The organism is Janthinobacterium darwini (assembly GCF_051380905.1).
Lineage (GTDB): Bacteria > Pseudomonadota > Gammaproteobacteria > Burkholderiales > Burkholderiaceae_D > Janthinobacterium.
Window position 1 is genome coordinate 111718 of sequence record NZ_JBNYXX010000005.1, and the last position, 54540, is coordinate 166257.

Sequence of the window (54540 nt, forward strand, 5' to 3'; positions counted from 1 at the left end):
TCATGTCGCTGAAATACGCGAACGTGCCGGTGATCGCCGCAGTCGCTGGCCTGGCCCTGGGCGGCGGTTGCGAACTGGCGCTGCACGCGTCGAAGCGCGTGGCCTCGATCGAGTCCTACATCGGCCTGGTGGAAGTGGGCGTGGGCCTGATTCCTGCCGGTGGCGGCTTGAAGGAAGCGGCGCAGCGCGCCTACAAGGAAGCCAAGGGTAACGACATCCTGCAATTCCTGAAAACGGGCTTCACCAATGCGGCCACCGCCAACGTGTCGAAATCGGCGCTGGAAGCCAAAAAAATGGGCTACCTGAAGGAAGACGACGTGATCGTGTTCAACGCCTACGAGCTGCTGCACGTGGCCAAGGTCGAAGCGCGCGCCATGTTCGACGCGGGCTTCCGTCCGCAACTGCCGTCGCTGATCCAGGTCACGGGCCGCTACGGCTGGGGCACCATCAAGGCGCAGCTGGTCAATATGCGCGACGGCGGCTTCATTTCGGCGCACGATTTCAAGCTGGGCGAGATGATCGCCGAGATCGTATCGGGCGGCGACGTGGACCAGGGCAGTTTCGTCAGCGAACAGTGGCTGCTGGATATGGAACGCAAGGCATTCCTGGAGCTGTTGAACCATCCGAAAACCCAGGAACGGATCATGGGCATGATGCAGACCGGTAAGCCGGTACGCAACTAAGCCCATCGTCGATGAAGATCCTGTCGTTGGTATTTAAAGTATTACTGCGCGTGAGGCCAAGCATGGTGTATGACCGTATCAAACAACAGATGATGGACACCTTGCCCTTCGTGCGGCTGCTGGGGATCAGCATCGACGACATCGGCGCCGGCACCTCCAGGGTGTCGATGCCGGAAGATCCAAAACTGAATAATCACCTGGGCACGCAGCATGCGGGCGCCTTGTTTACCCTGGCCGAAACGGCTTCCGGCGCGGCCATGGCTGGCGGCTTCGCCGAGCTGATACTGGGCTTGCGCCCGGTGGCCAAGGAGTCGCGTATCGCTTACCAGAAGCTGGCCCGGGGCGCGACGCGCGCCGAAGGCCGGGTACCGGGCGACCTGGCTGCCTTGAAGGCGCAGCTGGCACAGGACGGCAAGGTGGCGTTTCCCGTGGAAGTCGATATCTTCGACTCGGAAGGCACGCTGGCGGCACAGGTGACGGTGGACTGGTATTTGTCGCAGAAGCGATAGACCAGCATCCCGGACATTCGACAGAACACGAACCTCGTTCAACATCTTTGAAAGAATAAAATGAGCAAACAACTTCAAGACGCTTACATCGTCTCTGCAACCCGCACCCCGATCGGCAAGGCGCCGCGCGGCATGTTCAGAAACACCCGCCCGGACGACCTGCTGGTGCGCGTGCTGCAATCGGCCTTGGCGCAAGCACCTGGCCTCGACCCGGCGCTGATCACCGACGCCATCATCGGCTGCTCGTTCCCGGAAGCGGAGCAGGGCTTCAATATCGCCCGTAACTCGGTGCTGCTGGCCGGCTTGCCGAAAACCGTGGGCGGCGTGACCGTCAACCGTTACTGCGCTTCGGGCATCACGGCCATTGCCATGGCGGCCGACCGCATCCGCGTGGGCGAGGCCGACGTCATGATTGCCGGCGGCATCGAATCGATGTCGATGGTGCCGATGATGGGCCACCACCCATCGATGAACCTGGACATGTTCAGCGATGAAAACATCGGCATGGCCTACGGCATGGGTCTGACGGCCGAAAAAGTGGCGCAACAATGGAAAGTGTCGCGCGAACAGCAGGACGCGTTCTCGGTCGAGTCGCACCGCCGCGCCATCGCCGCGCAGCAAGCCGGCTTCTTCAAGGCCGAAACGACGCCCGTGGAGATCATCACGCGCACGCCGAACCTGGCTACCGGCCAGGTCGATGTGACGCGCCGCACGGTCGACACCGACGAAGGCGCGCGCGCCGATTCGACGATGGAGTCGCTGGGCAAACTCAAACCCGTGTTTGCCGCCAAGGGTACCGTCACGGCCGCAAACAGCTCGCAGATGTCCGATGGCGCTGGCGCGCTGTTGATCGTCAGCGAAAAGATTTTGCGCGAGCATAACCTGACCCCGCTGGCGAAATTCTCTTCGTTCGCCGTGCGCGGCGTGCCGCCGGAAATCATGGGCATCGGTCCGAAATTCGCGATTCCTGCAGCGTGCGCCGCCGCCGGCATCACACAAGACCAGCTGGACTGGATCGAACTGAACGAAGCATTTGCCGCACAGGCGCTGGCAGTCATCGGCGACCTGGGCCTGGACCCATCGAAGGTCAACCCGATGGGCGGCGCTATCGCCCTGGGTCACCCGCTGGGCGCCACAGGCGCCATCCGCGCGGCCACCGTGATCCACGCACTGCAGCGCACCAAGCAGAAGTACGGCATGGTCACGATGTGCGTCGGTGCCGGCATGGGCGCCGCCGGAATCTTTGAGCGCGTATAAGCTTGACGGGCTGAAGCAATAAAACAGGGCGCTGCGGGATTACCCCGGCGCCCTTTATATTTTTGGAGACGACATGGATATTTTGTGCAGCAAGAGCGAGGGCATCCTCACCCTGGAATTCAACCGCCTGGAACGCAAGAATGCGATCACGGGCGCCATGTACCAGACCCTGGCCGATGCGCTGGTGGCTGCCGAGACGGACAACGACGTGCGCGCCATCCTGATCTGCGGCAAGCGCGAGATTTTCACGGCTGGCAACGACCTCGATGACTTCATGAAGACGGCGCGGCCGAAGGATGGCTCGCTCGACCATGACCGTCCCGTGTTCCAGTTCATGCGCGCCCTGTACGGCAGCAGCAAGCCCGTGGTGGCAGCGGTCTCCGGCCCCGCCATCGGCATCGGCACGACGCTGTTGATGCATTGCGACCTGGTCTACGCGGCCGACAATGCCAGCTTCTCGATGCCGTTCACGCAGCTGGGCCTGTGCCCGGAATTCGGCTCCAGCCTGTTGCTTACGCAACTGGCCGGTTACCCGCGCGCGGCGGAAAAACTGATGCTGGGCGAGTCGTTCCCGGCACAGGAAGCGCTGGAGATGGGCTTGGTCTCGAAAGTCGTGCCCCTGTACGAATTGATGACGTACGCGCAAGGCCAGGCCGCCAAGCTGGTGGCCCTGCCAGCCGCATCCATCCGCGCCACCAAGCGCCTGATGAAACAAAGCCGCATGGAACCGGTGAAGGCGGCCATCGCGGAAGAAAACAAACTGTTCAGCGCCATGCTGGGCGGCGCCGAAGCGAAGGAAGCGTTTACGGCCTTCTTTGAAAAGCGCAAGCCGGACTTCAAGAAGTTTGCCTAGGCTGGATGCCGACCATCTGCTGCACCTGGACGCAGACTGGGATAGCATCCCAGCTGCTCCAAGATGCTGGTGATAACGTCGAAGGCAATTCGGCAAGCGTCCAGTCAGGGATGCGTATCGGTACTGCCGCATTCGCAAAGTGCCGATGGATGCGCATTCAGATTTTTAGTGTAGTGTGACGAGGCGATTGCTCTAATGTGGCGTTGCTGAACAGCTCAATAGTCCAGTCGGTGAACGCTCGCATCGCCGGGGACAGAAAGCGGTGATGGGGGTAGAGTAGTGATACCGGCACCGGCGCTGGCCGCCTGTCGGCCAGCACCTCGACCAAATCCCCGGCTTGCAAATGGTCGGTCACCAGGATCTCGGCCAGCTGCATCAAGCCGTGGCCGTCGAGGCCCAGCTTGATGTACAGCCCGGTCTCGTTGACCGCTACCGTGCCCGGCACCGGGACGGCAATGCTGATGCCCTCGTCGACGAAATGCAGATCGCTCCCCCGCCGCGCGGTGCTGGAAAAATAATGGACCGCCCGGTGTCGTTGCACATCCTCCAGGACCTCGGGAACACCCAGCTCGGCCAGGTAGGAAGGGGCTGCGCAGGTGATCCAGCGCAGTTCGCCCAGGCGGCGCGCGACCAGCGTCGAGTCATCGAGGCTACCGGTGCGGATGACGCAATCGACTCCCTCCTGTATCAAGTCCACCTGGCGATCATTGACGCCGATCATCAGGTAAATATCCGGGTAGCGCTGCTGGAATTGCCGTAACTGCGGCAGGATTAGGGCATGGGCAATGCCGCCAGGCATATCGACGCGCAATCGTCCTTGCGGGCGCTCGTTTGAGCCTTGCAGGCTGGCTTCGGTGTCGGCGATCAGGTCGAGTATTTCGCGGCAGCGGTGGAAGTAGCGCTCACCTTCCGGTGTCAGGCTGAGGTTTCTGGTGGAACGATTCAGCAAGCGCGTCTGCAAATGTTTTTCCAGCCGCTTGATGACGCCGGTGACCGACGATGCCGGCAAGCCCAGGGTCTCTGCTGCGCGCACAAAACTCCTGCTCTCGACCACGCGAAGGAATACCTGCATTGCTTGTACGCGATCCATGGCTTGTCCGTATGGCGGTAAAGGAAACGGCACTATAACCCAACATTGTTCGGATTTTCTGCATGGTGAAAACCTCCATGCCTACTTTTTCTGCATGCTTGCCTGCACTAGACTGGGTGCAACTCATTACCTATGGCAGGAATCAATCATGCTTGAACAAACCCCTCAATTGCAGGCTCTGCTTGCGCCGCTGGCCGCAGTCCCACACAAGATGCTGATTCGAGGCGCAACGATCATCAGCATGGATGGCAATGTTGGCAATTTGCCCAAGGGCGATATCCTGATTGCCGATGGCGCCATTGCCGCCATCGGCTTGCACCTGGAGGCTGATGGTGCCGAAGTGATCGATGCCGCGGAGATGATTGCCATTCCGGGCATGGTCGATACGCATCGCCATTCCTGGGAAGGCCAGCTGCGCCGCATCAACCCGAATGCGGCAACGCTTGAGGACTATTGCAACGCCACGCATTTCTCGTTTGCCAAATACTACCGGCCGCGCGACATCTACGTGGGCAACCTGCTCACGGCCTTGGGCTGCATCGATGCCGGCATCACGACCGTGATCGACAACTCCCACAACAGCCGCACAGGGGCGCACTCCGACGCGGCAGTCGAAGCACTGCTCGATACGGGCATCCGCGCGGTGCACGCCTCCGGAGCACCCGTATCGGGTGTCTGGGATGAGGCGCACTGGCCTGGCAACCTCGCGCGCCTGCAGGCCAAGTATTTCAGCAATCCTGACAGCCTGGTGACACTGGCCATGATGGCGCAGCTGGAACCTGAGCAGTGGGCCGTCGCGCGAGCACTGGGTATTCCCATCGTGACCGAGTTTTTTGGCGGTGGCATGGCAGCCGAGCTCGAAGGCTTGCACCAGCAGGGGCTGCTTGGCAGCGACAACATCTTCAACCACTGCACCTGCCTGCCGGAATCGGGCTGGAAAATATTGCGCGAGGCAGGTGTGCGCGTCAATGTATGCCCGCGTTCGGATGCCCACTACGGTATCGAGGATGGCATGAACGCCTGGCAGGCCGCGTTCCAGCACGGCATACGCCCCGGTCTGAGTGTCGACAACGAGACTTCATATAGTGGCGACATGTTCATGGAAATGCGCGTGGCGTTCTACCTGCAAAGGGTCATGGGACATAGCCAGCGCCTCCATGGTCATCACCATGTGGCGGCGCCCACCGATGCGTTTCGCTTGCTGGAGGCTGCCACGATTGACGGCGCCGCTTGTGCGGGGCTGGAACAACGCATCGGCAGCTTGAGCCCAGGCAAGCAGGCCGACCTGGTACTGATACGCACCAGTGACCTCAACCTGTACCCGGTCAACAACGCCATCGGTACCGTAGTGCACGCGGCGGAGCGCAGCAATATCGATACCGTCATCATCAAGGGGCGCGTGCGCAAACGCGGTGGCGTCGTGCTGGGCGTGGATCAGGCAAAGCTGCGCGCCGCCATCGACGAGTCCTGTGCCCATCTGTTCAATGCCGCCGGTTACCAGCCCGATCTGTTTGGGGTATCGTTCGCACCGATCCACCATGCGTAAGCGGTGCCTGATGAATGCGATACTGTTAACGTGTTTTCTACCAGCCGCGCCAATGCCCGTTCATTCATGGCAAGAAGGTCAGCCCATAGACGAAGGGGCGTGCGATCACAGGGATAGGCGATGAGGGTATCGGGGAGGCGCCTGATTTTCGGATGGTTGGACAGTGGCAAGTGTAGACGACTGGTCTAATTGTGCTATCATGCAGCGCATGAAAGCTGAATACACCGACGTGCGCCAGCACATTATCGACCAGGGCAAGGCCATCATCACGCGCAAGGGCTTTGCCGGCGTGGGGCTGAACGAGATTTTGTCGGCCGCCGACGTGCCCAAGGGTTCGTTCTACCATTACTTCAAGTCCAAGGAATTGTTTGGTGAAGCGATGCTGGAAGATTACGTCACCGGCTACCTGGCCGGGATGGAAGACGTGCTGGGCCAGCCGGGCCAGAGCGCGGCGCAGTCGCTGATGGCGTATTGGGCCAGCTGGACCAGCGAGAGCCTCGATGGCAGCGGTTGCGACTGCCGCTGCCTGGTGGTCAAGCTCAGCAGCGAAGTGGCGGACATGTCCGAACCGATGCGCGTGGCGCTGCTGGACGGCACCCACCGCATCATCGCCAGGCTGGCCCAGGCCATCGCACGGGGCAGGGCGGACGATTCGCTGCCATCGGTGGCCGATCCGGCGCAGATGGCCGCCACTTTGTACCAGCTGTGGCTGGGCGCGGCCCTGCTGACCAAGCTGCGGCGCGACGCCAGCGCCTTGCAAACGGCCTGGCAGGCGACCCTGGACATGTTGCAGCTGTCGCCGGACAGCTACCGATAGCCAGCAAGCAAGCGGACGCGCCACGTCCGCGTTTTTTTGAGTGAATCGTAGACGACCAGTCTAATAATAAGGAGCGACAGCATGAAAAATTTTGAATTCCATAACCCGACCCGCATCGTGTTCGGTGCCGACACTGTCACCAAATTGTCTACTCTGGTGCCGCACGATGCGCGCGTGCTGATTTTGTACGGCGGCGCCAGCGCGGAAAAGACGGGCACCCTGGCCGAAGTGCGAACTGCTCTTGCGCTGGGCCAGCGCAGCGTGCAGGAGTTTGGCGGCATCGAACCCAATCCCAGCTATGAAACCCTGATGCGCGCCGTGGCGCAGGTGCGTGGCGCCAAGCTGGACTTCCTGCTGGCCGTCGGTGGCGGCTCTGTCATCGACGGCACCAAGTTCGTCGCCGCTGCCGCCCTGTACGACGGCGAGCCATGGGAAATCGCCGAACGCGGCGGCGCCAATGTACGTCAAGCCCTGCCTTTTGGCACGGTGCTGACCTTGCCGGCCACGGGTTCGGAAATGAACAGCGGCGGCGTGGTGACGAAAAAAGCCACGCATGACAAGCTGAGTTTTCGCAGTCCCTTGCTGTACCCGCAATTTTCCGTGCTCGATCCGAGCAAGACTTTTACGTTGCCGGCCAGACAGGTGGCCAATGGCCTGGTCGACGCCTTTGTCCACACCACGGAGCAGTATTTGACCTATCCGGTGCAAGCGAAGGTGCAGGACCGCTTTGCCGAAGGCTTGCTGCAGACCCTGGTCGAGATCGCTCCGCAAGCGGTGGCCGCGCCCGATGATTATGCCACCCGTGCCAACCTGATGTGGACGGCCACCCTGGCCCTGAATGGCCTGATCGGCGCGGGCGTGCCGCAGGACTGGGCCACCCACATGATCGGCCACGAATTGACAGCCCTGTACGACATCGACCACGCACGCACCCTGGCCCTGGTGCTGCCGGCACTGCTGGACGTACAGCGCGAGCAGAAGCGCGGCAAATTGCTACAGTATGGCGAGCGTGTCTGGAACATTACCGTTGGCAGTGAAGACGAGCGCATCAGCGCCGCCATCGCCAGCACCCGCGCCTTCTTTGAAGGCCTGGGCATTCCGACCCGTTTGTCCGCTTACCAGCTGGGGCAGGAAGCGGTGGAAGCGGTCTTGACGCAACTGGAAGCACATGGCATGACCTCCCTCGGCGAACACCGCGATATTGACCTCGCGCGTAGCCGCCGTATCCTCGAAGCAGCACTGTAACCCTGACATAAAAGGACACAATATGAACATCCTGATGGTACTGACCTCGCACGATCAACTCGGCGACACTGGCAAGAAAACCGGCTTCTGGCTGGAAGAATTCGCCGCGCCTTACTATGTCTTGCAGGAAGCGGGCGCCAAGCTGACGGTCGTTTCGCCCAACGGCGGCCAGCCGCCGCTGGACCCGAAAAGCGACGAGCCCGATTCGCAAACGGATGCCACGCGCCGTTTCAAGCTGGACGCCGATGCACAAGCCGTGCTGGCCAACACGGGCAAGCTGTCCGAGGTGAAGGCGGCCGACTTCGACGCCGTGTTTTACCCGGGCGGCCATGGCCCGCTGTGGGACCTGGCCGAAGACCCGCACTCGATCGCCCTGATCGAGCAGATGATTGCCGCCGGTAAGCCGGTCGCCGCCGTCTGCCACGCGCCCGGCGTGCTGCGCCACGTGAAGGCAGCCGACGGCACGCCGCTGGTGCGCGGCAAGCAGGTGACGGGCTTTACGAATACCGAGGAAGACGCCGTCGGCTTGACGGCCATCGTGCCTTTCCTGGTCGAGGATATGCTCAAGCAAAACGGCGGCGTCTACTCCAAGCTGGGCGACTGGCAGCCGTACGCCGTCACCGATGGCTTGCTGGTCACGGGCCAGAACCCGGCATCGTCGGAAGCGGCCGCCCAGGCGCTGCTCAAGCTGCTGGCTTGATGGCCGATGTCCGGCTGTGCGTTCGTCGAGGAAGCCGGGCTTGAATGCTTTATGCCCCGGCGGCCATGCCAGCAAGGATCAGGCCGACCGAGGCGTGCCATTGCGTCTCGCTGGTCGGCCTGCCCGCCAGCGCATAGCCGTGCAGGAAATCGACAAGCGCATCGCGCCCGCGCAGCCGGATTTTTTTCTCCAGCGAGAGACCGTCGACGGCCAGCTCGAACAGCGCCGTAAACCGCTCGGCCACGTCGTCTTGCGTCACCAGCCCGCGCGCCATCAGGCGCACGAAGTAGGGCGTGGCGCTGATCAGTTCCAGGTACAGCGCGCACAGCGCGAGCAGGCGCCGCAGGGGCGTCTGGCGCCGCGTAAACGGCGGCTGGCGCGGATCGAGCGCGGCAAAACGATGCACCATCAATGCCAGCAATAACTCCTCTTTTCCTGCGTAGTAGTGATACAGGGCCATGGCATCGACGCCCAGGCCTTGCGCCAGCGCGCGCATGGAAAACGCCTCGCCTTGTTCTTCCAGCAGGGCCAGGGCAGCGTGCAGGATGCTGGCGCTGTCCAGTGCGGGTGCGGCGCGGCACGGACGCCCCGCGCGGCGCACGGGAGATTCTATGGCTTGAAGTTTTGGGGTTTTCATGGGCATAATTCTACACTGTAGAATTAATTGAGGGAGCACCATGCAAAAAACTTCTGTCAGCGTTTTTCTCGGCATCAGCATCGATGGCTGCATCGCCGGAGAGAACGGCGACCTGTCCTGGCTGGCCGAACTGGCCCCCGACTCGCCCGACGCCACCGGCTACACGGCCTTGATGGATCAAGTCGATACCCTGCTGATCGGCCGTACCACCTATGAGGCCGTGCTGGGGTTCGAGCCGTGGCCGTATGCGGGCAAGCGCGTGGTGGTATTGAGTCACCGCGACTTCGCGCCACGGCATGGCGAACAGCGCCGCGAAGGCAGCGTGCGGGAAGTGCTGGAGGGGCTGGCAGAGGAGGGTTGCCGCCACGTGTATCTCGATGGCGGCGCCACCATCCGCGCCGGCTTGCGCGAGGGCGTCATCGACAGCCTGACCTTGTCCGTGCTGCCCGTGGTGCTGGGCAAAGGCGTGCGCCTGTTCGATGACGCGCTGCCGCGCAGCGACTGGCGCCTGGAAGATACGCGCCCGCTACCGAGCGGCGTGGTGCAGCTGCGCTATCGAAAAAATTAAACCGTGCTGGCGATGTCGACGATGAAGCCGGTGTCAAAGCGTTCGTTTTCGGGCGTGCCGTCCGGCTTCTTGTAGCCGCAGGGGTTGCACACGACGCGGCACTCGCCTATCTGGTAGTCGAGCGATGCGTGCATGTGGCCATGCACCCACAGGTCAGCTTGCGTCACCAGCGCGTCCAGCTGCGAGGCGAATGCGGGCGAGCCCAGGTTCGTCGCGTATTGCTCTTCCACCGACAGCATCGATGGCGCCATGTGCGTGATGACTACGGTTTTCCCGGTGAACGGCTGCGTCAGTTGCTTTTCCAGCCAGCAGCGGTGCTGGGCGTGCAGCTGCGCCGTGTCGCTGGCGCACAAGAGGCGCGGCGTCTCGCCACCCGTACTGATGTGCTTGTAGTCGGGCATGTAGGCTTGTGCCGCGTTAAGCGCTTCTTCCTGGCGCTCGGCACCGAACAGCAGAAAATCCGTCCACAGCGTGATGCCGAGGAAGCGTACTCCACCGATTGTCACGGCGTCGCCGTCGAGCAGGCGGATGTTGGCGCCGTGCGCATTCGCGCTGGCGCAGGCATCGCGCACTGCGTCCTGCATGTGTTCGAGCTGGTGGCCATAGCCTTCGTGGTTGCCGTGCACGTACAGCACGGGCAGGGCGCCGAAGGTGCGCGCGGCCCAGGCGATGGCATGGTTACCTGTAGCGATGTCGCCGGCCAGGATCACCACGTCGGGGCGGCTGGCGGCAAGGTTGATGGCGGGTGTGTCTTCACCCCAGACTTCCAGGTGCAGGTCGGACAGGATCAGCAAACGCATGGCAGTGGGCGCGGCAAGGCGCACGGCAGGTCTATGGGCCTCTATCGTAGCGCAAGTCGCAGCGCCCGTCTGCTTGACCGCGCCAGGCTGGCGACGTTACCCTATGGCATCGATTACCACACACTCATTCCTGGAGCCGCATGCCGCCTTTCTTCATTCCCAAGACCTTGCTGAACATCGCGCTGGCCGCCATGGCGCTACCGTTGACGGCGCATGCCGCCACGCCCGCCGTCGATCCTCTGACGCAGCCGATTGCCTCACCCTATGCGGCGCAGTGGAACCGCCCGCAGCAACCGGCGCGCATCCATGGCGACACCTATTACGTGGGCGTGGGCGGCTTGAGCGTGGTGCTGATAGACACGCGTGCAGGCTTGATCCTGATCGACGGCGCGTTGCCGCAATCGGTGGCCGCCATCAAGGAGCATATCCTCGAGCTGGGCTTTCGCCTGGAAGACATCAAGTTCATCCTGAATACGGAAGCGCATTTCGACCATTCGGGCGGCATCGCCGCCCTGGCCCGCGACAGCGGCGCGCAAGTGGTCGCCAGCCCGCTGGGAGCGGAGGCGCTGCGCGCGGGAGCGGTGCTCGCCGCAGATCCGCAAGCGGGCGAAATCGATCCCATGCCGGCCGTGGAAAACGTGCGCGAGATCGCCGATGGCGAAACCCTGCAACTGGGCGACGTGACCATCACGGCGCGCTACACGCCTGGCCATACGCCGGGCAGCACCAGCTGGACCTGGGTTTCATGCGAGGATGCAGAGCGTCAGGAATGCCTGAACGTGGTGTTCGGCGCCAGCCTCACGCCGGTGGCGGCCGACGATTTTCACTACCTGGCCGATGAGCGCCATGCGGACCTGACGCCGGCCTTCCGCCGCGTCATGCAGGACTTTGCCAGGCTGCCGTGCGACATCCTGATCTCGGCCCATCCTGACCACTCCGGCGGCGACAGCAAGCTGACGCAGTTGCTGGAAGGCGTCACACCGAATCCCTTCATCGATACGCAAGCGTGCAGCAACTACGCTGCCAAAAATGAAGCCAAGCTCGATGCCCGCATTGCGAAAGAAAAAACAGATGCGAAAAAATAGCAAGCTTGGAGCATGCGCCATGAAAGGTGGTTGACGCACTGCAGCATACGGTGCAGAATCAGCGTCCGTAGTGCAGATTAAACAAACTAAAGAAAGGAAACCCATGTTCGAGCAGGCTGGCAGCAAGTTGACTTAGCACTAGCCCCGCGCATGACGCTCGGGGCCATCGGCAGCATTGCCGATCCCGAGCCGGTGTCCTTCAAACCCCGGTGAGGAAACTCGCCGGGGTTTTTTTGTTTTGGGCGACCCCGGCATAAGGACAGGAAATACCGTGATGCCGATGCATCAAGGGTTGAAAGGAGACACCATGAAAATCAAAGTGAAAGCCACGCCCAAGCCGCGCAATCCGCTGGTGGCGGCCGCCAGGTTGCGCGGCGGCGCCGGTGCGCACCAGTCGGAGTCCTCGCCGCGCGCGGCGCGCCGGGCCGGCAAGCACCGCCTGCAGCAATGGCTGGCGGGCCGGCTCAAACCTGACGATTAGCGGGCCGGCAGCTCGACGATGAAGTTCGGATCAAAATCGGGATTTTGCGGCGTGCCGCTGCGCGTCTTGTAGCCGCAGGGGTTGCTCACCACGCGGCACGGGCCGATCCGGTAGTCGCGTGAAGCATGGATGTGCCCATGCACCCACAGGTCCGCCTGCGCTGCCAGGTCGTCCAGGCGCGAAGCGTAAGCGGGCGAACACGCCTCGCTGCCATACGCGCCGTCGATGGATTGCAGCGACGGCGCCATGTGGCTGATGACGACGGTCGCGCCATCGAAGGGTTGCGCCAGTTCGCGCGACAGCCAGGCTTTTTGCTGCGCGTGGAACATGGCCGTGTCGGCCGCGCGCAGCTTGCGAAAGCCCATGTTGGCCAGGCGGATGCGCTTGTAGTCATTCATGGCGGCTTCCGCGTCGCGCATGGCCGACTGGCGCGTATCGTCGCCCAGCAGGCGGAAATCCGTCCATAGAGTGGCGCCCAGGAAGCGCACGGCGTTGCCAGCCTGGTCGGCGATGACGTGGCTATCGGCGTCGAGAAAATGCACGTTGTCCGTGGCGGCGCAGGCGCTGCGCAGCTCCTGGCGCACCTTGTCCAGATGGTGGCCATAGCCTTCGTGGTTGCCATGCACGTACAGCACCGGCAGTCCCGGGAATGCGCTGGCGGCCCAGGCGACGGCGCGGCCGCCCGTGTCGATGTCGCCGGCCAGGATGACGGCGTCGGGGCAGCTGAGCGCTAGGTCGCCTTGCGGCGCTTCGTCGCGCCATAACTCATGGTGCAGGTCCGACAAAATCAGTAAACGCATGCGGTATCCAGGCGATTGGAGAGTACGCCATCGTACCTGAAAACCCTCACTCTTCCTCCAGCGCGGCGAAGCTGTGCGCCAGGTAGTCGATCAGCGCGCGCACGGCCGGCAGCAGGCCGCGCCGTGAAGGAAACACGGCGTGGATGATTTCGCGCTGCGGCCGCCATTGTTCCATCAGCGGCAGCAGGCTGCCATTGGCCACCTGCTCGGTGATCATCATGGTCGGCAACTGGACCACGCCCACGCCGGCCACGGCCGCGTCGCGCAGGGTCAGTATGTCGCCCGTGACGAAGCGCGGCGTGTGGCGCAACTGGGCGCGCGCGCCATCGGGGCCGTACAAATCCCACTGGTAGTGTTGTTGCTGCATGCCCAGGGCCAGGCTGGGCCAGTCGGCCAGGTCGGCCGGCGCCTTCGGCACGGGCGCGCCGGCGAACAGCAGCGGGCTGCCTACCATGCACTGGCTGCGTTCGGCCAGCACGCGCAGCACCAGATCGCTGTCGGGCAGCGGCGGCGGACGCACGCGGATGGCCACGTCGATGCCCTCGGCCACCAGGTCGACACGGCGGTTGCTTGCTTCGAGCAGCAGGGTCACTTGCGGATGCGCGCGCATGAAGCCGGCCAGCATGGGCGCGACCAGGGAGTGCAGCAGGGCGATGGGGCAGGACAGGCGCACCGTGCCGCGCGGCGCGGCCCGCGTCAGTTCGATCGCTTCCTGCGCCGCCTCCGCTTCCACCAGCATCGCCTTGCAATGCTCGTAAAACGTCTGGCCCACGTCGGTGACGGAAAAATGCCGCGTCGTGCGCTGCAGCAGGCGCGCGCCGAGGCGCTCTTCCAGCAGCGCGATGCGCCGGCTCAGTTTTGATTTCGGCATGCCCAGCGCGCGCCCGGCCGGCGCGAAGCCGCCATGGTCGACCACTTGCACAAAGTAATACAAGTCATTCAAGTCCTGCATGCCACCTCCTTGATCGTTCTATTTTTAGAACGCTGATGGCATATTTTACCGTCTACCCGCTTCATCGTTGCAAGCGTATTCTGTCTCCATCGTCATGCACACCCCACAGGAGATCGAGATGAACACAGTCACAGGTATCTACAGCGCACCGCGCCAGCACTGGGTAGGCGACGGTTTTCCCGTGCGCTCGATGTTTTCGTATAACGGCCATGGCAAGCAGCTGAGCCCCTTCCTGCTGCTCGACTATGCCGGCCCTGCCGAGTTTGCGCCCGGCACCCATCCGCCCGGCGTCGGTTCGCACCCGCACCGCGGCTTTGAAACGGTGACCATCGTCTACAAGGGCGAAGTGGCGCACCGCGATTCGACGGGCCAGGGCGGCGTGATCGGCCCCGGCGACGTGCAGTGGATGACGGCCGGTGCCGGCATCCTGCATGAAGAGTTTCACTCGCCTGCCTTCACGCAGTCCGGCGGCACCCTGGAAATGGTGCAGCTGTGGGTGAACCTGCCGGCCAAGAACAAGATGACGGCACCGGGCTACCAGGCCATCACCAGCGACACCATTCCCACCGTGGCGCTGCCCGATGCCGCCGGTTCGGTACGCGTGATCGCCGGCACCTTCGATGGCCAGCATGGCCCGGCCCGCACGTTCTCGACTATGCAGGTGTGGGACCTGCGCCTGGCCCAGGGCAAGCTGACGGAACTGCCCGTACACGCCGGCTGGAGCACGGCGCTGATCGTCCTGCATGGCACGGTGCTGGTGAATGGCGAGAGTGTGGTGCGCGAAGCGCAGATGGCGCTGTTCGAACGCGATGGCGACAGCATCACCGTCGAGGCGAACAGCGATGCCGTGGTACTGCTGCTGAGCGGCGAACCGATCGATGAACCCATCGTCGGCCATGGCCCCTTCGTCATGAATACCGAAGCGGAAATCGCGCAGGCGTTCGAGGATTTCAACAGAGGCCGCTTTGCCCGCATCGCGACGTAATGCCGGCCATGCTCAAGGGTATCGAGCATGGCCGTGAAACCAGGCTGGTGATACTGGAGACGGCTGGCAAGATGCCGCTTCAGCGTTCCAGCATCTGACAAAACTGTAGCGAGTGGCAGTGAGTTGTTGCCGGGAAGTGGGGCAGTGCGCATGCACAGTGAGCATTGCAAGCCGCATTTTTGCGGCGCGCAGCAGGTTGGATGGATGTTCTACGGTGCTTCATAGCGGGCGCGTATCGCCGCCAACACGCCGCGCTGTTCCAGGTGCGTGATGGCGGCGTTCAGGCGCGCCAGGTCGTCGGCGCTGGTCGTGCGCACGTTGAGCATCAGGTGCACGGGTGCGCGCAGGACCAGGAAGGGCAGGCTGCTCAAGGCGACGCCCTGCAGGTGCGCTTCGTGGCGTACGGCCAGCACGTCGCCCAGCAGCAGGTCGGCGCGGCCCGCGTCGAGCATGAGGATGCCCTGCCGGAAGTTGCCGAAGGTATTCAGGCGGCCGGCCTTTTCCAGCGCCGGCCGGGCCGCCGCATACTGCGCGCCATACCAGCCCACCTTGGGCGCCAGCAAGGTTGACTTGCCGCGGGCCAGCTGGCCAAAGCTGCCGACATGGCGCTGCGCGGCGGGCGTGCCGGCCTTGCCGAAGATGCCCACGGTTTCGTCGCGGTAGCTCACGGTGAAACGCGCATACGCATGGCGTTCGGACGTGTCGGAGGCGGCGGGCAGCAAGTCCAGTTCGCCTTTCTGGAACAGCAACTGGCGCCGCGCCGTGGGCAGCTCCGGCACGCTCAGCAAGGTACAGCGCGCTTCCTTGAAGATGGCGCGCAGCAGCTCCAGGTCCAGCCCCGTGTAGTTGCCTTGTGCATCGCGATACAGGTAGGGCGGCCATTGCTCGAGCGCCATCGTCATGCGGCAGGCCTGGGCGGGCAGGACGCTGCCGAGCAGCGTTGCCGCAAGCAGTACGTGGCGCAAGCGCATGGAACATCTCCGCAGTGGTTCTTGGGTACTATTACCCAATTTGCCAGAATGGCCAGGGAAGTCAAGCAGTGCGTGGCTGGTTTCGGATATCAAATGGGCTATAGTGGCGGCGTGCCTTCATTCAAAGGAATCCGCTTGACTCCCCCGCTCGAGATCGCCGCCAATGTCTTGATGACTGTTTCCATCATCCTGGCCGGACGCAATAATATTCATTCCTGGTGGATAGGCATCGTCGGCTGCGTGCTGTTTGCCGTGCTGTTTTTCCAGGTTAATCTGTATGCTGACGTGATGCTGCAGCTGTTTTTCATCGTCACCTGCGTCATCGGCTGGCTGCAATGGCGGCGCGGTGCCAGCGGCAAGCCGTTGCCGATCACGCGCACGGGCTGGCGCAGCCTGGCCTGGGTGGTGCCGGCAGGCATCGCCTCCGTGGTCATCTACGGCATGCTGCTGCACCGGTTTACGAATGCCTACGCGCCCTTCATCGATTCGGCAGTGTTGGTATTTAGCATCATCGCGCAATTTTTGCTGATGAGCCGCCGCATCGAAACCTGGGCCTTCTGGCTGTTGGTCAACACCGTGGCCGTGCCGCTCTACTACAGCCGCGGCCTGCACCTGACGGCCGTGCTGTATGCGGCCTACTGGGTCAATGCCCTGATTTCCTGGTACTGGTGGGGCGTGCAGGCACGCCGCGCGGCGCTGGCGCCCGCAGCGCCTTCCACGGCGATCGCCGACGCCTGATGTTGCCAAATGCCAAGTCCTTAGATTCAAATCATATATACAATCAATTTTTAATTCGTTCACGCCATAAATACACCGGGATATAGTGGTCTTTCCCCGCTTACCGGTGTCTTTTATGTTGCGCTTTAGTCTTTCTACCTATTTTTACGCCGCCCGGCACCTACTGACCATGCAATGCATGGCGCAGTGGATGCCGATGCGTGCCCGTCCACGCATCCCCTAAGTCATTCCCATTCATTTCGTTGTCGTTTGCCCGCTGGCCCACCCGGTCCGCGTGCCCCTGCTCGGCCTTTTTTATCGGAAAAAGGCTGCAATCCCAATAAGAGGAAACCATGTTCAAACCACTCGCCATCAGTCTTGCCATCGCCGCCGCCTTTCCCGCTTTCCCCACCCTTGCCCACGCCGGGGACGACATGCTGCGTGTTAACGTCACCGGATCGAATATCCGCGTCAGCGAAAAGGAGGGCGCCAGCGCCGTGCAAGTCATCACGGCCAAGGAATTGAAAGCCAGCGGCAAGACCAGCGTGTCGGACGTGCTGCGCGCCATCTCCGCCAACAGCGGCAACAGCTACAACGAACAATATACGGGCAGCTTCTCGGCCGGTACTTCGGGCCTGTCGCTGCGTGGTATCGGCCAGAAAAATACCTTGATCCTGGTCAATGGCAAGCGCGTGGCCAGCTATGCGACGGCGCAAAACCTGCAGGAAACCTTTGTCGACCTGAATAGCTTGCCGATGGCGGCCGTGCAGCGCATCGAGGTGCTCAAGGATGGCGCCTCGTCCGTCTACGGTTCCGACGCCGTGGCCGGCGTGGTCAACATCATCCTCTACAAGGAATTCACGGGCACGGACATCACGGCGCAATGGGGTGGCTCGACCGAAGGCACGGGCCAGCATGAAAAGAGCGCGGCGCTGCAAACGGGTTTTGGCAAGCTGGAGGAAGACGGCTACAGCCTGGTCTTCTCGATCGATGCACAGCAGCGCGACAAGCTGCAGCAGAGCGACGTGGAGTGGATGCGCGATGCGGACTTCCGCAACCAGCAGCGCGGTAGTCTGGGCTGGGCCATCACCAACTATGCGGGCACCGACCCGACCAGGACCTTGGGCGGCGTGCGGGGACCATTGCAGCTGGTCAATTATGGCGACATCACGCCCGGCAAGACGGGACAAGTGCTGGCCTACAACCCATCGCCGTACAAAACCCTGATTCCCGGCATCCAGCGCGTGCACACGGCCGCGCGCGCCACCGTCAAGCTGAACGCGGACACGGAAGCGTATGTCGATTTGCTGCACAGTTATTCGCGCGCCGACCAGACATTCAGCGCGCCGTTGACGGTGAACAATGCCACGCGCGTGTGGAACAACGCCACCCAGGCACTCGACACCATCCCCGTCGTGCTGCCCGTGGGCCATCCGAACAATCCGGGTACCGCGCCCCTGCCGTTCACGGCCACCCTGTTCGACCTGGGGCCGCGCCTGAAGCAGGACAAGGTCACGTTCTACCGTGCGCTGGCCGGCGTCAAAGGCACGCTGGCGGGCTGGGACTGGGATGCAGCCGTGGGCCACTCCAGCAGCAAGCTGGAAGAAACGGTGCAGAACTTCGTCAACCGCTATGAATTCCAGAAAGTGCTGGCCGATGGCAGCTACAATTTCTTTGATCAGTCGCAAAACAGCGAAGCCGTGCGTAACCGCCTGCGCCTGTCGACCCTGCGTCCGGCCGAATCGACGCTCGACACGCTCGACTTCTCGGCGGCCAAGGATATCTGGGACTTGCCCGCCGGCCCGCTGGGCTTTGCCGCCGGCGCACAGTGGCGCCGCGAAAAGATGGATTCGCAAACCTCGACTGCCGTGCTGTCGGGTACGGAGCTGCGCCCGGCCATCAACATCATCAACGGTACGCGCAGCGTCTCGGCCCTGTTTGCCGAATTCAACGTACCTGTAGTGAAAGACCTGTCTGTCAACCTGGCGGGCCGCGCCGACCATTACAGCGATTTCGGCAATGCATTTTCGCCGAAAGCCAGCGCCCGTTACCAGGCGGCGCCGTGGCTGCTGGTGCGCGGCACCGTGTCGCGCGGCTTCCGCGCGCCATCGCTGCCGGAAATCACGCAAAGCACGGCCGTCAGCTATGTCAGCGTGCTCGATCCGCGCGACCCGATCACGCCGACGCAGACGCGTGGCGTGACGGCCATTACCATCGCCAATACGGCGCTGCGTCCCGAGCGCTCGAATAACCTGAACCTGGGCGTGGTGGTCTCGCCGACCAGCAGTTCGAGCATCGGCCTCGATTACTACCGCATCAAGCAGGAGGGTGTGATCGGCACGGAAAGCGCCACCACCACCATCGCCAACGAAGCGACGGCGCCGCAAAAGGTCACGCGCGACGCCGATGGCCGCATCACGACCTTGTACCGCCAGTACCGCAACCAGGGCCAGCGCGAAGTGTCGGGCATCGATATCGACCTGCGCCAGCGCTTCGTCGACAAGGGCTGGGGCAAGCTGACCCTGGCCGGCCAGCTGAGCCGGGTGCTGCGCTTCGCCGAACCGCTGTCGGACGGCGCGCTGCTCACGGATGGCGCCGGCACCAATTACTTCGGTTCCATCCCGAAATGGCGCGGCGTCAGCTCGGCCACCTGGGAGCAGGGCAAGTGGTCGTCCACGCTCACATGGAATTACGTGGGCAGCTATGCGCAAAACACGCATCTCGATGAATCGGTGGCCGCCTTCAGCACCTTTGACGTGACCAGCAGCTGGCAGGTGACACCAAAGGCGAACGTCACGTTCATCGTGCAAAACCTGGCCAACAAACGTGCGCCCTGGGACTATGCGTCCACCGGCTTTGACTTTACCCAGGCCGATCCGCGCGGACGCGTTGCGGCGCTCAAGCTGAACTACAAGTTCTAGTAGCCGCCCGCCGCCTGCCGCTGTCCTGTCTGCTCCTGCAGGCGCTGGCGGTAGGCGCTGGGCGTGACGCCCATGCGTTCTCGGAAGGCCGTGGCGAAGTTGCCCGCGTTGTGAAAGCCGATCAGCAGGGCGATATCCTGCACGTCGATTTCCGTCTGCTGCAGCAGTTCCACGCCGCGGGCGATGCGCGCTTCGCGGATGAAGGCGAAGACCGTCATGCCCGTCTGCTCGCGGAACATCAGGGTCAGCTTTTCGCGGTAGGTGCCCACGCTGCGGGCGATGTCGGACAGGTTGGGCAGGCTGCCCAGGTTGTCGAGGATGAGCTGTTTGACGGCATTGACGAACACCAGGTCGGGATGCTGCAGCTTGTCGCGGATCAGCGTCGTGGCTGGCAAGGTGCTGTTGCTTTTACGCATCAACCCCAGGTGGATATGGATGCGTGCGGCCAGTTCTTCCGGCGTGAACGGCTTCGAAATGTAGTCGACGCCCCCCACCTGCAAGCCCATGATGCGTTCCTTGGCGGAATCGGCGCCGCTGAGAAAGATCACGGGTATCTCTTCCGTTTCGGGATTGGCCTTGAGCAAACGGCAGGCCGTGTAGCCATCCATCTCTGGCATGCGCACGTCGAGCAGGATCAGGTCGGGATGCGTGGCCAGTGCCAGCTGGTAGCCCTGGTAGCCGTTGAACGCGATGCTGAAACGGTAGGGCTGCTCGCCGAGCAGCTCCATCAGCATGCGCTGCTCGAACGCGGAATCGTCCACGATCAAGATGTTTTTTTTGATGGTTTCGCTGGTCAATGGCATGGCATGGATGACTTAACCAAATAGCAAGTAGTGGCTTATTATGCCTCGCTTTTTCTTTTTTTTCTGCTTTTCTCGTGTTTCAAAAGAGGTTTCTCCGCCAGAAGAAGCGCGGATTTTCCAGATCGCCAATAATTCATTCATGCATTGATTTTAAGCAATGTCGATTGCCAAAAAATCTGTTTTGCCAATGCTGCAAAAAGTGCCGGAGTCCCCGGGTTCCTGACTCTCGGCACAGGTATTTTGTCGTCCTGGTTTGCGTGCCCCAAAAAACGCCGGCAATACCGTGACTATCCTCGATGCCCTTCATATTGGCGGGCTCATTAATGATGTTCCATCATCAGGAGGTATCATGTTGCGAGTCATTTTCCCCCGCCTTGCCGTTGCCGCCAGCGTGGCTTTTGCCAGCACGGCGCTCATGCCTCGCGTCGCCGACGCAGCCGTGTATCTGAACGGCAGCAACACCGCAACCTTTGATGTCACCCTGAAAATCATCGCCAATTGCACCATTGCGGCGGCCGGTCTCGACTTTGGCCAAAGTCAGGGTGTACTGGCTACTGCCGTGAACGTCAATACGACCGTGAATGTCACCTGTACCAGTACCACCCCGTATAACGTGGGCCTGACGGCGGGCACGGGCACGGGGTCGAGCGGCACCACGCGCTACCTGAGCGGCACCGGCGGCAACGTGGGGACGGTGCAATTCAACCTGTACCAGACCGCTGGCAGCACCTTGTGGGGCGATACGCAGGGAACGAATACCGTCAGCGGCACCGGCAATGGCGCATCGCAGCCGATCACGGTGTACGGCAATATTCCGCCGCAAGCGACACCGGCGCCCGATACCTACAAGTCGACCATCACAGCCACCGTTTACTTTTGAGCGGGGGGCTGCGTGAAGGCCGGTTTCGCTTCCCTGATGAAAAACATGCTGGCGCTGCTGGCCTGCTGCGCGGCGGGCGTGCACGGCGCCAACTTGCAGATTTCGCCGGTGACGCTCAATTTGCGCGCCCCACAGAGTGCGGCCGGAATCAACCTGCAAAACCTCGGTGATCAGCCCATGTACGGGCAGGTGCGGGTGTTCGCCTGGGAGCAGCGCGACGGCGATGAGGTACTGGCACCGACGCAGGAACTGGTGGCCAGTCCGCCGATCGTCGAAATCGCCGCCAACAGCCGGCAGACCATCCGCCTGGTGCGTGCCCAAGGCGGCCCCGTCGCGCAGGAAAAGACGTATCGCGTACTCATCGATGAAGTCGGCCGCGACGATGATCCGGGCCGCAGCGGCGTCGATATCCGCCTGCGCTACTCGGTGCCTGTGTTCGTGCTGCCGGCCGGTGCGCCGGGCAAGGAAATTCTCGACTGGCAAGTCTTTCGCGAGCAGGGTGCATGGATGTTGCGTATCAAGAACAGCGGCAACGTCCATGCGCAGATCGGTGCGATGACATTCACGAATCAGGCGGGCAAGGTGTTTGTCATCAGCAAGGGGCTGTTTGGTTATGTCCTGGCGGCACGCATGCGCGTATGGCGCCTGCCCGTCGCCGGGGAGGCTGAACTGGATGGGCCGTTGAGTATTGCGGTGCATGTGAATGCAAAGGCGCTCGTTGCCACGAATTCGACACCTTGAACATGGCCACCATGACGGGCGAGCTTCTCGCGCGCCTTCGGCATGGGCGCAACCGGCTTAAACCATGAGACGCGTACTGACATGGCGGATTTGCTGGACCTTGCTGCTGCTGGCCATGGCGGCACTGGCCAGGGCCGATGGATCGGCCGCCGTGACGGGCGCCGACCCGGGGCCGGCCAGCTTGCCCAGCGATCCGATGGCCCCGAATGAACTGTATCTGGAGGTGAGTGTGAATGCTGTATCAACCGGGTTGATCTTGCGTTTTACCCAGGTGGGTAAAGGCTTGCTCAGCAGTGTGGCGAACTTGCAGCAGCTTGGGCTGGACCCGGCGCGCCTGGGTGCGCCCGCTTGGGCTGACGTGGCGCTCGATGCGATTCCCGGGCTCAGCTATGATTATGATGCGGCGCGCCAGAGCTTGTCGCTGCAGGTCGCGGACGACTTGCGCTCACCGTTCCGCATCAACGCGCGCCTGGCGGCGCAGGCGCCGCCGTCGCGCGTCACGCCCGGCGCCGTCCTAAATTACGAAGCCTATGCGGAACTGGGGCAAACGCGGCGCGCCGCCATCTTCAACGACTTGCGCTATTTCAATGACAGCGGCGTCTTCAGCAATACAGGCACCGTGAACCTGGGGTCGGACCAGCACAAGTACATGCGCTTTGACACTTTCTGGAGCAACGCCGACCCCGAGACCCTGCAAACGTGGCAAGTGGGCGACCTGATTTCCTCCTCGCTCAGCTGGAGCCGCGCCGTGCGCGTCGGCGGTGTGCAGTGGCGCAAGAATTTCCAGCTGCGTCCCGACCTGCTGACCTTTCCCGTCGCCTCCGTCGATGGCACGGCGCTCGTACCCTCGTCGCTGAGCCTGTATGTCAATGGCGTGCAGCAATATGCTGCCAGTGTGCCCAGCGGTCCGTTTGTGCTGAACCAGGTGGCGGGCATCAATGGTGCCGGGCAAGCCACCATCGTCACGCGCGATGCTCTGGGGCGTAGCGTGACGACCGTGCTGCCCCTGTATGTCGATACGCGCATGCTGGCCAGCGGCTTGAGCGATTACTCGGTCGAGGCGGGTGCCATGCGGCGCGGCTATGGCCGACGCCTGTTCGGCTATGAGCGGCAACTGGTCGCCAGCGCTTCCGGCCGCCATGGCGTCAACGACAGCGTTACCCTCGAAGGCCACGCGGAACTGGCTGCCGGCCTGTATCAGGCGGGCGCGGGCGTGCTGGTGCGCCTGGGCCAGGCGGGCGTACTGAACGGTTCGCTGTCGGCCAGCGGGGGACAGCGCCGCGGCGCGCAGCTGGGCGCCGGCTACCAGTACATGGGGCCAAGCTTCAGCGTCGATGTGCAAAGCGTGCGCGCCAGCGCCGCGTTTGGCGACCTGGCCTCGCGCGACGGCAGTGCCGTGGTGCGCGCGGCGGACAGATTCACCGTCAGCCTGCCACTGCCGGCAGGAAGCAGCATCAGCAGCAGCTACATCAGTTACCGCACGCCCGGCGCACCGCCATCGAAGCTGGCCACCGTGGGCTATTCGGCCACCCTGTTTCACGGCTTGTTCCTGAATGCCAGCCTGTTCCAGGACTTGCGCCAACGCGAGAAGCGGGGGTTTTACTTCGGCCTGAGCATGGCCTTCGACAACAATCTGGCCATCAGCACGACCAGCAGCCGGCAAAACGGCGAGAGCGGCCGCAGCGTCAGCGCGCAGCGCCCGCCGGACTTTGGCGGCGGCTTCGGCTGGAATTTGCAGGCTGGCACGGTGGGCGGCAACACCTACCGGCAGGCGCAAGTGGAATACCTGGGCAATGGCGGCCGCGTGAGCGCGCGCACGCAAAGCAGCGGCATGGGCAATGTTTCCTCGCTGGGCGCGGCTGGTGCGCTGGTGCTGATGGATGGTCATGTCGAGGCGGCACGCCAGGTGGGCAACGGTTTTGCGCTGGTGTCCACTGGGGGCGTGGGCAATATTCCTGTGTTGCATGAGAACCGCCAGATTGGCGTGACGGGTAGTAGCGGTTATCTGCTCGTGCCGAATTTGAATCCTTATGGCAATAACCAGATCAGCATCGCCACGGAGGAACTCGACGTCGATGCGCGGGTGCCCGTGACGAATATCAATGTCGTGCCGCGACACCTGGCCGGTGCGCTGGCCGCTTTTCCCATCGAACGCTACAGCGCGGCCACCGTCATCGTGCAGGGCGCCGATGGCAAGCCGCTGACGACGGGCTTGCCCGTACTGCACGTGCAAAGCGGCAAGCGGACGGTGGTGGGATTTGACGGCATCGTTTTCGTCGATGATCTGCTGGAGCAGAATCAGTTGCAAGTCGGCGAGGGCGACAGCGTGTGCACGGTGCGTTTTGCCTATGCGCGTCCGGCGGCGGGCGGCTTGCCCGTGATCGGCCCGCTACGCTGCGCTGCCGCTGCCGTTGGCGCCGGGGGAGGCCGCTGATGCGCCGCCTGCTGCTATGGCTGACCCTGCTGCTAGGCTGTGCCTGGGGCGGTACGGCGCAGGCCGATACCTGCTCGGTCAGCATGACGAATATCGATTTCGGCGCTGTCAGCCCGATTTCCGGCACCGATCACGTAGCGCAGGCAACGGGCACCTTCAGTTGCGTGTTTTCCTCGCTGAACCTGGGGCAGTTGCTCACGCCGAATGCGCAAGTGTGCATCTCGCTGGGGCTGGGCACGAATTCCACCTCGGCCTTGCCGCGCAAGCTGGGTAATGGCAGCAATCGCATGGAGTACAACGTGTATGTGGACAGTTCCTATGCCACGGCGAAGATATGGGGCGGCGCCGGCGTGACTGGCGCGCCAGCGACCTTAGGCATGACTTTGTCGGCCGGCTTGCTGGCGCCGCCCGGCACGTATTCGACGACGTTTACCGTGTACGCGAAGATCCCTGCCGGCGCCACCCTGGCGGCCGTGCCCACGGTGGGTAACGCCAATACCGTGTATACCTCGAGCTTTGCCGGGCAGGGAACGTATACCTACACCACGTATGGCCTCGTCAACTTGTTTGGCTGCACGGTCAACAGCGGCAGCTTCGGTTTTACGGTGAATGCCACGGCCGTCAACGATTGCACCATCACCGCCACGCCGATGGCGTTTGCGAACGCCACCATCCTGACGGGCAACTTGCGCAGCACCAGCACCTTGTCGGTGCGCTGCGTCAATAACAATGCCTATCAGATTGCCCTGAACGGCGGCAGCGTGGCACTCAATGTGGCCAACCGGCAAATGAAGAATACGGTGACGACGGAGAAGGTCAGTTACCTGTTGTCCGCCACCCTCGATGGTGCGCCATGGGGCGATGGCACGGCAGGCACGAGCATGGTGACGGGTACGGGCACGGGCGCGAGCGTGCCGCTGACGATCTACGGCCGCGTGCCGGCGCAGGTGTCGCCGCGCCCCGGTGACTACAAGGATACGGTGACGGCAACGATTTATTTTTAGAACGTGACGGTGACGAGGCCGGCGCCTGATGGCGTTGCCTGCTGGAGCAGCAGATACGGTGTGTTGTGCTGGCAGCGCACCCGGGCGCTGCTGCGCTGCGAGACGATGGTGCACGCTTCGTTGATGACGAAGGTGGCCTGGAGCGTCGCGGAAGACATGGTGCCGGCGGTGGTGGTCTGGCAAAGGGACAGGGCGAGCAGGGCAGGCAGTACGGCAAGCTTCAAAGGGGTCATCGTGAACGCAGTGAGTGAAAACGGGCGTGGGCAGCAGCGCTGGAAGGCGTGGCTGGCACCGTTTTTCGCACCGGGATTGGGAGAACAGAACCAGCCATGATTGTACTTGAAGTAGGAAAGTGTGAGTTTTCGCGTATTTTCAGGCCGTCGGCATGGTGGGCAGGTGACTTTGCTTTTGATAGTAACTGATGTTTCCGTGTTGCAACTGAGATATTTTTCGATTGTTGTGTTGAATCAACGTGAGGAGATGGTCATGAAACATACCAACTTTAATAATTTGCCCTGCCCGATCGCTCGCAGCCTGGGCAAGGTGGGCGAATGGTGGAGCATCCTCATCCTGCGCGAGGCGTTTTATGGCAAGACGCGCTTCGACGAATTTGAAAAAAGCCTCAAGATCGCGCCCACCATCCTGACGCGCCGCCTGGCCGATCTGGTGGAAGGCGGCTTGATGACGCGCCGCCTATATTGCGCCAAGCCGCCCCGCTACGACTATGTGCTGAGCAAGTCCGGGCGCGCCTTCAAGCCGGTCTTGCTGGCCTTTATTGCCTGGGGAAATGAAAACTTTGCGCCGGAAGGTGCCAGTCTCGTCATCGCCAGCCGCGACACGGGCCTGGCCGCCGACCCCGTGCTGGTCGACGCCATGACGGGCTTGCCCATCAATGACGAGTATTACGCCTTCGCGCCAGGGCCGGCCGCCAGCGACAGCATGCGCAGCATCATCCTCGATGCGGAAAAAAGCAGCGGCATCGCGCCCAAACCGAAGGCCGCGCCCGCCAATCGGGGCTGGGTGGCAGAAGGTCACCTGGCCTGAAGACGGGCCGGCAGGCGAGCAGCAAGTTTGGCGAAAAGCAAAGCGGACAAGGCGGCATGGCCTTACAGTCGCACTATGCAACACCAGAGTGGCGCAAGCCCGGTTGTGCGGGGCCGGGCGCCCTTCGTGACCCGCTGTCCGCTGTCCGTTACTGTCCGTTGAAGGAGACCTGCGATGAGCACATTGCAACAACACCTGCGCCGCGCCGCCACCGTGCTGGCGCTGGCAGCCCTGCTGGGCGCCTGTTCCCATGGTCCGCATCATCCGGGCGGCCATGACGTCACCTTGACGGGCGCGCAGGAGGTGCCGGCCAACACCAGCACGGCCAGTGGCAGCAGTACTATCCGCGTCGCCCAAGACCGCAGTGTCAGCGGCGGCGTGCGCTACACGGGCATGCTGGCGACCGTCGCGCATATCCACGAAGCGCCGACCGGCGCCAACGGCCCTGTCATCTTGCCGCTGGTGAAAACCGCCGAAGGCATGTTTTCCGTGCCGGACGGCACCCTGCTCACGCCGCCCCAGTATGCGAGCTACCAGGCCGGCAAGCTGTACGTCAACGTGCACAGTGCCGCCTACCCGGCGGGCGAGATCCGCGCCCAGCTCACGCCATAGCCTGCCAGCGGCGCTTTCCCCCGAAACCTCCTTGGGCCGCGTGAGCGGCCTTTTTTTTACGTCCGGCGGCCAGCCAGAGCAGCGCGCTACAATGGCGCTCCATGCTGACCATCCTTGCCATCACCTTTCCCTTCTTCGCCCTGGTGCTGTGCGGCTATCTGGCCGTGCGGCGCAAGCTGCTGCCGCTGGCCGCCATCGGCGGCTTGAACAGTTTTGTCCTGTATTTCGCGCTGCCATGCATGCTGTACCGTTTCGGCGCCGCCACGCCCATCGCGCAGCTGCTCGACGCCAGCGTATTTGGCGTCTATCTGCTGTGCGCCCTGATCATGGTGGGCGTCACCATGGCCATGACCCTGAGCCACCGCATCGACTGGAACAACGCCGCCTTCGGCGCGCTGGTGGCCGCCTTCCCGAACACGGGCTTCATGGGCGTGCCCTTGCTGTTGACCTTGCTCGGACCCCGTTCTTCGGGACCCGTCATCGTCACCATCGTCGTCGACATGCTGATTACCAGCTCGCTGTGCATTGCCCTGTCACGCATCGGCAGCGGCGGCGCGCACGGCAGCCGCGCCGCCGTCGGCAACGCCTTGAAGGGCATGGCGGGCAATCCCATGCCGTGGGCGATCGTGCTCGGCGCCCTGTCGTCGTGGCTGGAACTGGCCTTGCCCAAGCCTTTGACGCAGACGGTGGGCTTGCTGGCCGACGCCGCCTCTCCGGTCGCCCTGTTTACCATCGGCGCCGTGCTGGCCCGTTCGCAGATGAGCACGGCCGACCCGGCGCCGCTGGGGGAGTATGTGCCGGTGGCGCTGAAAAAACTGCTGCTGCATCCGCTGCTGGTGTGGTCCATCGGCCACGCGGCCATCGCGCTGGGTGCGCCGCTCGATCCGTTCGCGCTGACCTGCATGGTACTGGTGGCTTGCCTGCCCAGCGCCAGCAATGTGTCGCTGCTGTCCGAGCGCTTCGGTGCAAACACGGCGCGCATCGCCCGCATCATCCTCGTGTCGACGGCGCTGTCGTTCTTGACGTTTTCGGCGGCTGTCAGCTGGCTGGCGTGACGTTGGCGGCGATCAGTGCGCCCAGCGCCCGGGCCGCGCCGGCTTGAGTGTCCAGCGCCAGGCCATGCGCCATGCTGGCCTGGTCTTGCATGCTGCGGTTCTGCCCCAGCTTCCATTTTCCCGTGATGCGCGTGAGGGGGATTTCGATGCCGACGATGGCTTTGAGCATCTTGTCGATGTAGTCGGCCGGCGCATCGCTCACCCGCCATGGTGCGGCTTGATTTGCCTCATGGCGCGCCGTCAGCCGCTCCAGCAAGTCCATCAGCCACGCCGCGTCATCGATGGCGCGCAAGGGGCCGTGCGCGTGCACGACCGCATAATTGAAGGTCGGTACTACCTTGCCGCTGCCCTGCTTTTCCGCATACCAGGCGGGCGTGATGTAGGCGTGCGGCCCCTGGAAAATCACCATGCAGTCATCGTCCCCGCCGGCGCGCCACAGCGGGTTGGCACGCGCCACGTGGGCGCGCAGGATGCCGAACGGGGCCTCGGGCGTGGGCGCGGCGATCTCGAACGGCACATGGTCGGCGCATAAGCCATCGGCGCCGTGGCGTACCAGCGCGCCCAGGGGATGGGCCTGGATCAGGCCATGCAGCACGTCGAGGCGTTCTTCGCGAAAACTGGCGGGCGTGTACATCTAGGGCGCTCCTTCCACGACCACATCGGCCGTGAGCGAATTGGCGATGTAGCAGCGTTCGTGCGCGTCGTGGTGCAGGGCGGCCAAGGCCTCTGGCGAGGGTGCCGCGCCGGAAAACACGATGCGTGGGCGCAGCACGATGCGCGTCATGGCCAGCCGCCCCGCAGCGTTTTTTCCCAGCTCGCCAACGGCGTCGTCGCGGTAGTCGTCGATGACGTAGCCGCGCTGCGCTGCCAGCGACAGGAAGAACAGCATGTGGCAGCTCGACGTGGCGGCCACCAGCGCTTCTTCCGGGTCGATATTTTCCGCCACCGACATGGGCAGCGGCACGGACAAGGGAGACGACGAGGCGGGTACGCGCAGGCCGCCGTCGAACTGCCATTCATGGCCGCGGCTGTAGCGCTGGCCGGCGAAATCCTGGCCGTCGCGCTGCCAGGCTACGGTGGCGAAAAACTGATGCATGGGTGCTCCGCAAGAGTAGAAAGGGATGCGCCATCTTAGCGCTTGTTTTGGCTATTTAAAACAGCCAATAAGTGCTATCTTGAAGCAACCAATTCAAGAGCCATTGCGCCATGCCAGCTTCCCACCTGAATCAGATCATCGCCGCCTTGCCGCTGCAACGCGGCGCCAGCGAGCCGCTATTTCGCCAATTGTATGCGGCCATCAAGGCAGCCATCCTCGATGGCCGCATGAGTCCCGGCATGCAGTTGCCACCCACGCGCGACTTTTGCCATCTGCTGGCCGTGTCGCGCCAGACGGTGCTCAATGCCTATGCGCTGCTGACGGCGGAAGGTTATCTCGATGGTGCCGTGGGACGCGGCACTTTTGTCAGCGTCGACGTGCCTGTGGCCGCGTCGGCTGGCAAGACCGAGGCGCCGGGTCTGCTACGGCCCCTGTCAGCGCGCGGGCAGGGCGTGGTGACGGCCATGCGCCAGGTGGCATACCACCGTGGCCCATTGCGCGCTTTCCGCGTCGGCATGCCGCGCATCGACCATTTTCCGTTTGACGTGTGGAACCGCCTGGAAGCGCGGCGCTGGCGTCGCCCCGACCACCAGTTCGGCTACAGCGATCCGGCCGGCTACCTGCCACTGCGCGAGCTGCTGTGCGTGTACCTGAAGGCGTCGCGCGGCGTGCATTGCACGCCGCAGCAGATCGTGATTACCTCGGGCTCGCAGCAGGCGCTGTTCTTGCTGTCGACCATCCTGCTCGCGCCGGGCGATGCGGCCTGGATGGAGTCGCCCGGCTACCGGGGCGCCAGCGGCCCGCTGCGCGCCGCTGGCGCGCGCGTGTTTCCCGTTCCCGTCGATGCGCAGGGACTGGATGTGGCATATGGCGTGGCGCACTGTCCGCAGGCGAAACTGGCCTACGTGACGCCATCGCACCAGTTGCCACTGGGCGTGAGCATGAGTTTGCCCCGCCGCCTGGCCTTGCTGGCCTGGGCCGCACAGAACAAGGCCTGGCTGGTGGAAGACGATTACGACAGCGAATACCGCTACACGGGCGCGCCGCTGGCCTCCCTGCAAAGCCTGGACCGGGCCGGCTGCGTGGTGTACGTGGGCACCCTGTCAAAAGTGATGTTCCCCGGCCTGCGCCTGGGCTATATGGTGGCGCCGCCCGCGCTGGCCGAAGCGCTGGTGCAAGCCAAGGCCGTGATGGACCGCCACACGGCCATCGTGCCGCAGATGGCGCTGGCTGACTTCATCGCCGAGGGCCATTTTGGCCGGCATATCCGCCGCACGCGCGACAGCAATGCCGAGCGGCGCGACCTGCTGGTGCGCGGTATCGCGCGCGAACTCGACGACCAGCTCGCATGCGGGCCGGCCGACAGCGGCCTGGAATTGTGCGCGTATTTTCGCGGCGACCACGATGAAGAAACGGTCTCGCGCGAGGGGCTGGCACGGGGCATCGAATTGCGCCCGCTGGGGCACTATGCCGACCCTGACGCCGGGGCCGCCTGCGCCACCCCGCCAGGACTGCTGCTGGGCTTTGCGGCGATTCCCCCGGCCGAGATGGCGCACGGTTTGCTGGAACTGGGGCACATCCTGCGCGGCCGATAAACTATACTGGCGTTTGCCCGCACATGAAGAACACGACCATGACCACCATCCGCTGCTCCTGGGCCAATCCGGCCAATCCCCGCTATCTCGCGTATCACGACACGGAGTGGGGCGTGCCCTGCCACGACGAGCGCCGGCTGTTCGAGATGCTGAACCTGGAAGGTGCGCAGGCGGGACTGAGCTGGGAAACCATCCTCAACAAGCGCGACACTTACCGCGCAGCCTTTGACGGCTGGGACGCGGAAAAGATCGCCGCCTATGGCCCGGAGAAGGTGGCGCAGCTGCTGGCCGACCCCGGCATCGTGCGCAACCGCCTGAAGGTGGCGGCAGCCATCACGAATGCGCAAGCCTATTTGCGCCTGCGCGCGGAAGGCCAGACCCTGGACAGCTTTCTGTGGGCCTACGTCGATGGCCAGCCCATCGTCAACAGCTGGCAGCCCGGCGACTTCCCGTCCAAGACGGCCTTGTCGGACAGGCTCTCGAAAGACCTGCTCAAGCGGGGCTTCAAATTTGTCGGCTCGACCATCATCTACGCCTACATGCAGGGCATCGGCATGGTCAACGACCACGCGCCTTCCTGTTTCTGCCGCGCGGGGCGCTGATGGCCCACGTGCTCGTCGTACTCGACACGGATTTCGACGGCGCGCGCTTTGGCGCCGCCTGTGGCGCCCATGGCGGGCGGCGCCTGCACTACATCGCGCTGGCGCCGCGTCCCGTCGATGCCAGCCATTTGCCGCAGGAATGGCGCGTGCAATGGCCGCCCTGCGTGCCTGGCCAGCACCGCATGGTCTCGCGCGATGGCCTCGTCACGCTCGATGTGCTGATCGGCCAGCCCGATGCCTGCCTGGCGCAATTGGCGGCGCGTGTCGATGAAGTGCACCTGGCCTGGGTGCCGGCAGCCATGCCGGTGCTGGCGCGCCTGATGGTCGATGGCGCGCGCCTGCAGGCCGTGCACCTGGACGAGGCGCAGCGCGCGGAGTTGCAAAAAAACGGCTTTGTTTTTGACGAGAGCCGATTGCGTGCCGTGTTTTATGCGCGTCGCGGCGAGCACGCAGCCTTCACCGCGCCCGAGCGTCGCGCCATCGTCATCGGCGCGGGCGTGGCCGGCGCGGCCGCCTGCGAACGGCTGGCCGCGCGCGGCTGGAAGGTGACCCTGGTCGAGCGCCACGCGCAGCCTGCCAGCGAAGCGTCTGGCAACCTGGCCGGCATCTTCATGCCGCTGATGTCCAAGGATGACAATATCGCCACGCGCTTGGTGCGCGCCGCCTACCTGTATTCGCTGGGCCGCTGGAAAGACCTGGGCGGCATCGGCGCCGCCATAGAGGGTGTGCAAAGCGGCGTGCTGCACCTGGCGCGCGACGGCACGCATGCGCAGGTGCAGCGCCAGATCGCCGCCAGCGGCTTGTATCCGCGCGAATTCGCCCGCTGGCTCGAAGCGCCCGAGGCGACCGCCATGCTGGGCGCACCGGCGCCCGATGGCGCCTGGTGGTTCGAACAGGGCGGTTGGGCGCGCCCGTCTTCCATCTGCGCGGCCATGCTCGATGCCTGCGGCGCCTTGCTCACGCGGCGCTTTTCCAGCAGCGCCCTGCGCCTGGAGCGTGGCGATGAGGAATGGCTGGTGCGCGATGCCGAAGGCGGCTTGATCGCTGCGGCGCCCACCGTCATCCTGGCGGCGGGCACGGGAGCGGTCGATTTCGCGCAAGCGGCGCACCTGCCGCTGGACGCCGTGCGCGGCCAGGTCACGCACCTTGCCGAAGGCAGTCTGCCATCCTTGCCGTTTGTCGTCTGCCGCGAAGCCTACATGACGCCGGCGCACCAGGGCATCGTGTGCGTGGGCGCCAGCTACGATGCGGACGCGGATGCCGAGGTACGCGCATCGAGCCAGCACGAGAATATCCACAAGATCGCCGCTATCCTCGATGTGCCGGCGTTTGACGCGCCGCTGGCCGGGCGCACGGGCTTTCGCTGCATGGCGCCGGACCGCCTTCCGCTGGCGGGCGCCTTGCCCGACCCGGGCGTGCCGGGCCGCTGTGAACGCTTGCGCGACGTGCCCCGCTGGCCAGGCCTGTTTGGCTTGCTCGGTTACGCCTCGCGCGGCCTGATCTGGGCGCCGCTGGCGGCCGAGTTGCTGGCTTGCCAGCTGGAGGGCGAGCCGCTGCCGCTGGAGAGTCAATTGGCCGCTGCGCTTGACCCAGCGCGCTTTTTATTACGAGAGCGCCGTAGAGCATATTGATTCTGGTCTTTTTCTAATTCACCCCCCAAACAAGTTCCGGGGTCAGACGCGGCGGGTCTGACCCCGGCTTTACGCTGCAATATCTCCATATACGTTTTTCAGCTTTCCAAACTCTTTTTAATTTGTTTTCCGAACAACATAAGTTCGCTACAGTGGACGTGTGCTGGTTTTTGACGACGGAATAAAGAGGTGGAACGATGGCTGCTGCAGAACTGATTTTCGACCCTCGTGCCGCGCACGGCGAGGCGGCCTTTGATGAAGTGCTCCATCTCGCGCGTGTCCAGGCGCAGGCCCAGGGCTTGCCGTATGCGGGCATCGTCAGCGCGCAGGATGCATGGCAGCTGGTGCAGGCTGGCAAAGCCGTACTGGTCGATGTGCGCACCAACGAGGAACGCACTTTTGTCGGCTACGTGCCCGCCTCGCTGCACGTGGCGTGGGCGACCGGTACGTCCATGAACCGCAATCCCCGCTTTGTGCGCGAACTGGAAGCGAAGGTGGGTGGCAAGGATGCCGTCGTGGTGCTGCTGTGCCGCAGCGGCAAGCGCTCTGCCGCAGCAGCCGAAGCGGCGGCCAAGGCGGGTTTCACGCACGTCTTTAATATCGCGCAAGGCTTCGAGGGCGATCTCGACGCGCAGCAGCAGCGTGGCCACAGCGGCGGCTGGCGCTGGCATGCGCTGCCCTGGCTGCAAGATTAAACCTCTTCCCGGGACCACCATGAACCAGCGAGCCCTTCCCCCTGCCTCCCTTGCCGCGCAGCCGCAATGGGAACTGCACCAGATCGTCGATGAATTGCGCGCCGTGCGCGCGCAGTGGCGCCTGGGGCTGGCCAGCAGCCAGGAGTGCGGCGCGCGCGAATTCCCGTCGCGCCAGCACTTGCGCGATATCGTCGGCGCCCTTTGCGCGGCCCTGTTTCCCATGCGCCTGGGCCCCCTCGACCTGCAGCAGGAGAGCGAAGATTTCTTCGTCGGCCATACGCTCGACACGACCTTGACGGGCCTGCACGAACAGGTTCGGCGCGAACTCAGTTACCACGCGCGCCAGCACGGCTTGCAGCAGACGGTCTCCATCGAACAGCAGGCGCTGGCCATCGTGCAGCGCTTCGCCCGCGCGCTGCCGCGCATCCGCGCCCAGCTCGACACGGACGTGGCGGCTGCCTTCCATGGCGACCCGGCCGCGCACAGCGTCGATGAAGTGCTGCTGTGCTATCCGGGCATCCTGGCCATCATCCACTACCGCCTGGCCCATACCTTGTACGCACTGGGTGCGCCTCTGGTGGCGCGCATCATCGCCGAAGTGGCCCATTCGCAGACGGGCATCGACATCCATCCTGGCGCCATTATCGGCAGCAGTTTTTTCATCGACCATGGCACGGGCGTGGTGATTGGCGAGACGGCCATCATCGGCGAAAGGGTGCGCATTTATCAAGCGGTCACCCTGGGCGCCAAGCGCTTTCCCGCCGGCGCTGACGGCGTGCTGAAGAAGGGACTGGCGCGCCACCCCATCGTGCAGGACGACGTGGTCATCTATGCGGGCGCGACGATCCTGGGACGGGTGACCATCGGTCAGGGCTCCGTCATCGGCGGCAATGTCTGGCTGACCCGCAGCGTGGCACCGGGCAGCCATGTCACGCAAGCGCACAACCAGCAGGAGGCACCGGACTTGTCGGCGCCATCCCAACCCGCTTTTGCCCACCACCCATGAGGACAGCATGTTGATCAAACAGTTTGGACTGGCCGTGCGCCAGTTGCGCGAAGGGCAAGGCTGGTCGCAGGAACGCCTGGCCGAAGCGGCCGACTTGAACCGCTCCTTCATCGGCGAAATCGAACGTGGCGCCGCCACGCCGTCGCTGCTGACGGTGGAAAAACTGGCCGGCGCCTTGGGCATCGGCCTGGCGGGATTGATGGCCCGCTGCGAACCGGAGCTGGTGGATTAAAAACAGGTAAAACGCATAACAAAACCGTAGCGAGCGGCAGTGAGTTGTGGCCGAGAAGCGCAGCTGTGCAAATGTACGGGGCCGCCGAGGCAGTGAGCATCGCAGGCTGCAAATCGCGACGCGCAGTAGGTTTGGTTAAGCGTGTTTTGATGGCGATAGCATGTTGAGAGAAAAGGGGAGACGTCCGATACTTTATTCGTTTTTCAGATAAGCATATTCACTTTTCTCATCAGGAGTAGTCATGGCAGAAGCAACAGAGAGCCAGTTTGCGCTGGGCGATAACGCCGCGCGCCAGCTGGCCAATGCAAGCAAGAGCGTCCCCCAGTTATCCACAATCACGCCGCGCTGGCTGGTGCACCTGCTGCAATGGTTGCCCGTGGAAGCGGGTATCTACCGCCTGAACCGCGTGAAAAACCCGAAGGATGTGCGCGTGGCCTGCTCGCAGCGCGACGAGTCGGAATTGCCGCAAACCTTCGTCGACTACGACGACCAGCCGCGCGAATATTTTCTCAATGCCGTCAGCACGGTGCTCGACGTGCACACCCGCGTATCGGACCTGTACAGCAGCCCGCACGACCAGATCAAGGAGCAACTGCGCCTGACCATCGAAACGATCAAGGAGCGCCAGGAAAGCGAATTGATCAACAATCCCGACTACGGCCTGCTGGCCAGCGTGCATGACGACCAGCGCCTCTTCACCCTGACGGGCGCGCCCACGCCGGATGACCTCGACGAACTGCTGACGAAAGTGTGGAAGGAACCGGGCTTTTTCCTCGCCCACCCGCTGGCCATTGCCGCTTTTGGGCGAGAATGCACGCGCCGCGGCGTGCCGCCTCCCACCGTCAGCCTGTTCGGTTCCCAGTTCCTCACGTGGCGCGGCGTGCCTCTGGTGCCGTCCGACAAACTGCCCATCGAAGACGGCAAGACGAAGATCATTTTGCTGCGTGGGGGCGAACAGCGCCAGGGCGTGATCGGCTTGTTCCAGCCTGGCCTGGCGGGCGAGCAAAGCCCGGGCCTGTCCGTGCGCTTCATGGGCATCAACCGCCACGCGATTTCGTCCTACCTGATTTCGCTGTATTGCTCGCTGGCCGTGCTGACCGACGATGCGCTGGCCGTACTGGAAGACGTGGAGATCGGTAAATACCATGACTACCCAGACACCTACAAGTGATGGCGCGGCGGGCTTGCCTGCCGTCCCGTTTTTACCCGATGAAGCGACCCTGAACCGGCTGGCGGGCGAGTTTTTCGCGCGTTTGCCGGGGGTGCCCCCTGCGTTGGACAAGTCTCCCAGTCTCGGTGGCTCCGGCAGCGTGCTCGATGCGGCGCCCCGCTATGCGAACCGTCCGCCGCCGCAGCCCGGCCCTTCGTTCGCCGCCATCGCCCCCGGCGTGGCGACGGCGCAAGTGCCGCCCGTGACGGCGCCCCTGGAGTCGCCGATTGCACCGGCGCCTGCTTCCGTGCCGACGCCACGCTTGTCCGCCCTCGGTGCACCGTCGCCCTACTATTTTGTCGGCGGCGCGCATGGCTATCCCGTGTCGAACGGCAAGCTCGATGGCCTGGCACAGCAGGGGTTGGGACAGGCTGCTCCCGACGATTTGCGGGGACTGTTTGCCACGCCGCAACAGGCGCCTGCGCGCCAGCTGCCGGTATCGCCGGCTAACAGCCAGCCCGTGTTTTATTTCCAGACCGAGCTGCCTTCAGCGACGAAACCGGGCCAACACCAGGCGCCGGCACCGTTCGACGTGCATGCCGTACGGCGCGACTTTCCCGTGCTGGCCGAACGGGTCAACGGCAAGCCGCTGGCCTGGTTCGACAATGCGGCCACCACGCACAAGCCGCAGTCGGTGATCGACCGGGTGTCGTATTTCTATGCGCACGAGAATTCGAACATCCACCGCGCCGCCCACGCATTGGCAGCGCGCGCCAGCGATGCGTACGAGGCGGCGCGCGCCAAGGTGGCGAACTTCTTGGGCGCCGCCTCGGCCAATGAAATCATTTTTGTCCGTGGCGCCACCGAGGGCATCAACCTGATCGCCAATACCTTTGGCCGCAAGGTCATCGGCAGCGGCGACGAAATCATCGTCTCGCAGCTCGAGCATCACGCCAATATCGTGCCATGGCAGCAGCTGGCGGCGGAAAAGGGCGCGATCCTGCGCGTGATTCCTGTCGATGACAGCGGGCAAATCATCCTCGATGAATTCCGCAAGCTGCTCAATGGGCGCACCAGGCTGGTGTCCGTGACGCAGGTGTCGAATGCGCTGGGGACGGTGACGCCCGTGGCTCAGATCATCGCGCTGGCGCATGCGGCCGGCGTGCGCGTGCTGGTCGATGGGGCGCAAGCCGTGTCGCACCTGCGCGTGGACGTGCAGGCGCTGGGCGCCGATTTTTACGTGTTTTCTGGCCATAAAGTGTTCGGCCCGACGGGCATAGGCGCCGTATATGGCAAGGCGGACTTGCTGGAGCAGCTGCCGCCATGGCAGGGCGGCGGCAACATGATCGCCGACGTCACGTTCGAGCGTACCGTCTACCAGGGCGTGCCGAACCGTTTCGAGGCGGGCACGGGCAATATCGCCGATGCCGTGGGCCTGGGTGCGGCCATCGATTACGTGCAGCGCATCGGCCTGGACAACATTGCCGCCTATGAGCACGCGCTGCTGGAATACGCGACGCACCAGCTGCAGGCCATTCCCGGCGTGCGCCTGATCGGCACGGCGCTCGAGAAGGCCAGCGTGGCCTCGTTCGTGCTGGCCGGCTACGAGCCGGCGGAAGTGGGGCGCGCTCTGAACGACGAGGGCATCGCCGTGCGCTCGGGCCACCACTGCGCCCAGCCGATTTTGCGCCGCTTCGGCGTGGAAGCGACCGTGCGGCCATCTTTCGCCTTCTACAATACGTATGAGGAAATCGACCGGCTCATCGCGGTAGTGCGCCGCCTGGCGGGTGCGCGCCGCTGATCTTGTCGGCTTATCAAGACTATGCCGCCCTTGCGCAAGCGGGGGCGGCATTGTTGCGTCAGCTCACGGTCTTTGCGCGCGGCTGGCTGGCGCCGGCATGCTGGCGGTATAATTTATCCTTGGCAATAATCAAGCTGCGGCCCCAAGGAGATATCCGGTGGAAGATCAACACAGCTCGCCCGAGCTTTTCCTGTTCCTGGCGTCGACCGTGCACGACATGAAAAACTCGATCAGCGTGGTCAGCGGCACCCTGGAATCCTTGCTGGCGGCCGAGCAGGCCAAGCCCGCGCCCCAGGCCGACCCCGCCTATCTGCAAATGGCGCAAATGCTATACCAGACCAAGCGCCTGAACGATAACCTGATCCAGCTGCTGGCCCTGTACAAGGAAGTGGGCAAGCCCGGCTACCCCTTCGACGTGCAGCCGCAACTGGTGAGCCAGGTAGTCGACCAGGTGGTGGACCAGGAAAAGATCCTGCTGGCTTCGAAAGGCATCCGCCTGGAGACAGTCTGCCCGCCGGAGCTGATCTGGACCCTGGATGAAGACCTGGTCATCGGCGTGCTGGCGCATGCCATCAACAACGCCATCCGCTACACGAAAGATACGATCCGCCTGTCGGTGCGCCAGGCGGACGCCTTGCTGGAGCTGCGCGTGGAAGACAATGGCGACGGCTACTCGCAGGCGCTGCTCGATGCGGGCAGCGCGGCCATGGATGGCATGGCGGCCGGCGTGAACTTTTCCACCAACAGCACGGGCCTGGGCCTGTATTTTTCCAGTGTGGTGGCGAAGATGCACAAGCACCGGGGCAATAGCGGCAGCATCGCCCTGGAAAATGGCGGCGTGCTGGGTGGCGGCTGTTTCATCCTGCGCCTGCCCTGAACGAGGAATTCATGACAACAGACAGCCACGCCACCGCCGCCGAAGCGGGCAGCACCGACTGGGCCGACAAGCATTATCTGCTGGTCGATGACTTCATCGGCATTCGCATCCTGCTGCGCGAATCGCTGCGCAACCTGGGCGCGCGCCATATCGACCAGGCGGCTAGCGGTGGCGAAGCCATGAAGCTGCTGGCCAAGACGCGCTATGACGTGGTGCTGTGCGACTACAACCTGGGTGAAGGAAAGAATGGCCAGCAGGTGCTGGAAGAGACGCGCGTGCGCAACCTGACGGCGCCATCGAGCGTGTGGCTGATGGTGTCGGCCGAGAAAAGCGTGGAATCGGTGATGGGTGCTGCCGAGCACCAGCCCGATGCCTACCTGATCAAACCCATCACGGAAGGCGTGCTGCTGACGCGGCTGAACCGCGTGTGGCACAAGAAGCAGGTATTCCGCGAAATCGACCAGGCCTGCATGGAAAAGGATTATTTGCGCGCGGCCAAGCTGTGCGACGCGCAGATCGAGCTCAACAAGCTGCACGCGCTGGAACTGCTGCGCATGAAGGCATCCCTGCTGCTGAAAAGCGGCGAGCCGGAAAAGGCCCGCGCCGTGTACGAAAAAGTGCTGGCCGAGCGCGATTACAGCTGGGCCAGGGCAGGATTGGGCAAGATTCGCATGAATAACGGCGAACACGAGGCGGCGCGGCAGATCTTCCAGGGCGTGATCGTCGAAAACAAGTATTACATCGACGCCTACGACCAGATGGCCGTGGCTTACCAGCTGATGGGCCAGCACGAGGAAGCGTGCGGGGTACTGGAAAAGGCGGCGCGCCTGTCGCCCAATTCCGTGCCGCGCCAGCGCAACCTGGGACTGGCCGCCTTGAAAGTCGGCAATGTCAGCATGGCGGAAAAGGCTTTTCGCAAATGTATTGCCATCGGTGAATTTTCCGTCATGAAGACGCCTGACGCGTATCTGGGGCTGGCGCGCGTGTGCGGCCTGAAGAAGGATGCCAAGGAGGCGCTGCAATGGCTGCTGCTGGCGCAGCGCGAATTTCCGCCCGAGAAAATTGGTTTGCGCGCGAAGATCACGGAAGGCATGGTGCACCACGAAACGGGCGATTACCGGCGTGCGCGCAAGTGTGGCGACGAACTGGAAGTCATGCTGCTTGACGACCCGGCGCGGCCCGAGAAAAGCATTTGCATGGAACTGGCTACCTTGCTGTTCGCCGTCGGCGTCAAAGATGCACCGTCCAGCCTGCTGTGCTATGTGGTGAAGAACAACCACGACAACCAGGTGGTACAGGACGAGGTGCAAAAAATCTTCGACAAGGCGAAGATGGGCGACGAGGGCACCAGCCTGATCATCGCTTCGCGCAAGGAAGCATCGGATTTGATGAACAAGGGCGTGCTGCTGTGGAAGACGGACAAGCTTAACGAGGCGGTCGCCTGGATGCGCGCGGCGCGCGAAAAGCTGCCGAACAACCTGCGCATTCTGTTCAACTCCGCGCAGATCATCGTGTCTTTCCTGGAGCAGCGCGGTTACCAGGCGGAATTGGCGGCCGAAGCCATGGAAGTGTTGTTGTATGTAGACAAAATTGCACCAGGACAGCAGCGCTTCGCGCAATTGATGGAGCAACTGGTGCAGCTGACGCCGCCGCCCGGGCCGGAAGTGGCCGTCGAGGTGCCGGATAAAACGCCGCCGGCGCCGGAAAAAGGGGGAAAATCCGTGCGCGAGCGTGCCGGATGATAAACTAGGGGCCAGCGTGGGTTCGCCCGTGCTTGAGTTGCTTTACAACAATAAGGAAGAAACTATGCGTGATGTGGTCAATGAAGTGTACAAAAAAATGAAGGTCGGCAGTATTGCCTGGGTACGCCCGGTCGCCGCCAAGGGAGACACGCTGGAAACATTCCAGTCTTCGTATGAGCACGCCAAGGCGCTGGCCGACGAAGGCCTGATCACGATCGGTGACGTAAAACGCCAGGCCGACAACATGATCGAGGCGATCCGCATTCATCGTATCGCCTGATCATATCGCCGGCTTGTGTATCAGGCCTTGCCTGGTGCTTTGGACTTGGGCGCTGCGCGTTTTGCGGGCGCCTTGCGCAGCGGGGCCTTGGCCTTGGCTGCCGTGCCTGCTTCCGCAGGCTTGCCAGCGGCAGGTTTTGCCTTGCTGCCCTGGCCAAAGCTGGCTGCTGCTGCACCGGCGGCGTCGGGCGACATGGCTGTCGATACCGCCTGCTTGAACTGATCTTGTAACAAATTCCACCAAGCACTTGGATTGGCCAGCTGGGCTGCTGCCTGGCTGCCGGCATCGTCGGGCGCCGCCGCAGCGGGTTCTGGCGCGGGTGCCGGTGCCGGTTTCGGCGCAGGCGCGGGTGCAGCAGGCGCTGCCTGCTGGAAAAACGCGGAAGCGTAGGGCACCGATTCAAATACGGTTTTCTCGCTGGCGCCGGGCTGGGTGATGGCCGCCGCCAGCGAAGCACCCATCGATTTCAGGGTGGCGATGGTGCCGCGCTGTACTTCCAGCGCCTGGATACTGCCGCGCAGCATGCTGGTATTGAGGTTCAGCCATGCTTCGACGGCTTTCAGGTCGCTGATCTTCTTGTCCAGCTCTTCCACCGACATGGTGGGCGCCGTGATGCCGGGCATGCCCATGCCGGGCACGCTCATGCTGCCCCACAGGTTCTTGACGAAGTCGAGGGTATCGGTCACAACTGCTGCGCCCGGCATTTGGGGCATTTGCGGGTTTGCCATACGAAATCTCCTGGTAGGTGGATGTCCCTAGCGTAGCAGATATCAGCTTGCAACTGACGCAAGCTCACCAACATTTTCTTACATAAAACATCAGGAGTTGAGCACGGGCAAGAAGCGGGAAGCGGGGCGGAGGCGTTACACTACGGCCTATGATGCCCGATTCCTTCTTTTCGCGCCCGCGCCGCCGTACCGTCATTTTTGTCGCGGTCATCGGCGCACTGCATTACATGGCGCTGGAATGGCTCACCTCGCGTGCCAGCATGGTGGCGCTGGGGCAGGATCATGGGCAGGTGGTCAGCATGGCATTGATCGCCGAAGCACCCAAACCCCAGCCGGTGCTGGCGCCGCTTCCGCCGCCCAAGCTGCGGCCCGTTCCCGAGCCCCGCCTGCCGCCACCGCCGCCGCCGACGGACCTGCCGTCGAGCGAGATAGCCCAGTGGACGGCGCCCGCCAGTGACGTGCCGGAAGGTCCGGTTACGTCCGAGCCGGCTGCTGTGGCCGCCCCCGCCATCACGGCGCCTGCGCCCGCCGTGGCCGCCGTGCCCGCACCGGCCAGCGCGCCGCCGCCAGCCGTCGAGCAGGCACGGCACTACAAGACGAATGTGCCTGCCTCGGCCCAATTCGACCTGCACGTGGACCGGCGCGATGCCGACGGCACCAAGTGGCAGGGCGTGGCGGCCATGGCGTGGGAAAACAGGGGCGATACCTACCAGCTGAAACTGGAAGTGGGCTTGAGCATGCTGATCACGCGCATCAACCTTCTGGTGCTGACCAGCGAGGGCGTGATCGATGCCAGCGGTATCGTGCCCGTCACGGCCACGGAGAAGCGCAAGGGCCGCGCGCAAACGGCCACGCATTTCAACCGCGACGCCAAGGCCATCACGTTTTCGGCCGTGACAGCCACAGCGCCGTGGCAAGAGGGGGCGCAAGACAAGGCCAGCGTGCCGTTCCAGCTGGCCGCCATCGGCCGCGCCGACGTCAACCAGCTGGCGGGCAACATCGATATCCTCGTCGGCGAGGAAAAGGAAGCGACCGTGTTCCGCTTCCAGCTGGTGGGCGAGGAAGAGCTCGATACCAAAATGGGGCGCCTGGTGACCTGGCATGTGCGCCGGCCACCGAAGCCCGGCACCTATTCGTCGCAGCTCGACATCTGGCTGGCGCCGTCCATGCAATGGTATCCGGTACAAATACGCAATACCGAGGCGAGCGGGGCGCTCACCACGCAAACCGTAACCCAAATTCGCGTCAATGACGCTACAGGAAAATAAATGACTACTTTGACCACGTTGAAACGCGTTGTGCTCGCCAGTTTGCTGGCCGCCACCCTGACCCCGGCCATGGCCGACGCGCCCTTGGAGCATCCCGTCATCAAGCGCCCGTACAAGCTGGTGCCATCGGCTGACCTCGTCTACTCGATCAAGGCCCGGCAGCGCGGCATCGGCTTGTCCGGCGAATCGGTCAGCAACTGGCGCGTGGGCGACGGCAAGTATTCGCTGCTGGCCGAAACCAAGGCTGCCCTGTTCGGCAAGATCCTGGAACAGCGCAGCGAAGGCACGGTCGACGATTTCGGCCTGGCGCCCTTCCAATTCGTGGAAAAGCGCTTCCGCAAGGATGCCGTCACGACGACCTTCAAGCGCGACAGCAAGACCATCGTCTTTGGCGAAGGCGACGAGACCTATCCGCTGAAAGGCGGCGAACAGGACCGCAACAGCGCCGTCTGGCAACTTGCCAGCGTGGCGCGTGCCGCGCCAGAGAAGTTCGTCCCCGGCTCGGAATGGGCGTTCTTCGTGGCCGGCGCGCATGATGCCGAACCGTGGACCTTCAAGGTCGTCAAGGAAGAGCCTGTTTCCACAGGCATGGGGGAAGTGGCAGCCATCCACCTGGTCAAGGCGCCGCCGCCGGACAAGAAGGGCCAGCAAGTGGACCTGTGGCTGGCACCATCGCTGGAATGGTATCCCGTGAAGGTGACGTTCGCCGATGCGGATGGCGGCGATTATGTCGAGCAAACCTTGCAGAAGATCGTAAAAAAGTAAGTGCTTGCTGTCATATCAAATATCGTTTTTCTCTATTTTTCACCCCTAACGGCAAATGCCGGGGTCAGACCCGTCGGGTCTGACCCCGGATTTTCACTGTTGCTTGTTTTGCTGATGCAACACTCGACTTGTCGACAGCGCCATCCCCCTCTTCCACAAGTCGAATTGCATGTCAGAACTGATATACTGACGCCCCCGCCCCGCAGCGCCGCGTTAGCCCGCTGCGCCGCCCGCTGAACACTCATCCGGAAAAGAATGATTGATATAATGGCAAGTGCAGCCGTGGCTACGGATGCAAATCAGACAGAGCAAGAGCATCACGATTCCTTGCAGGCGCATTTCCAGCCCAATATTTCGGCCGATGAAATTGAGCAAGTTTTTCACTTGAAGCGGGCGCAGCCCTTGCTGCAAGTGTTTACGGCCCTGTTCCATGGCGGTTTCGATGGCGTGCTGGTGCGTCTGCTGGTGTTGCGCGAGCTGGCGTCCGATGCGGCCACGTCCGCCTATACGCGCGCCGATATCAACACCAAGCTGGCTTATTTATTGCCGGAAAGCCTGGAAACGGTCTTGCTGCGCCTGCGCTCGAACCAGTTGCTGGCCTGGGATGCGCAGCAGGGCGTGTACCGCGTTACGCCCATGGCGCGCAATGTGCTGTCCGCCATCGACAGCTTGCTGGGCCTGGGCCAGACGGAAGACGAAGCGGAAATGGGTTTCCTGTTGTCACAGGTGGCGGGTGCGCAAGCCGTGGGCGGCGTGTCGGTCGAGCAACTTCAGCATTTGCTGGGCCGCCTGGTGGACTTGACGGAAGAATTCTCCGACGCCATCGCCTCCGGTTCCGAATTCCGTTTGCGCACGGCGCAGGCGAAGTGGAACATGGCGTGCGACTGGGTTGAGAAGGGTTCCGAGATTCTGGTGGCCATCACTTCCGATGAAAACGCGGACAGCGCCACGCACAAGGCGGCGCAGGCGATCGGCCGCGCGCAAAGTAAATTGTTGAACATGCAAGGCATGTTTTCGCGCGCGCTGAACCAGATCGAGCGCCAGCGCGTGCACCTGGGCCAGTCGGGCCTGTCGACCACCGACATCAAGCGCTGGCTCTTGCTGCATGAAGACCTGGCCAGCCTGGCCGAGGGCGCCATCGACCAGCCTGTCGTGCCCCTGTTCTCCACGCCGGCCGAGATGATCGACGTGGCCGAAACGGAACTGCTGTCCGAACGGGCGGCGGGTGTCATCAACACGGGCCTGCCCAGCGGAGAGGACGCGCCCACTACCATCAGCGACGGTCCCGCCATGCAACTCGAACTCGATGACTTGCTCGAACGCCTGTCGAACTTCGCCAGCCTGGGCAATTTCCCCAGCATCGGCGAAGAAGGGCCGAAGTCCGTACCGGTGCAGGACTCGCTGCTGCCGGCCAGTTTTGCCGTGGCGTCCTACCGCGCCTCGATGCTGCCGCTCCTGGGCGATGTGTCCGAAGCGAGCTTGCAAGGCTCGACGGCCGAACTGGCGCGTTTGCCGATCACCTTTACACCGACCGACGAGATGGTCCAACTGACCGACCCCCACGTGGCGGCCATGTCGATCGCCTCGCTTTCACTGAATGTTTCACTTGATTTAGATAGCGGCACAGCCGATGAATGACGATTCCCAAATCCTGATTGCGCGCCTGCTCACGCATCAAACCCTGCGCCGCGACGACAAGCTCGTCAAGCGTGTGCTATCCGACGAGCTGTTCCGCGCCGAAATCGATGCGCGCCTGCTGGCCTGCGGCTTGAAATTGCTCGACAACGTGTACGCCGACCATGTCACCCTGGCCCTGACGCGCACCATCGAACCGAAGATTTTCGGCGCGCGCGACGTGTGGCAAAACAATAATTTTGGCCTGGCACGCGATGGCGTGGCCTTGCTGGTGGTGCTGTGGGCGCAGATCATCCTGCCCAAGCGCGAACGCCAGGAAACGCACCAGCATGCGGATGATGACCAGAACGATATGTTTGGCACGGAAAAGCCCCTGCCGCGCGCGGAAGACGCATCGATCGGCATTTCCTACAAGGCGCTGCTGTCCGACTTCGGCGACAAGCTGGGCAAGAAGACGCGCATGGACATGAATCTGGGTACCCTGGCCAAGCTGGGCTTCATCGAGCGGCGCGGCGACTTTATCCTGGAAGGTCCGCTGCTGGACTTGATGATGGATACGGACGTCCTGAAAGAGCGCATCATCAACGGCGCCCTGGCCGACGTGTTCAAGCGGGCGCCTGCGCGCCTGGTGGCTGTCGACCCCGATGCCGACCTGGCAGACGACCTGTCCGCCGACATCGGCGACTTGCCCGACGCCGGCGACGAGCCCGTGTCCGACCTTCCTCACTGAAAGCACCCATGTTTCATATCAAATCACTTGAACTGGTGCACTGGGATTACTGGCAGCGCATCAAGAATATTCCGCTCGACGCGAAGATCATCACCATCGCGGGGCAGAACGGCTCGGGCAAGACCACCTTGCTCGACGCCTTGCGCACCTTGTTCGGCCTCGACTGTTCGATGGGGCGCACCTATAAACACTATGCGCGCCACTCGGGCCAGCAAACGGCATGGCTGCGCGCCGTGGTCGACAACAAGAACGTGGGCAAGCAGCTGTCGAACCGTCCGTTCCGCAGTTCCGGCTTCTTCAGCGACGATGAAGTGACCCTGTTTTGCCAGATCCAGAAGAATGGCGGCGACTGGAAGCGTCAGTATCTGATGCGTCCGGGCAATGTGCAGATCGAAGACATCACGGATGCCAACGACTGGCTGGGCGTGGAAAACTACCGCAAGCGCCTGGCCAATGCCGGCCTGTCGCCCGCCATGTCGAAAGTGCTTGCGCTGGAGCAGGGCGAAACGGACAAATTGTGCGAATACGCGCCGCGCCAGCTGCTCGACCTGGTGTTCCAGGTGTTCGGCGACAAGGAAGTGCTGGATGCCTACGATGAAGCCAAGCGCCACCAGCGCGATACGGAAGTGGAGCTGAAGCGCTTCGAGACGGAACTGGAAGCGTCCAAGACCAACCTGGAAGGCTTGCGCCTGCGTGTGGCCAATTACCACCAGTGGGAAAGTCTGCACAAAGAGCGCCGCAACTTGCTGGAAGAAGTGCTGCCCAGCCTGCAATACCACGAGGCGCGCGAAAAGGCGGCCACGGCCAGCCGGCAATTGCGCGATGCGCGCAAACCGATGGCGCAGGCGGATCAGCAGCTGACCGACAAGCGCAATGCGCTGGCCGCGCAAGCGAAGGCCCTGTCCGACGCGCAAATGAACGAAACCCTGCTGGAGCAGGAATCCATAGGCCTGCAGAGTCGCCTTTCACTGATCAATGCAAAACTGAAACCGCTGGACAGCCTGCTGGAACAGAAAGACCGTTTGCAGAAGCTGGCGGCCGACTCGGGCAGCGATATCGCTGAAGTGGCGGCCCAGCTGGAACAGAAGGAAGCGCAATTGCTGCAGCAGCGCCAGCAGCGCGACGCCTTGTCCGCCCGCATCGCGGGTGAGCAGGCGACGATTGCCGCGCTGCAAGGCAAGACGGCCATGCCGGAGCCGGACAATGTGCGCGGCATGCGCCGCGCGCTGCGCGATGCGGGCATTGCACATGCGATGTTGTCGGACATCGTCGAAGTGACGGACAGCCGCTGGCAGGGTGCCGTCGAAGGCGTGCTGGGCGGTTACGCCTCGGTCGTCCTGCTCGATAAAGCCAAGGATGCGGCCGCTGCCTACCGCCTGGCCGAGAAAGAACGCTATCGCCACTTCATCGTGCCGGAGCTGGTCACGGCACCTGTCGCCAACGACGAAAGCCTGCTGGCCGTGGTGAAATTCTCCGCGCCCGTGCCTAGCTGGTTGATCGAGCAACTGTCGCGCATTGCGCGCGTCGATTCCGTCGAAGCGGGCTTCAAGCTGGGCAACCACGAAGAGTGGATCACACCCGAGGCGTATCACCGCGAACGCCGGGGTGGACGCTCCCTGTTCGTGGAAGCATCGCGCTACCGCTTCGGCCAGGCAGGCCGCAGCGGCCGCCTGGAAGCGCTGCTGCGTTCCTTGCCGGGCCTGGAAGGGCAGGAAGACACGCTCACCCTGGCGATCTCGAAGCTGGCGGCGGAAGTGGGCGCTTTAAAAGCGCGCATCGCCGGCGTCGACGCGGCCAAGGAACTCAGTGCGCGCCAGGAAGAATTCGCCGAAGCGCTGCGCAATTCGAAACCGCTCAAGGAAGAGCGCCTGGAAGTCGGCGGCCGCCTGGGCGAGCTGCAGAATCTGACCAAGAACGCCACCGTGGCGCGCACGCGCGCCGATACCGTGTGGCAAAACGCGCGCCTGGCCCTCTCGGAAGCGGAAGCCGGTTCGCGCCTGGGCTACAAGAAACAAATTGAACAGCGCGCCGAGCACGCGCGCGCCTTGCTGGCTTTGCGCCATGCGTGGCGCCATCTGCCGAAAAGCTGGCGCCGTCCCGCGCGCCGCGCGGCCCTCGTGGCCGAACACCAGAATGCGCACCAGGTCGACTTGCGCGTGGCCAGCCTGCAAAACAGCCTGGCGCGCGACGACTGGGAACTCGACGCCACCGTCATCGACCAGCACCACCGCCTGTCGGACCAGTTGCATGGCCGCCAGTCGGAAACGGACGAGCGCCGCTACCAGAACAACCGCGCCATCGAAGCGACGGGCAATGCGCGCGGCGCCTACATGGAGCGCTTGCGCTACACCATCAAGACTTATAGCAAGAACATCAAGGAGCTGGGCGAGCTGGCCGGCATCGAAGTGCATGCCGACCCTGTGCGCCTGGAAAATGACGACGTGCAACTGTCGCAGGCGGGCTTGCACGTGCGATTCAAGTTTGACGGCAAGGGCGTGATCGGCATGAACGATGGCGAAGCGTCGGGCGGCCAGCAGGTGATGAAGTCGCTGGTGCTGCTGATCGGCTTGCTGAAATCGGAAGACGGTTCCGGCGGCTTCGTCTTCATCGATGAACCGTTTGCCCACCTCGATATCCGCAACATCCAGCTGGTGGGCGAGTTCCTGAAAAACACGGAAGCGCAATACCTGATGACGACGCCGTTGACGCACAACACGGATGTCTACGATCCATCGGAGCTGACGCTGATCACCAGCAAGAAGAAAAAGGATACGCAATGGGCGCAACCGATTTTCGTTCTGCAGCGCAGAGTCGAACCCGTACCGGGCAAGGCCGCGTGATGGCCGTGCGCAAGCTCGTTCTGGCCGCTGCCCTGTCGCTGGCCTTGGCCGGCACGGCCGTGGCCAACGACGGCATCGGTTCCGTGAGCGCGGGCGGCATCCTGTTCGGCAAGACCGATGCCGTGGCCATGAAAAAGGAAGTGCTCAGCGTGAGCACGGACTTGATCAAGGTCGAATACGAATTCCTCAATGAATCGGCGAAGGATGTGGAAGAGACGATTTTCTTCCCCTTGCCAGAATACGCGGCCGGCTACCATGGCTCGCCCACGTATTATGGCCAGCCGCAGCAGTTTACTGTCGACGTGGACGGCAAGCGCAAGGACTATAAAACCACCTTCGTCGCCAAGCTCGACAGCAACGATGTGACGGCCCGCTTGCGCCAGTTGGGCTTGTCGGACGCGCAGATCGCCTATTTCCCCTCGCACACGCCGTTCGACAGGAAAGTGGCGCCGCTGACGGCCGCGCAGAGCAAGATCATGATCGGCGAAGGCTTGCTGGCGCAGTTGTATGACGAAGAATGGGTGCCTGCCTGGACCGTGAAAGTCATCTACCTGTGGCAGCAGAAATTTCCCGCCGGCAAAGTCGTGCGCGTGCGCCATCAATATGCGCCATTCGTCGCGGCCGGGCCCGGCGCTTCCTACCTGGGCGATGGCAATGCATTTGAAAAGAAATACTGCGGCGACCAAGCCTTCTACAAGACGTGGAACCGCCTGGCGGCCAAGCAGGGCGAAAGCGGCTTCGTCAATGCTGTCTGGGTATCGTATATTTTGACGACGGGCAACACCTGGAAGAATGGCATCGAAGACTTCACCTTGAACCTGATCAAGGGCAAGCCGGATGAGCTGATCAGCCTGTGCTTCCCTGGCACGTTCACCAAAATTAACCCCACCACCTTGCAAGTCAAGCTGCGCAACTTCCATCCGAAGCAAGACTTGGATGTGTACTTCGGCAATGTCGAAGGGACGGTTAGCCACGACGGCGTGGCGCCGCAGATCCGGCCATAGCAGAATGAGCACATGAGTGGGCAGGAGGCACTGGCGGCGCGCCTGCGCGCCATCGCCCGCGCCACGCCGTGGTGTATGCAAGCCCTGCAGGCCGTGCAGCAGTTGGGCTTGCCCCACTGCTGCATCGGCGCCGGTGCCGTGCGCACGCTCGTGTGGGATGCCTTGCACGGCTACGCAGAAGCGTCGGCACTGAGCGACGTCGACGTGGCGTATTTCGATGCGCACGATGTGCAAGCCCGGCGCGAGGTGGAACTGCGCCAGCGCCTGGAAACCCTGCTACCCGGCGTGCCGTGGGAAGTGTGCAACCAGGCCAGGGTGCATCTGTGGTTTGAAGACGCGTTCGGCTATGTCGTGCCGCCATTGCTGTCGCTGGACGACGCCATCGCTTCCTGGCCCGAGTTTGCAACGGCCGTCGGCATTTATCTGCAGCCTGATGGCGAGATCGGCATCATCGCGCCGCACGGCCTCGATGAGCTGTTCGCCATGGTGGTGCGGCGCAACCCGGCGCGCATCAGCCTGGATGGATATGCGCAGCGGCTGGCCAGTAAAAACTATGCGGCGCACTGGCCGCGCGTCACCATCATCGCCCCGTAAGATGATGGTGTAAAACACAATTAAATGCATCGTGGATACATTTTTCATATAATTGCCAATTATCCAATAGTGCTTTCAGCATCCTCATCCAATGTCCTTATCGATTTCCACGCCGCTGCGCCGCATCGGCCAGCTGTTCTTCCTTTCTTCCGCCTTCGTGGTGCCCGCCGCCTGGGCCGACAGCTACGGCGATTTCCAGCAAGCCAGCGGCCAGCTGGAAGCGCTGATGGCCAAGGCGACGACGCACAGCGGCTTGCCGCGCCTGGGCGACCCTGACGTGGCAGCGTTGTTTGCCCGGATTACCGATGCGCCGCGCCTGTTCCAGGCGCCCGTCGCCGCGTTGCAGGACATGAATCAGAGCGTGGCCCTGTGCGAGCGGGCGACCAAGCTCGGCAAGGCGTATTACGCGTTTGACTTGGAGCGGCCGTTGCCGCTGTCGGGGGCGGAATTGCAGCAGGCGCGCGCGGACCAGGTAAGGCAGAACCTGGCCAATTATGGCGATGAAATGAGTACTTTTTTTGCCTTTGGCATGCATTGCCATGGTCATTTGATTCAGCTGATGGAGCAGGAATTCAGTGCCCTGCCCGCCGATGCGGTGAGCGGGACCGAGCGTCTGCGCGCGCGCGCCTTCAGCAAGGGCTCGACCACCATGTATGTTGGCGTGGTGCAATTCGTGCAAGTGCCGTACTGGAACGTGGCGCAAAAGAAGCGGATGCTGGAAGCGGCGGCACAGCACGCCACGGCGAATGTTGCGTTGATGCCGCCGCCGTTGCGCGAGCGTTTGCTGGGTACTCTTGCGCAGGCGGATCAGGACCTCGATCCAACCCTGGCGCCGGCGCTGGCGACGATACGCCAGGCGCTGTCCGTGACGACGTGCGAAGGCCTGTGCCAGTTCTATTGAGCTAGGGCGGACTTACTCGGGTGCCTGCAAAGGCTTGTTGCGCTTGCGCCAGCGCAGCAAGCCCCAGGCGTAGACGGCGTAGTAGCCGATGACCAGGCCGTAGGCGGCCATGGTCAGCGTGCTCTGGCCGAACGGCGGCGGCGGCACGGGCACGTCCAGGCGCGTGTTCAGGTAGATTTCCATGCCACGGTACAGCAAGCGGGCGATGAACAGCATCGTGATGGCCAGGCCCAGGTAGCGGTGCTGGGTAAAAAAGAAATCTTTTCCTACTTGCTCGAAGCGGGTCAGCTTCAAGCCCAGCACGCCCAGCCAGCCACCGGCCAGCGCGCCTGCGCCCAGGCTGGACAGGGGCAGGACCTCGAATTTCGTCGTCGTCGCCAGGAACAGCAGCAGCGCGGGAAACGCGACCGCCACGCTCCAGTGCCGCCACAGCTGCGACTTCTGGCGCGCCACCAGTTTCTTCAGGCGCGAATAAATGCGCCAGACCAGCAGCGGGACCAGGAACAGCAGGGCGAGGGTAGTGGTTTCCATGTAGGCATTCGGGTGCGGGTAAAACAGCGATTGTAAGCGAGATGGGGGCGGCCGGCGATGCTTGTCAAACAGTAAAAGTTGCTGGTTGACATTTACATGGCATGAACGCACTATGCCTTGTCACAAAGCGCCGCCATGAGCGGTGCCGTGCGCTCGCTGCCTGTCACCACCTTCATACACTGGAGTCCCATGTCTACTCGTTTGCCTTTGCTGCCTCTCACTGTTGGCCTGATGGCCTCGTCTTCCCTGGCCATGGCGCAAGATGGCGCTTATCAAGCCCCGCCGGCGCCCCTGCAAGCCATCGTCGATGCGCCGCGCGCGCCGACCCTGAGCCTGAGCCCGAAACGCAACCTGGCCGCCGTGCTGCCCACGCCATCCTTGCCCAGCATTAGCGAAGTGGCGCAGCCAGAACTGAAGCTGGCGGGCTTGCGCATCAATCCGCGCACGTATTCGGCCAGCCGTTTCAGTTTTCACACGGGACTGGGCTTGCTCGACATCGATACGCAGAAGGAAATCAAGGTCAGCGGCTTGCCCGCCTCACCCCGCATCGCCGATCTGGCCTGGTCGCCCGACCAGCGATACCTGGCGTTTACGCACATCGCCTTTGCCGATCCCGCCAGGGGCGTGAAGGAGTCCGGCGTGGAGCTGTGGCTGCTCGACGTGCAGACGAAAGCGGCGCGCAAGCTGGGCAATCAATCGCTGTCGGCCGTTTATGGTCGCGGCTTTTCCTGGATGCCCGACAGCAAGACCTTGCTGGTCCAGCTGAAACCGGCCAAGCTGGGAGCGGCGCCCGTGGCGAGCGGCATTCCGACGGGCCCATCCATCCAGGACAGCGTGCCGGGCAGCGGCGTCAAGCAATTGCGCACCTATCCCGACTTGCTGAAAAACGAACAGGATGCGCAGCTGTTCGAACACTACATTACCGTCCAACTGGCCTTGCTGGACGTGGCGGGCAAGCAGCGTCTGGTTGGCCAGCCGGGCCAGTTCTCGCGCGTGTCGGCCTCGCCCGATGGCAAGCACCTGCTGACGACCAGCATCGTGCGTCCGTATTCCTATATCGTGCCGGCGCATGACTTCGGCCATAAAATCGACGTGCGCGACCTGAATGGCAAGGTGGTGCATGCGGTGGCGGCCCTGCCGCTGGAAGAAGGGCTGCCGCCAGGCAATGATGCCGTGTCCGCCGGCGTGCGCTCCGTCAGCTGGCGCGTCGATGCGCCCGCCACCCTGGTGTGGGCTGAAGCGCAGGATGGCGGCGACCCGGCCAAGGCGGTCGAGATCCGCGACATCGTCTATACGCAGGCGTCACCGTTCACCAACAAGCCGGCCGTGCTGGCCAAGCTCGGCTCGCGCTATGCGGGCGTGGCCTGGGGCCGCGGCGACCTGGCCCTGCTCAGCGAAGCGTGGTACAAGACGCGCGCCGTCAAGCAATGGCGCATCCAGCCGGATCAGCCGTCCGCCGTGGCGGGCACGCCTGGCGACCTCGTGTATGCCGGTTCCTTCGAAGACCGCTACAACGATCCGGGCCAGCCCGTCATGCGCGCGGACGCTGCCGGCTTGCCGCGCCTGCTCATCGCCGCCGATGGTTCCATCCTGCTTGACGGCCAGGGCGCTTCGAAGGAAGGCGACCGTCCCTTCATCGACCGCCTGAACCTGGCGACGAAACAGAAGGAGCGGCTGTTCCAGAGCGCCGCACCGTATTATGAAAATGTGGTGGCCGTGCTGGACGAGGATGGCAGCCGTTTGCTGTCGACGCGCGAATCGCCGACCGAGCAGCCGAATTTCTTCGTGCGCAACCTGAAACAGCAGGGCGCCGCGCAATTGACGGCCCTCACGCATTTCCCCCATCCGTTGCCGCAACTGAAGGACGTGCAGAAAGAGCTGATCCGCTACAAGCGCGCCGATGGCGTGGACTTGACGGCCACCCTGATGCTGCCGCCAAACTACGACGCCCGCCGCGACGGTCCGCTGCCGACCCTGATGTGGGCGTATCCGCAGGAATTCAAGACGGCCAGCGCGGCCAGCCAGACCAAGGGTTCGCCGTACAAATTCAATGCCGTCAGTTACTGGGGCCCGGCCGCCTTCCTGTCCATGGGCTACGCCGTGCTTGACAATCCATCGTTCCCCATCGTCGGCAATGGCGAGCAGGAGCCGAACGACACCTACCTGCCGCAGCTGGTGGCTGACGCCGAAGCTGCCGTCGACGAGGTGGTGCGCCGTGGCGTGTCCGACCGCAACCGCATCGCCATCGGCGGCCACTCGTATGGCGCCTTCATGACGGGCAATTTGCTCGCGCACACGCGGCTATTCCGCGCCGGCATCGCCCGCAGCGGCGCCTATAACCGCACCTTGACGCCGTTCGGCTTCCAGGCGGAAGAGCGCTCGTTCTGGCAGGCGCCGGCCGTCTACCAGGCCATGTCGCCGTTTAATTATGCGGACAAGATAAAGGATGCGCTGCTGATGATCCATGGCGAGCAGGACAACAACTCGGGCACTTTCCCCATCCAGAGCGAGCGCATGTTCCAGGCCGTCAAGGGACTGGGCGGCACGGCGCGCCTGGTGATGCTGCCGAACGAAAGCCACGGCTACCGCGCGCGCGAATCGATCATGCAGATGCTGTATGAAAGCAACAACTGGCTGGAGAAATATG

The 54540-nt window shown here is 63.2% G+C and carries 54 protein-coding genes (2 of these 54 cut by a window edge); 41 read left to right on the top strand and 13 right to left on the bottom strand.

Annotated elements, in window-relative coordinates; genetic code table 11:
* The 4 genes from ACQ4WZ_RS23740 to ACQ4WZ_RS23755 all read left to right on the top strand — a co-directional run.
* Nucleotides 1–683, top strand: the final stretch of a protein-coding gene (locus tag ACQ4WZ_RS23740; RefSeq protein WP_101483648.1) for a 3-hydroxyacyl-CoA dehydrogenase/enoyl-CoA hydratase family protein. Its footprint begins 1717 nt before the window's first position; only the last 683 of its 2400 coding nucleotides appear in the window; its start codon lies off the left edge, out of view; its stop codon occupies nt 681–683.
* A gap of 62 nt (nt 684–745) precedes the next feature.
* Nucleotides 746–1192, top strand: a complete 447-nt coding sequence (locus ACQ4WZ_RS23745; RefSeq protein WP_101484831.1) for a PaaI family thioesterase — start codon at nt 746–748, stop codon at nt 1190–1192.
* 60 nt (nt 1193–1252) lie between these two features.
* Nucleotides 1253–2449 (top strand): acetyl-CoA C-acyltransferase, encoded by a 1197-nt coding sequence (locus ACQ4WZ_RS23750; protein ID WP_101483649.1) that lies wholly within the window; start codon nt 1253–1255, stop codon nt 2447–2449.
* 73 nt (nt 2450–2522) lie between these two features.
* Nucleotides 2523–3302, top strand: coding sequence for an enoyl-CoA hydratase (locus ACQ4WZ_RS23755; RefSeq protein WP_101483650.1), 780 nt, complete (start codon nt 2523–2525; stop codon nt 3300–3302).
* Between the two features lie 157 nt (nt 3303–3459).
* Here the strand turns inward: ACQ4WZ_RS23755 and ACQ4WZ_RS23760 are convergent, their stop codons facing one another.
* Nucleotides 3460–4392 carry a LysR family transcriptional regulator gene (locus ACQ4WZ_RS23760; RefSeq protein WP_436574651.1) on the bottom strand — a complete coding sequence of 311 codons (933 nt, stop codon included), beginning with the start codon at nt 4390–4392 and terminating at the stop codon, nt 3460–3462.
* A 148-nt stretch (nt 4393–4540) separates the two neighbouring features.
* On the opposite strand from ACQ4WZ_RS23760, the gene ACQ4WZ_RS23765 reads away from it, so the two are divergent.
* The 4 genes from ACQ4WZ_RS23765 (at nt 4541) to ACQ4WZ_RS23780 (ending at nt 8700) form a co-directional block, all read left to right on the top strand.
* Complete coding sequence (locus ACQ4WZ_RS23765) at nt 4541–5938, top strand: amidohydrolase family protein (RefSeq protein WP_133988786.1); 1398 nt, start codon at nt 4541–4543, stop codon at nt 5936–5938.
* A 208-nt stretch (nt 5939–6146) separates the two neighbouring features.
* Complete coding sequence (locus ACQ4WZ_RS23770) at nt 6147–6755, top strand: TetR/AcrR family transcriptional regulator (protein ID WP_101484832.1); 609 nt, start codon at nt 6147–6149, stop codon at nt 6753–6755.
* Nucleotides 6756–6836: 81 nt separating this feature from the next.
* A complete protein-coding gene (locus ACQ4WZ_RS23775; protein WP_436574652.1) occupies nt 6837–8000 on the top strand; it encodes an iron-containing alcohol dehydrogenase in 1164 nt (387 codons plus the stop codon).
* A gap of 22 nt (nt 8001–8022) precedes the next feature.
* Nucleotides 8023–8700 carry a type 1 glutamine amidotransferase domain-containing protein gene (locus ACQ4WZ_RS23780; RefSeq protein WP_133988783.1) on the top strand — a complete coding sequence of 226 codons (678 nt, stop codon included), beginning with the start codon at nt 8023–8025 and terminating at the stop codon, nt 8698–8700.
* A gap of 49 nt (nt 8701–8749) precedes the next feature.
* On the opposite strand, the gene ACQ4WZ_RS23785 is transcribed toward ACQ4WZ_RS23780, so the two are convergent.
* Entirely contained in the window at nt 8750–9337 is a 588-nt protein-coding gene (locus ACQ4WZ_RS23785; protein WP_436574653.1) for a TetR/AcrR family transcriptional regulator, read from the bottom strand.
* Between the two features lie 40 nt (nt 9338–9377).
* On the opposite strand from ACQ4WZ_RS23785, the gene ACQ4WZ_RS23790 reads away from it, so the two are divergent.
* A complete protein-coding gene (locus ACQ4WZ_RS23790) occupies nt 9378–9905 on the top strand; it encodes a dihydrofolate reductase family protein (RefSeq protein ID WP_436574654.1) in 528 nt (175 codons plus the stop codon).
* On the opposite strand, the gene ACQ4WZ_RS23795 is transcribed toward ACQ4WZ_RS23790, so the two are convergent.
* On the bottom strand, nt 9902–10729 hold the full coding sequence (locus tag ACQ4WZ_RS23795) for a metallophosphoesterase family protein (RefSeq protein ID WP_436574655.1): 828 nt from the start codon (nt 10727–10729) through the stop codon (nt 9902–9904). The genes ACQ4WZ_RS23790 and ACQ4WZ_RS23795 overlap by 4 nt on opposite strands.
* 116 nt (nt 10730–10845) lie before the next feature.
* On the opposite strand from ACQ4WZ_RS23795, the gene bla reads away from it, so the two are divergent.
* Nucleotides 10846–11790: a subclass B3 metallo-beta-lactamase gene (bla, locus tag ACQ4WZ_RS23800; RefSeq protein ID WP_133988780.1), complete on the top strand. Its 945-nt coding sequence runs from the start codon at nt 10846–10848 to the stop codon at nt 11788–11790.
* A gap of 307 nt (nt 11791–12097) precedes the next feature.
* The gene (locus ACQ4WZ_RS23805) at nt 12098–12271 is read left to right on the top strand and encodes a hypothetical protein (protein WP_166674652.1); all 174 of its coding nucleotides are present in this window, start codon (nt 12098–12100) and stop codon (nt 12269–12271) included.
* Here the strand turns inward: ACQ4WZ_RS23805 and ACQ4WZ_RS23810 are convergent.
* Nucleotides 12268–13071, bottom strand: a complete 804-nt coding sequence (locus ACQ4WZ_RS23810; RefSeq protein ID WP_436574656.1) for a metallophosphoesterase — start codon at nt 13069–13071, stop codon at nt 12268–12270. The two genes, ACQ4WZ_RS23805 and ACQ4WZ_RS23810, sit on opposite strands and share 4 nt — an antisense overlap.
* Nucleotides 13072–13117: 46 nt before the next feature.
* On the bottom strand, nt 13118–14023 hold the full coding sequence (locus ACQ4WZ_RS23815; RefSeq protein WP_436574657.1) for a LysR family transcriptional regulator: 906 nt from the start codon (nt 14021–14023) through the stop codon (nt 13118–13120).
* Nucleotides 14024–14141: 118 nt separating this feature from the next.
* Here ACQ4WZ_RS23815 and ACQ4WZ_RS23820 point away from each other — a divergent pair, with 118 nt between their 5' ends.
* A complete protein-coding gene (locus ACQ4WZ_RS23820; RefSeq protein WP_436574658.1) occupies nt 14142–15008 on the top strand; it encodes a pirin family protein in 867 nt (288 codons plus the stop codon).
* A 209-nt stretch (nt 15009–15217) separates the two neighbouring features.
* Here ACQ4WZ_RS23820 and ACQ4WZ_RS23825 read toward each other — a convergent pair whose 3' ends face one another.
* On the bottom strand, nt 15218–15979 hold the full coding sequence (locus tag ACQ4WZ_RS23825; RefSeq protein WP_133988776.1) for a substrate-binding periplasmic protein: 762 nt from the start codon (nt 15977–15979) through the stop codon (nt 15218–15220).
* 135 nt (nt 15980–16114) lie between these two features.
* Here ACQ4WZ_RS23825 and pnuC point away from each other — a divergent pair, with 135 nt between their 5' ends.
* Nucleotides 16115–16717, top strand: a complete 603-nt coding sequence (pnuC, locus tag ACQ4WZ_RS23830; RefSeq protein WP_101484834.1) for a nicotinamide riboside transporter PnuC — start codon at nt 16115–16117, stop codon at nt 16715–16717.
* Between the two features lie 332 nt (nt 16718–17049).
* The gene (locus ACQ4WZ_RS23835) at nt 17050–19617 is read left to right on the top strand and encodes a TonB-dependent receptor (RefSeq protein WP_436574659.1); all 2568 of its coding nucleotides are present in this window, start codon (nt 17050–17052) and stop codon (nt 19615–19617) included.
* Here ACQ4WZ_RS23835 and ACQ4WZ_RS23840 read toward each other — a convergent pair.
* Both ACQ4WZ_RS23840 and ACQ4WZ_RS23845 read right to left on the bottom strand, forming a co-directional pair.
* Complete coding sequence (locus ACQ4WZ_RS23840; protein ID WP_101483662.1) at nt 19614–20420, bottom strand: response regulator transcription factor; 807 nt, start codon at nt 20418–20420, stop codon at nt 19614–19616. The two genes, ACQ4WZ_RS23835 and ACQ4WZ_RS23840, sit on opposite strands and share 4 nt — an antisense overlap.
* A 12-nt stretch (nt 20421–20432) precedes the next feature.
* Nucleotides 20433–20561: a hypothetical protein gene (locus ACQ4WZ_RS23845; protein ID WP_257561356.1), complete on the bottom strand. Its 129-nt coding sequence runs from the start codon at nt 20559–20561 to the stop codon at nt 20433–20435.
* A 274-nt stretch (nt 20562–20835) separates the two neighbouring features.
* On the opposite strand from ACQ4WZ_RS23845, the gene ACQ4WZ_RS23850 reads away from it, so the two are divergent.
* The 4 genes from ACQ4WZ_RS23850 to ACQ4WZ_RS23865 all read left to right on the top strand — a co-directional run bounded on the left by ACQ4WZ_RS23850 (nt 20836) and on the right by ACQ4WZ_RS23865 (nt 25479).
* Complete coding sequence (locus tag ACQ4WZ_RS23850; protein ID WP_436574715.1) at nt 20836–21300, top strand: Csu type fimbrial protein; 465 nt, start codon at nt 20836–20838, stop codon at nt 21298–21300.
* Nucleotides 21301–21336: 36 nt separating this feature from the next.
* Nucleotides 21337–22041, top strand: a complete 705-nt coding sequence (locus ACQ4WZ_RS23855; protein ID WP_243857872.1) for a fimbrial biogenesis chaperone — start codon at nt 21337–21339, stop codon at nt 22039–22041.
* Between the two features lie 64 nt (nt 22042–22105).
* The gene (locus tag ACQ4WZ_RS23860; protein WP_436574660.1) at nt 22106–24475 is read left to right on the top strand and encodes a fimbria/pilus outer membrane usher protein; all 2370 of its coding nucleotides are present in this window, start codon (nt 22106–22108) and stop codon (nt 24473–24475) included.
* Nucleotides 24475–25479 carry a Csu type fimbrial protein gene (locus tag ACQ4WZ_RS23865; protein WP_436574661.1) on the top strand — a complete coding sequence of 335 codons (1005 nt, stop codon included), beginning with the start codon at nt 24475–24477 and terminating at the stop codon, nt 25477–25479. Before ACQ4WZ_RS23860 ends, ACQ4WZ_RS23865 begins: the two co-directional genes overlap by 1 nt.
* Here ACQ4WZ_RS23865 and ACQ4WZ_RS23870 read toward each other — a convergent pair.
* Nucleotides 25476–25712, bottom strand: a complete 237-nt coding sequence (locus ACQ4WZ_RS23870; RefSeq protein WP_101483667.1) for a hypothetical protein — start codon at nt 25710–25712, stop codon at nt 25476–25478. The genes ACQ4WZ_RS23865 and ACQ4WZ_RS23870 overlap by 4 nt on opposite strands.
* Nucleotides 25713–25965: 253 nt before the next feature.
* Here ACQ4WZ_RS23870 and ACQ4WZ_RS23875 point away from each other — a divergent pair, with 253 nt between their 5' ends.
* From ACQ4WZ_RS23875 to ACQ4WZ_RS23885, 3 genes are all read left to right on the top strand, one after another.
* Nucleotides 25966–26523: a winged helix-turn-helix transcriptional regulator gene (locus ACQ4WZ_RS23875; protein ID WP_101483668.1), complete on the top strand. Its 558-nt coding sequence runs from the start codon at nt 25966–25968 to the stop codon at nt 26521–26523.
* Between the two features lie 174 nt (nt 26524–26697).
* A complete protein-coding gene (locus ACQ4WZ_RS23880) occupies nt 26698–27135 on the top strand; it encodes a CHRD domain-containing protein (protein WP_133988771.1) in 438 nt (145 codons plus the stop codon).
* A gap of 101 nt (nt 27136–27236) precedes the next feature.
* Nucleotides 27237–28190 (top strand): AEC family transporter, encoded by a 954-nt coding sequence (locus tag ACQ4WZ_RS23885; RefSeq protein WP_101483670.1) that lies wholly within the window; start codon nt 27237–27239, stop codon nt 28188–28190.
* Here the strand turns inward: ACQ4WZ_RS23885 and ACQ4WZ_RS23890 are convergent.
* A complete protein-coding gene (locus ACQ4WZ_RS23890) occupies nt 28174–28824 on the bottom strand; it encodes an FMN-binding negative transcriptional regulator (RefSeq protein ID WP_436574662.1) in 651 nt (216 codons plus the stop codon). The two genes, ACQ4WZ_RS23885 and ACQ4WZ_RS23890, sit on opposite strands and share 17 nt — an antisense overlap.
* The gene (locus ACQ4WZ_RS23895; RefSeq protein WP_101483672.1) at nt 28825–29286 is read right to left on the bottom strand and encodes an OsmC family protein; all 462 of its coding nucleotides are present in this window, start codon (nt 29284–29286) and stop codon (nt 28825–28827) included.
* A gap of 110 nt (nt 29287–29396) precedes the next feature.
* Between ACQ4WZ_RS23895 and pdxR the strand changes: the two genes are divergently transcribed.
* From pdxR to ACQ4WZ_RS23950, 11 genes are all read left to right on the top strand, one after another.
* A complete protein-coding gene (gene pdxR, locus ACQ4WZ_RS23900) occupies nt 29397–30881 on the top strand; it encodes a MocR-like pyridoxine biosynthesis transcription factor PdxR (protein WP_436574663.1) in 1485 nt (494 codons plus the stop codon).
* A gap of 38 nt (nt 30882–30919) precedes the next feature.
* Nucleotides 30920–31483, top strand: coding sequence for a DNA-3-methyladenine glycosylase I (locus ACQ4WZ_RS23905; RefSeq protein ID WP_436574716.1), 564 nt, complete (start codon nt 30920–30922; stop codon nt 31481–31483).
* Nucleotides 31483–33114, top strand: a complete 1632-nt coding sequence (gene mnmC1 / locus ACQ4WZ_RS23910) for an FAD-dependent 5-carboxymethylaminomethyl-2-thiouridine(34) oxidoreductase MnmC1 (protein ID WP_436574664.1) — start codon at nt 31483–31485, stop codon at nt 33112–33114. The genes ACQ4WZ_RS23905 and mnmC1 overlap by 1 nt, the downstream gene beginning before the upstream one ends.
* 197 nt (nt 33115–33311) lie before the next feature.
* On the top strand, nt 33312–33809 hold the full coding sequence (locus ACQ4WZ_RS23915) for a rhodanese-like domain-containing protein (protein WP_436574665.1): 498 nt from the start codon (nt 33312–33314) through the stop codon (nt 33807–33809).
* Between the two features lie 19 nt (nt 33810–33828).
* Nucleotides 33829–34815 carry a serine O-acetyltransferase EpsC gene (gene epsC / locus ACQ4WZ_RS23920; protein WP_133988765.1) on the top strand — a complete coding sequence of 329 codons (987 nt, stop codon included), beginning with the start codon at nt 33829–33831 and terminating at the stop codon, nt 34813–34815.
* 7 nt (nt 34816–34822) lie between these two features.
* A complete protein-coding gene (locus ACQ4WZ_RS23925) occupies nt 34823–35047 on the top strand; it encodes a helix-turn-helix domain-containing protein (protein ID WP_101483677.1) in 225 nt (74 codons plus the stop codon).
* A gap of 241 nt (nt 35048–35288) precedes the next feature.
* Nucleotides 35289–36218 carry a family 2A encapsulin nanocompartment shell protein gene (locus ACQ4WZ_RS23930; RefSeq protein WP_436574666.1) on the top strand — a complete coding sequence of 310 codons (930 nt, stop codon included), beginning with the start codon at nt 35289–35291 and terminating at the stop codon, nt 36216–36218.
* Nucleotides 36193–37998: a family 2A encapsulin nanocompartment cargo protein cysteine desulfurase gene (locus ACQ4WZ_RS23935; protein ID WP_436574667.1), complete on the top strand. Its 1806-nt coding sequence runs from the start codon at nt 36193–36195 to the stop codon at nt 37996–37998. The genes ACQ4WZ_RS23930 and ACQ4WZ_RS23935 overlap by 26 nt, the downstream gene beginning before the upstream one ends.
* Nucleotides 37999–38155: 157 nt before the next feature.
* Complete coding sequence (locus ACQ4WZ_RS23940) at nt 38156–38875, top strand: sensor histidine kinase (RefSeq protein WP_133988763.1); 720 nt, start codon at nt 38156–38158, stop codon at nt 38873–38875.
* Nucleotides 38876–38886: 11 nt separating this feature from the next.
* Nucleotides 38887–40617, top strand: coding sequence for a response regulator (locus ACQ4WZ_RS23945; RefSeq protein WP_101483680.1), 1731 nt, complete (start codon nt 38887–38889; stop codon nt 40615–40617).
* Between the two features lie 64 nt (nt 40618–40681).
* Nucleotides 40682–40897: a hypothetical protein gene (locus tag ACQ4WZ_RS23950; RefSeq protein WP_010394693.1), complete on the top strand. Its 216-nt coding sequence runs from the start codon at nt 40682–40684 to the stop codon at nt 40895–40897.
* Between the two features lie 20 nt (nt 40898–40917).
* Here ACQ4WZ_RS23950 and ACQ4WZ_RS23955 read toward each other — a convergent pair whose 3' ends face one another.
* Nucleotides 40918–41625 (bottom strand): PhaM family polyhydroxyalkanoate granule multifunctional regulatory protein, encoded by a 708-nt coding sequence (locus tag ACQ4WZ_RS23955; protein WP_436574668.1) that lies wholly within the window; start codon nt 41623–41625, stop codon nt 40918–40920.
* 149 nt (nt 41626–41774) lie between these two features.
* Between ACQ4WZ_RS23955 and ACQ4WZ_RS23960 the strand changes: the two genes are divergently transcribed.
* The 8 genes from ACQ4WZ_RS23960 (at nt 41775) to ACQ4WZ_RS23995 (ending at nt 51362) form a co-directional block, all read left to right on the top strand.
* Entirely contained in the window at nt 41775–42893 is a 1119-nt protein-coding gene (locus ACQ4WZ_RS23960) for a DUF3108 domain-containing protein (RefSeq protein ID WP_436574669.1), read from the top strand.
* Entirely contained in the window at nt 42894–43658 is a 765-nt protein-coding gene (locus ACQ4WZ_RS23965; RefSeq protein ID WP_436574670.1) for a DUF3108 domain-containing protein, read from the top strand.
* A gap of 267 nt (nt 43659–43925) precedes the next feature.
* Nucleotides 43926–45296, top strand: a complete 1371-nt coding sequence (locus tag ACQ4WZ_RS23970; RefSeq protein ID WP_101483685.1) for a hypothetical protein — start codon at nt 43926–43928, stop codon at nt 45294–45296.
* A complete protein-coding gene (locus tag ACQ4WZ_RS23975; RefSeq protein WP_101483686.1) occupies nt 45289–46023 on the top strand; it encodes a hypothetical protein in 735 nt (244 codons plus the stop codon). Before ACQ4WZ_RS23970 ends, ACQ4WZ_RS23975 begins: the two co-directional genes overlap by 8 nt.
* Nucleotides 46024–46031: 8 nt before the next feature.
* Nucleotides 46032–48863 carry an ATP-binding protein gene (locus ACQ4WZ_RS23980; protein ID WP_436574671.1) on the top strand — a complete coding sequence of 944 codons (2832 nt, stop codon included), beginning with the start codon at nt 46032–46034 and terminating at the stop codon, nt 48861–48863.
* A gap of 5 nt (nt 48864–48868) precedes the next feature.
* Nucleotides 48869–49867 (top strand): DUF4424 family protein, encoded by a 999-nt coding sequence (locus ACQ4WZ_RS23985; protein ID WP_436574672.1) that lies wholly within the window; start codon nt 48869–48871, stop codon nt 49865–49867.
* A gap of 12 nt (nt 49868–49879) precedes the next feature.
* Nucleotides 49880–50461 (top strand): nucleotidyltransferase family protein, encoded by a 582-nt coding sequence (locus ACQ4WZ_RS23990; protein WP_436574673.1) that lies wholly within the window; start codon nt 49880–49882, stop codon nt 50459–50461.
* 91 nt (nt 50462–50552) lie between these two features.
* On the top strand, nt 50553–51362 hold the full coding sequence (locus tag ACQ4WZ_RS23995) for a hypothetical protein (protein WP_133988758.1): 810 nt from the start codon (nt 50553–50555) through the stop codon (nt 51360–51362).
* A 12-nt stretch (nt 51363–51374) separates the two neighbouring features.
* Here the strand turns inward: ACQ4WZ_RS23995 and ACQ4WZ_RS24000 are convergent, their stop codons facing one another.
* Nucleotides 51375–51893: a CcdC protein domain-containing protein gene (locus tag ACQ4WZ_RS24000; protein ID WP_436574674.1), complete on the bottom strand. Its 519-nt coding sequence runs from the start codon at nt 51891–51893 to the stop codon at nt 51375–51377.
* 189 nt (nt 51894–52082) lie between these two features.
* Here ACQ4WZ_RS24000 and ACQ4WZ_RS24005 point away from each other — a divergent pair, with 189 nt between their 5' ends.
* Nucleotides 52083–54540, top strand: partial view of an alpha/beta hydrolase family protein gene (locus tag ACQ4WZ_RS24005; protein WP_166674651.1) — the 5' portion only. The gene runs 50 nt beyond the window's last position; 2458 of the gene's 2508 nt are visible here — the first part of the coding sequence; its start codon is at nt 52083–52085; its stop codon lies off the right edge, out of view.

Excerpts from the sequence above, each read along its gene's own strand:
- ACQ4WZ_RS23745 (WP_101484831.1), top strand. The coding sequence starts at position 746 with ATGGTGTATGACCGTATCAAACAACAGATGATGGACACCTTGCCCTTC.
- ACQ4WZ_RS23750 (WP_101483649.1), top strand. The coding sequence starts at position 1,253 with ATGAGCAAACAACTTCAAGACGCTTACATCGTCTCTGCAACCCGCACC.
- ACQ4WZ_RS23755 (WP_101483650.1), top strand. The coding sequence starts at position 2,523 with ATGGATATTTTGTGCAGCAAGAGCGAGGGCATCCTCACCCTGGAATTC.
- ACQ4WZ_RS23760 (WP_436574651.1), bottom strand. The coding sequence starts at position 4,392 with ATGGATCGCGTACAAGCAATGCAGGTATTCCTTCGCGTGGTCGAGAGC.
- ACQ4WZ_RS23765 (WP_133988786.1), top strand. The coding sequence starts at position 4,541 with ATGCTTGAACAAACCCCTCAATTGCAGGCTCTGCTTGCGCCGCTGGCC.
- ACQ4WZ_RS23770 (WP_101484832.1), top strand. The coding sequence starts at position 6,147 with ATGAAAGCTGAATACACCGACGTGCGCCAGCACATTATCGACCAGGGC.
- ACQ4WZ_RS23775 (WP_436574652.1), top strand. The coding sequence starts at position 6,837 with ATGAAAAATTTTGAATTCCATAACCCGACCCGCATCGTGTTCGGTGCC.
- ACQ4WZ_RS23780 (WP_133988783.1), top strand. The coding sequence starts at position 8,023 with ATGAACATCCTGATGGTACTGACCTCGCACGATCAACTCGGCGACACT.
- ACQ4WZ_RS23785 (WP_436574653.1), bottom strand. The coding sequence starts at position 9,337 with ATGAAAACCCCAAAACTTCAAGCCATAGAATCTCCCGTGCGCCGCGCG.
- ACQ4WZ_RS23790 (WP_436574654.1), top strand. The coding sequence starts at position 9,378 with ATGCAAAAAACTTCTGTCAGCGTTTTTCTCGGCATCAGCATCGATGGC.
- bla (WP_133988780.1), top strand. The coding sequence starts at position 10,846 with ATGCCGCCTTTCTTCATTCCCAAGACCTTGCTGAACATCGCGCTGGCC.
- ACQ4WZ_RS23805 (WP_166674652.1), top strand. The coding sequence starts at position 12,098 with ATGAAAATCAAAGTGAAAGCCACGCCCAAGCCGCGCAATCCGCTGGTG.
- ACQ4WZ_RS23810 (WP_436574656.1), bottom strand. The coding sequence starts at position 13,071 with ATGCGTTTACTGATTTTGTCGGACCTGCACCATGAGTTATGGCGCGAC.
- ACQ4WZ_RS23815 (WP_436574657.1), bottom strand. The coding sequence starts at position 14,023 with ATGCAGGACTTGAATGACTTGTATTACTTTGTGCAAGTGGTCGACCAT.
- ACQ4WZ_RS23820 (WP_436574658.1), top strand. The coding sequence starts at position 14,142 with ATGAACACAGTCACAGGTATCTACAGCGCACCGCGCCAGCACTGGGTA.
- ACQ4WZ_RS23825 (WP_133988776.1), bottom strand. The coding sequence starts at position 15,979 with ATGCGCTTGCGCCACGTACTGCTTGCGGCAACGCTGCTCGGCAGCGTC.
- ACQ4WZ_RS23835 (WP_436574659.1), top strand. The coding sequence starts at position 17,050 with ATGTTCAAACCACTCGCCATCAGTCTTGCCATCGCCGCCGCCTTTCCC.
- ACQ4WZ_RS23840 (WP_101483662.1), bottom strand. The coding sequence starts at position 20,420 with ATGCCATTGACCAGCGAAACCATCAAAAAAAACATCTTGATCGTGGAC.
- ACQ4WZ_RS23845 (WP_257561356.1), bottom strand. The coding sequence starts at position 20,561 with ATGAATGAATTATTGGCGATCTGGAAAATCCGCGCTTCTTCTGGCGGA.
- ACQ4WZ_RS23850 (WP_436574715.1), top strand. The coding sequence starts at position 20,836 with ATGCCTCGCGTCGCCGACGCAGCCGTGTATCTGAACGGCAGCAACACC.
- ACQ4WZ_RS23855 (WP_243857872.1), top strand. The coding sequence starts at position 21,337 with ATGAAAAACATGCTGGCGCTGCTGGCCTGCTGCGCGGCGGGCGTGCAC.
- ACQ4WZ_RS23860 (WP_436574660.1), top strand. The coding sequence starts at position 22,106 with ATGAGACGCGTACTGACATGGCGGATTTGCTGGACCTTGCTGCTGCTG.
- ACQ4WZ_RS23865 (WP_436574661.1), top strand. The coding sequence starts at position 24,475 with ATGCGCCGCCTGCTGCTATGGCTGACCCTGCTGCTAGGCTGTGCCTGG.
- ACQ4WZ_RS23870 (WP_101483667.1), bottom strand. The coding sequence starts at position 25,712 with ATGACCCCTTTGAAGCTTGCCGTACTGCCTGCCCTGCTCGCCCTGTCC.
- ACQ4WZ_RS23875 (WP_101483668.1), top strand. The coding sequence starts at position 25,966 with ATGAAACATACCAACTTTAATAATTTGCCCTGCCCGATCGCTCGCAGC.
- ACQ4WZ_RS23880 (WP_133988771.1), top strand. The coding sequence starts at position 26,698 with ATGAGCACATTGCAACAACACCTGCGCCGCGCCGCCACCGTGCTGGCG.
- ACQ4WZ_RS23885 (WP_101483670.1), top strand. The coding sequence starts at position 27,237 with ATGCTGACCATCCTTGCCATCACCTTTCCCTTCTTCGCCCTGGTGCTG.
- ACQ4WZ_RS23890 (WP_436574662.1), bottom strand. The coding sequence starts at position 28,824 with ATGTACACGCCCGCCAGTTTTCGCGAAGAACGCCTCGACGTGCTGCAT.
- ACQ4WZ_RS23895 (WP_101483672.1), bottom strand. The coding sequence starts at position 29,286 with ATGCATCAGTTTTTCGCCACCGTAGCCTGGCAGCGCGACGGCCAGGAT.
- pdxR (WP_436574663.1), top strand. The coding sequence starts at position 29,397 with ATGCCAGCTTCCCACCTGAATCAGATCATCGCCGCCTTGCCGCTGCAA.
- ACQ4WZ_RS23905 (WP_436574716.1), top strand. The coding sequence starts at position 30,920 with ATGACCACCATCCGCTGCTCCTGGGCCAATCCGGCCAATCCCCGCTAT.
- mnmC1 (WP_436574664.1), top strand. The coding sequence starts at position 31,483 with ATGGCCCACGTGCTCGTCGTACTCGACACGGATTTCGACGGCGCGCGC.
- ACQ4WZ_RS23915 (WP_436574665.1), top strand. The coding sequence starts at position 33,312 with ATGGCTGCTGCAGAACTGATTTTCGACCCTCGTGCCGCGCACGGCGAG.
- epsC (WP_133988765.1), top strand. The coding sequence starts at position 33,829 with ATGAACCAGCGAGCCCTTCCCCCTGCCTCCCTTGCCGCGCAGCCGCAA.
- ACQ4WZ_RS23925 (WP_101483677.1), top strand. The coding sequence starts at position 34,823 with ATGTTGATCAAACAGTTTGGACTGGCCGTGCGCCAGTTGCGCGAAGGG.
- ACQ4WZ_RS23930 (WP_436574666.1), top strand. The coding sequence starts at position 35,289 with ATGGCAGAAGCAACAGAGAGCCAGTTTGCGCTGGGCGATAACGCCGCG.
- ACQ4WZ_RS23935 (WP_436574667.1), top strand. The coding sequence starts at position 36,193 with ATGACTACCCAGACACCTACAAGTGATGGCGCGGCGGGCTTGCCTGCC.
- ACQ4WZ_RS23945 (WP_101483680.1), top strand. The coding sequence starts at position 38,887 with ATGACAACAGACAGCCACGCCACCGCCGCCGAAGCGGGCAGCACCGAC.
- ACQ4WZ_RS23950 (WP_010394693.1), top strand. The coding sequence starts at position 40,682 with ATGCGTGATGTGGTCAATGAAGTGTACAAAAAAATGAAGGTCGGCAGT.
- ACQ4WZ_RS23955 (WP_436574668.1), bottom strand. The coding sequence starts at position 41,625 with ATGGCAAACCCGCAAATGCCCCAAATGCCGGGCGCAGCAGTTGTGACC.
- ACQ4WZ_RS23960 (WP_436574669.1), top strand. The coding sequence starts at position 41,775 with ATGATGCCCGATTCCTTCTTTTCGCGCCCGCGCCGCCGTACCGTCATT.
- ACQ4WZ_RS23965 (WP_436574670.1), top strand. The coding sequence starts at position 42,894 with ATGACTACTTTGACCACGTTGAAACGCGTTGTGCTCGCCAGTTTGCTG.
- ACQ4WZ_RS23970 (WP_101483685.1), top strand. The coding sequence starts at position 43,926 with ATGGCAAGTGCAGCCGTGGCTACGGATGCAAATCAGACAGAGCAAGAG.
- ACQ4WZ_RS23975 (WP_101483686.1), top strand. The coding sequence starts at position 45,289 with ATGAATGACGATTCCCAAATCCTGATTGCGCGCCTGCTCACGCATCAA.
- ACQ4WZ_RS23980 (WP_436574671.1), top strand. The coding sequence starts at position 46,032 with ATGTTTCATATCAAATCACTTGAACTGGTGCACTGGGATTACTGGCAG.
- ACQ4WZ_RS23990 (WP_436574673.1), top strand. The coding sequence starts at position 49,880 with ATGAGTGGGCAGGAGGCACTGGCGGCGCGCCTGCGCGCCATCGCCCGC.
- ACQ4WZ_RS23995 (WP_133988758.1), top strand. The coding sequence starts at position 50,553 with ATGTCCTTATCGATTTCCACGCCGCTGCGCCGCATCGGCCAGCTGTTC.
- ACQ4WZ_RS24000 (WP_436574674.1), bottom strand. The coding sequence starts at position 51,893 with ATGGAAACCACTACCCTCGCCCTGCTGTTCCTGGTCCCGCTGCTGGTC.